The organism is Paracoccus sp. (in: a-proteobacteria) (genome assembly GCF_030538495.1).
Lineage (GTDB): Bacteria > Pseudomonadota > Alphaproteobacteria > Rhodobacterales > Rhodobacteraceae > Paracoccus.
The window spans coordinates 38,583-94,085 of sequence record NZ_JAUNTW010000007.1 but is presented as its reverse complement, the minus strand read 5'-3'; the positions used below and the strand labels follow the sequence as shown (position 1 = coordinate 94,085).

Here is a 55,503-nt window from a genome sequence, read left to right as displayed (position 1 = left end):
CGTGATCGCATGATTATGACGATGTATGCCGCCGCCGGGTCGGGCAGCGTGTTGTCCGCCGGGGCCATCGACGCCGCCGAGGCGGCGGGCATCCCCATGCCCAAGCTCAAAGGTCGATTGCGGTGGTGGCGGTCGCGTCTGAAACCCGGCCGCCGCCTGCGTAAATTGGTGAGGCGCGGCTGACTGGTCCGGTAAAATGGCCGTGTAAACCGGAACCACACGGTGGCCCGTCTGTTAATCCCCTGAACGTCGCGTCACGCGACATAGGGGGAATTAACCATGACCGATAACAACACACTGTTCTGGGACCGTCTGGACGGGATCAATTCCGGGATGCTGGGCATTATCGACGGCGCGCGTTTGGTGCCGATGTCGCATTATGCCGATCCTGACGAAAACGCCCTGTGGTTTATCACCGCCACCGGCACCGATCTGGCCAATCAGGCGAATGGGGACGAGGCAATCCACGTCGTCAGCGACGGCGGCAAGGGGCTGTTTGCCCGCATCCACGGCACCCTGTCGCGGTCCGATGATCAGGAAAAGCTGGACGAATTGTGGAACGCCATTGCATCCAGCTGGTTCGAAGATGGCCGTCAGGACGACGATGTGCAACTGCTGAAACTGTCCCTGACCGAGGCCGAAGTTTGGGCGACGAACGGCAGCCTGTCGTTCCTCTATCAGATCGCCAAATCGAAAATCACCGGCAGCAAACCGGATATGGGCGACCATTTCGACCTGACATTCTGATGACGAAGGGCGCCTGAACCGGCGCCCTTATTCCCAATTACGACCGTTCGGGCAAATCGTCATGGCTGGTCGATGCCAGCTTTTCCAATTCCGATTCGGTCATGCTGTCATACATCTCGCGGGATGCGCCTTGCAGATCGCTAACCTTTGTGTCGCCGCGCTTGGCCGACAGGGCGGCTCCGGCGGCGCGTTGTTGGGCTTTGGATGATGCGGACATGGGTTACCTCCTGCCCGCTAACGCATCAGACCGGCGCGGGGTTCACCCCATCAGCCGCGTTTTCAGCGCCGCGCCTGCTGCGCCAAAATCCATCTGCCCGGCAAAGCGTTCCTTCAGCGCGCCCATCACACGGCCCATATCGCGCACGCTGGTTGCGCCCAGTTCCGCGATGACCGCATCAATCGCGGCGTCGGTTTCCGCGCTATCCATCTGACGCGGCAGGAATTCCTGAATGACGCCGATTTCGGCCTGTTCTTTTTCGGCCAGCTCTAACCGCCCGCCTTCTTCATAGGCGCGGGCCGATTCCTGGCGTTGCTTAACCATTTTCGACAGAATCGCGATGACATCGGCATCGGTCAGCGCGCCGTCGCCATCCCCGCCCCGAGCGGCGATTTCGCGGTCCTTGATCGCGGCCCCGATCAGGCGCAGCGTGGACAGGCGGGCGCTGTCTTTGGCCTTCATCGCGTCTTTGGTGGCGGCTTGCAGAGTGCTGCGCAGGTCCATGATCTTTCCTTTCGCTGACAAGCGCCCGAGATAAGTCCCGCCCGCCCCTTTTTCAAGGCGCGGCTTGACCTTGGGGCGTAGGCCCCCTATTCACCCTCTGATCTTCAGACCAGAGGTGCCGACATGGCCAGTAAACCGACCGCCTGCCTTGTGCTTGCCGACGGAACCGTATTTTACGGCACGGGCTTTGGGGCCACGGGTCAGGTGGTGGCGGAATTGGTGTTTAACACCGCAATGACCGGTTATCAGGAAATCATGACCGATCCGTCCTATGCCAGCCAGATCGTCACCTTTACCTTTCCCCATATCGGCAATACCGGCGTGACGCCCGAAGACGATGAGGCGCGCGAACCCGTCGCCTCCGGCATCGTCACCCGCTGGACGCCGACCGATCCGTCGAACTGGCGCGCCACGGCGGACCTGTCCGATTGGATGACCCGCACCGGACGCATCGGCATTGGCGGCGTGGACACCCGCCGCCTGACCCGCGCGATTCGCCAACAGGGCGCGCCGCATGTCGTGCTGGCCCATGATCCTGACGGCAATTTCGACACCGACGCCCTGCGCGCCAAGGCCGCCGAATGGCCGGGGCTGGTCGGACTGGATCTGGCGCGTCAGGTGACCTGCGCGCAAAGCTATCCCTGGACCGAAGGCGCGTGGGAATGGGGTCAGGGTTTCGGCACGACACCCGAATCGAAACCGTTTAAGGTTGTGGCTCTGGATTACGGCGCGAAACGCAATATCTTGCGTTCGCTGGTGTCCGCAGGGGCCGATGTGATGGTCCTGCCCGCAACCGCAACCGCGGCCGAGGTGCTGGCCCATTCCCCCGAAGGCGTGTTCCTGTCCAACGGCCCCGGCGATCCGGCGGCAACCGGCGACTATGCCGTGCCGATGATTCGCGAATTGCTGGACCACGATCTGCCGATTTTCGGCATCTGTCTGGGGCATCAGATGCTGGCACTGGCTCTGGGCGCGCAGACGGTGAAAATGGGCCACGGCCATCACGGCGCCAACCATCCCGTGCGCGATGTGGAAACCGGCAAGGTCGAAATTACGTCGATGAATCATGGCTTTGCCGTGGACAGTCAGAGCCTGCCGGACGGCGTGATTGAAACCCATGTCAGCCTGTTTGACGGCACGAATTGCGGCATCCGCATGGCCGATCGCCCCGTCTTTTCGGTCCAGCACCACCCCGAAGCCGCGCCCGGTCCCCAAGACAGCCTGTATCTGTTCCAGCGGTTCACCGACGCCATGCGCGCGCGGCGCTGATTGTTTCGGTGCTTTTTTCGGCTGATTTTCAGGCGGCGTTAACCGCCTGTTAAACCTCTCTGTGCCATGAAGACGCGTTCCTGAAGGATACGCCGATGGCCCAGATTAAGACACTTCGCCCACATATGCCCCCCGCCCCGCCCGCCGCGCGGGTCGATCTGGGGCAACGACGCCAGCAGCCCTTGGGGCAAATCCTGCTGGACGACGGCGCGATTTCCGAAGCCAACTTGCTTAAGGCTTTGGTCATGCGCCGGCGCGAAAATGTGCGTCTGGGCGAAATTCTGCTGGCGCATAAATGGGTTACGCCGCAGGCTCTGCTGCACGCGCTGTCGCGGCAATGGCGCACCACGGCGATTGATCCCTGCGACACGCCCCCCGATCCGCGCCTGATTGATGCCGTGGGGGCCGAATACTGCCTGTCGAACGGCTTGCTGCCATGGCGGCGAATCGGGGATGTGACGTGGATTGCGACCGCCCGCCCCGATGAATACGCCCGCCACGCCGACCATCTGGAACAGGTTTACGGCCAAACCCGGATGCTGCTGTGCAACGAAGTTCCGCTGCAAGAGGCCGTTCTGAACACCCGCCGCATCCGCCTGATTCGTAACGCCGAATCGCGCGTGCCAGACGCCGAAAGCTGCCGCACCGTGAATCAGGCGCGGCTCAGCCAGATTGCCGTGATCGCGCTGATTCTGGTGGCTGTGGGGGCAGTCTTTGCCCCGGCCTTGATGCTGGGCGGGCTGGCGCTGTGGGCGGCGTTAACCCTGATAACGCAAAGCGCGCTGAAGCTGGCGGCGTTTCTGACCACGCGGCGGATGCGGCGCGAACAGGCCAATCAGGACGCGCGACTGGCCGATGGCCGCACAACCGCGCCGGAACTGGACGGGATGCTGCCGATGATTTCGGTCATGGTGCCGCTGTTTAAGGAAAGCGACGTGGCCGGGAAACTGGTCGCGCGTCTGGCTCGGCTGGATTATCCGCGCGAATTAACCGACATCCTGCTGGTGATCGAGGCCAGCGACGACATCACCCGCACCGCATTGGACGGGGCCACCCTGCCCCATTGGATTCGCGTCGTGCAGGTGCCGGATGGGCCGATCAAGACGAAACCGCGCGCGTTGAACTATGCCCTCAATTTTTGCCGCGGGCAGATCGTTGGCATTTGGGACGCCGAGGATCGCCCCGATCCCGACCAGCTGCACCGCGTCGCGCGCGGGTTCCACCACGCCGCCGATGACGTGGCCTGTCTGCAAGGCGCGCTTGATTATTACAACCCGCGCACGAACTGGCTCGCGCGCTGCTTTACCGTGGAATACGCGACGTGGTTTCGGGTGCTGCTGCCGGGCGTCGCGCGCATGGGGCTGATCGTGCCGCTGGGCGGAACGACGCTGTTTTTCCGGCGCGACATTCTGGAACAGATCGGCGCATGGGACGCCCATAACGTGACCGAAGACGCCGATCTGGGCGTGCGTCTGGCCCGTCGCGGCTGGCGAACGGAACTCTTGGACACGACCACCGACGAAGAGGCGAATTGCCGCGCTCTGCCTTGGGTCAAGCAACGGTCACGCTGGCTGAAAGGTTACGCGATGACCTGGGGCGTGCATATGCGCGACCCGGTGGCGCTGTGGCGCGATCTGGGCGCGTGGCGGTTTTGGGGCTTTCAGGTGCAATTCTTTGGCGCGCTGTCGCAATATCTGCTGGCCCCGGTGTTGTGGAGCTTTTGGCTGCTGGCCGCCGGTCTGCCGCATCCGCTGCGCGCGCCACTGGAAACGGCTTTGGGTGGAACGGCGGTGACGGCGCTGTTCCTGCTGTTCGTTGCGACCGAAGTTTTGTCCATCATTGTCGGGCTTTATGCCGTGCGGGGGGCGAAACATCGCCATCTGATGCCATGGGTGCCGACGCTGCATCTGTATTTCCCGCTGGGCTGTCTGGCCGGGTGGAAGGCGATTTACGAAGTCGTCACCAAGCCGTTCTACTGGGACAAAACCACGCATGGTATCTTTAACGAAGCCGCCGAGCCTGCGCCGGAAACGCCCACCCTGCCCGGCACGGTTCGGGTGCCGCTGATGGGGCAGATTGGCGGCGACCGGCCCCATCTGACGCCGGATCACAGCGCGCGCCCGGTGGCCGCACCCGCCGCCGCGAACGAACCCGTCCGCATCGCGGGTTAGTCGGGCAGATGCTGTGCGATGATCTGACTGGCCGATGCCACGTCATCGGCCAGCCGTGCGGCCAGCGTCTCGGCGTCACTGACCCCGGTTTCGCGCCACAGCATGTCTTGGCCGCCGCGCCCGATCACATCCATATCCAGCACGCGATCCGTCAACAGCCGCCCCGTCATATGCAGCCGCCACTGACGCCGCCAGATGGATGCCAGCTCATCCGCCTGCTGCGCGCCAAGCAGCCCCGCGCGACGGCCCGCCCGCAACTGCGCCAGCGTCCCCCGCGCCGGATCGCCCGCACGCAGCGCACAGGATTGCGCCAACAAATCAATATCCTGCAACCGACCCGGCCCGGATTTGGCGTCAAACGCCCCGCCCGCCGATTTCGCTGCAAACAGCCGCGCGCGCATATCCGCCAGATCGGGCATCACCCGATCCAGACCGCCGCGTTCCTGCAACACGCGCAGGCGCAGCGATTCGACCTGATGCGGCAGCGCGTCATCGCCCGTCTGCGCCACAACCCGCGCGCGGGTCAGGGCCAGATGTTCCCATGTCCACGCCTCGGACAGTTGGTAATCGGTGAAACTTTGCACGGATGTGGCGACCGGCCCCTGACGACCCGAGGGGCGCAGGCGCATGTCCACTTCGTACAGGCGGCCTTCGGCCGTGGGGGCCGACAGCGCGGTGATCATCGCCTGCGTCAGACGCGCGTAATACGGCCGCGTGGCCAGCGGGCGCGGTCCGTCGGACGATTCCGCGCCGTCTGCGTCGTAAATCACGATCAGGTCCAGATCCGACCCGGCATTCAGGTTGCGCGCGCCCAAACTGCCCATGCCCAGCACAACCGCGCCGCGCCCGGGCGGCGGGCCATGGCGGCGGCTGAAATCATCGACCGTTACCGGGAACAGCGCCGCAACGCAGGCATCGGCCAGATCAGCATATTGGCCCGCGGCCTCGTCCGCGTCGGTCAGGCCGCGCAGGTGATGCACGCCGATGCGGAAATGCCATTCATGCGCCCAACGTCGCGCCGCGTCCAAGGCGCGTTCATAGCCCCCACCCGGCGCGGTCAGCGCCGATTGCGCGATGCGGGTCAGTTCGTCCCGCAACCCCGCCGCACCGGGCCAAGGGGAAAAGAAACTGCCCCCCAGAACCGCGTCCAACACCGCCGGATGCCGCGCCAGATAGCCCGCAAGCGCGGGCGCGGTTCCGCAAATATCCACAATCAGATCAATCAGTTGCGGATTAGAATCAAACAGCGAAAAAATCTGCACCCCGGCGGGCAGGCGCGACAGAAAGCTGTCAAAACGGGCCAGAGCCTCGGCCGGGTGGCCCGCGCGCGCCATACGGGTCAGCAATTCGGGTTCCACGCGGCGGAAAATCTGGCGCGCGCGTTCGGACCGCAGCGCCGGATACTGCTGCCAGCCGTCAATGATCGCCTGCGATTCGTCCGAAAGGTCGGGGCGTTCGGCGACCTCTCCGGGCGCGAAAAAGTTTTCGGTCAGGTCGTGAATCCGCGCCAGCCGCGACTTCAGCCGGTCAGCCCATGCGTCGGGGTCAGCCTCGCCCATCAGCGCGGCGATGACGCGCAGGCCGTCGGCGTCTTTGGGCAGGCTGTGGGTTTGCGCGTCATGCACCATCTGAATCCGGTGTTCTATATCGCGATGTTCGCGGTAATGATCGGTCAGTTCCTGCGCCACCTCTGGCGGCACCCAGCCCGTCGCGGCCAAAGCGGCCAGCCCCCCGACCGTATCACGACAGCGCAGCGCGGGTTCGCGCCCGCCCGCGATCAACTGCCGGGTCTGGGTAAAAAATTCGATTTCCCGGATCCCGCCCCGGCCCAGTTTCATATTATGGCCCGGAATCTCGATCCGGCCACCCAGACCTTTGTGATCACGGATGCGCAGGCGCATGTCGTGGGCGTCCTGAATGGCGGCAAAATCCAGATGCTTGCGCCAGACAAAGGGCCGCAATTCGCGCAAAAACCGTTCGCCCGCCGCGATATTGCCCGCCGCCGACCGCGCCTTGATAAAGGCGGCGCGTTCCCAGGTGCGGCCCTCGGCCTCGTAATAGGTCAGGGCGGCGGCGGCGGAAATGCACACCGGCGTCACCGAGGCATCGGGGCGCAGCCGCAGATCGGTGCGAAAGACATAGCCGTGTTCGGTCACATCCGACAGCGTCGCGGCCATTTTGCGCGTCGCCCGGATCAGCGCCGCGCGCGCGTCATGCAGGTCTTCATCGGCATAAGCGGTTTCGTCAAACAGCACGATCAGGTCAATATCGCTGCTGTAATTCAGCTCACCCGCGCCGCCTTTGCCCATGGCAATGGCGAAAATCCCGCCCGCATCGGCATCGGTGGCGGGCAGTTTGCCGCGCCGCTGTTCCGCCGCGATATGGGCGCGCAGCGCCAGATCAACCGCGCGATCGGCCAGATCGGACAGCGCGCCGGTCACCTGTTCCAACGTCCAGACCCCGCCCAGATCGGCAAGCGCCGCCAGCAACGCCACCCGGCGTTTGGCACGGCGCAGCGCGACCGCCAGATCATCGGCGCCCAGCCCGTCAAAACCATCGGTTTCGCGCGCCACCAGCCCGGCATCATCGGGCCAGTCGCGCAGCCAGTCGGATTCCTTGCGGGTCAGCTCCGCCAAATACGGACTGCTGCCTGCCGCGCCCGCGATCAAATCCACGATCCGCCCCGGCAGATTTGGGAACAATGCGGCGGTGTCGGCGGCGCGTTCGGCGTCCACGGCAATGGGCAGGCGGGTGATGCGGTCGGCAAAGGTCATGCCTCACCTTATCCAACCCGCCGCGACGGTCAACGCGCGACGTTAACCCGAATTGCGGCAACGTCTTGGCGCGATGCAAAATTATTGCTAGGGTCATTCTATTATCGCCCAAAGATGTCTTGCGCTCAGACCCATTACCGCTTGCACCGTGACGAACAGGACCACCGGCTGATGCGCCACACCCTGACCCATGCGCCGCAGTTTTATGTAACTGCCCCCCAGCCCTGCCCGTATCTGCATGGGCGGGCCGAACGCAAATTATTCACCGCGTTGCAGGGGGATAACGCGGTTTCCCTGAACAACACCCTGTCGCGGCAGGGGTTTCGGCGGTCACAGAATGTCCTGTATCGGCCCAGTTGCGAAAGCTGCGTGGCCTGCATGTCGGCGCGCATCCGGGTGGCGGATTTCACGCCGTCGCGCACGCAGGCGAAACTGATGCGCCGCAATGCGGGCGTGCAGCGGCTGGTCACAACCGCCTGGGCGACCGAGGAACAGTTTGCCCTGTTCCGCCGCTATCTGGATCATCGCCACGCCGATGGCGGCATGGCGGATATGGATATTTTCGAATTCGCCGCGATGATCGAAGAAAGCCCGATCAAAACCCGCGTCATCGAATATCGCGACGCGCAGGATCAGCTGATCGGCGTCTGCCTGACCGATGTTCTGGATGACGGGCTAAGTCTGGTTTACAGCTTCTATGACCCCGATTTGCGCGGGGCCAGCATGGGAACCTTTGTCATTCTGGACCATCTGGACATGGCGCGCCATTCGGGATTGCCCTTTGTGTATCTGGGCTATTGGGTGCCGGGCAGCCGCAAGATGGACTATAAAGCGCGTTTTTCCGCGCTTGAGGTTTATAAAGGCGGCGTGTGGCAGAATATCGGCGACCCCGCCACCCACAGCGGCGAAGCGCATCCGCTGTCGGTCGATCCGATTGTGGAACAGGTGGCGCGGATTGCGCTGCCTCGGGGGGATTTTGACGAAATATAATTACAATTTTTGACCAATTTTTATCATTTTATCCAGATTTCTGCATTGACCCGACTACGCCCACACCCTAGTTTGCGGCGATGCTGCGGCTGCATTATGCGCCGCAGGGGGATTCTGTTTGATGGAGTAACGCGATGTCCCGAACAATGACGGGTGCAAGAATGGTGGTCGAAGCCTTGCGGGATCAGGGCGTTGACACGGTATTCGGCTATCCGGGCGGGGCGGTGCTACCCATTTACGACGAAATTTTCCAGCAAAACGACATTACGCATGTGCTGGTGCGCCATGAACAGGGCGCGGTTCACATGGCCGAAGGCTATGCGCGCGCCACCGGCAAGCCGGGGGTTGTGCTGGTCACATCCGGCCCAGGTGCGACGAATGCGGTCACCGGCCTGACCGACGCGCTGCTGGATTCGATCCCGCTGGTGGTGCTGTCGGGGCAGGTTCCCACATTCATGATCGGCACCGATGGCTTCCAAGAGGCGGACACCGTCGGCATCACCCGCCCCTGCACGAAACATAACTGGCTGGTCAAGGATCCGGGCAAGCTGGCCGAAACCATTCACAAGGCGTTCTATGTCGCGACTACCGGCCGTCCCGGCCCGGTTCTGATCGACATCCCCAAGGATGTGCAATTCGCCGAAGACACCTATGTCGGCCCGCGCCAGATCGAAACGCCGAAATATCAGCCCACGAAAAAGGGCGATCTGGCCGCGATCACCCGGTTGGTGGAACTGATGGAGCGCGCCGAACGGCCCGTATTCTATACCGGCGGCGGCGTGATCAATTCCGGCCCCGGCGCCAGCCAGTTGCTGCGCGAATTGGCGGATGCGACGGGCTTTCCGGTCACATCTACGCTGATGGGGCTGGGGGCCTATCCGGCTTCGGGCAAAAACTGGCTGGGGATGCTGGGGATGCACGGGCTGTATGAAGCCAATCTGGCCATGCATGGCTGCGACCTGCTGATCAATATCGGCGCGCGCTTTGACGACCGCATCACCGGGCGCGTGGCCGATTTCAGCCCTAACTCGGTCAAGGCGCATATCGACATCGACCCGTCCAGCCTGAACAAAGTCATCCGCGTTGACCTGCCGATTATCGGCGATGTCGGCCATGTGCTGGAGGATCTGTTAAAGGTCTGGAAGGCCCGCGGTCGCAAGGTGAACAGCCCCGCTCTGACGCAATGGTGGGCGCAGATCGACGAATGGAAGGGCAAAAACTGCCTGTTCTATCGCAACAGCGACACGGTGATTAAGCCGCAATTCGCACTGGAACGGTTGCAGGCGCTGACCGCCAATCACGACCGCTATATCACGACCGAGGTCGGCCAGCATCAGATGTGGGCCGCGCAATTCCTGCATTTCGATCAGCCGAATCGCTGGATGACCTCGGGGGGGCTGGGGACGATGGGCTATGGCCTGCCCGCCAGCATCGGCGTGCAGATGGCGCATCCCGACGCCTTGGTGATCAACGTGGCGGGCGATGCCAGCTGGTTGATGAATATGCAGGAAATGGGAACCGCGGTGCAGTTCCGCGCGCCGGTGAAGCAGTTCATCCTGAACAACGAACGGCTGGGCATGGTGCGCCAATGGCAGCAATTACTGCATGGCGAACGCTATAGCCAGTCCTGGTCCGAAAGCCTGCCCGACTTCGTCAAGCTGGCCGAGGCGTTTGGTTGCGCGGGCGCGCAGGTGCGTGACCCCGCCGATCTGGATGCCGCGATCCAGCAGATGATCGACTATGACGGGCCGTTCATTTTGGATGTGCTGGTGGAAAAGCACGAAAACTGTTTCCCCATGATCCCGTCGGGCAAGCCGCATAACGAAATGCTGCTGGGCGAGGCCGAAACTCAAGGCGTCATCCAATCCGACGGCGCGGTTCTGGTTTGATATGCGGCGCGGGGGCGACCCCGCGCGCCCCTGATATTCCTGAGGCAGATATGAACACCCTGAACATTCAACGCGGCGCGTCCAGCCATTCCGCCTATGACCTGCGCGACCCGAACGCTCAGTTCGAGGAAAGCCACACCCTTGCCGTGCTGGTGGAAAACGAACCGGGCGTGCTGGCGCGCGTGATCGGCCTGTTTTCCGGGCGCGGTTACAACATCGACAGCCTGACCGTGGCCGAGGTGGACCACACCGGCCACCGGTCGCGCATCACCGTTGTCACCAGCGGCACCCCCGCCGTCATCGACCAGATCAAAACCCAGCTGAAACGCATTGTTCCCGTGCATGATGTGCATGACCTGACCGTCGAAGGGCCGTCAGTGGAACGCGAATTGGCGCTGTTCAAGGTGCGCGGCACCGGCGACAAACGGGTCGAGGCCCTGCGCATCGCCGAAATTTTCCGCGCGAATGTGGTGGATTCGACGCTGGACAGTTTTGTGTTTGAACTGGTGGGCGGGCCGTCGAAGCTGGATGCCTTTGCGGATCTGATGCGGCCTTTGGGGTTGGTGGAATCCGCGCGCACCGGCGTTGCGGCGCTGTCGCGCGGGTCGGGGGCGTAACGCCCCCACCGATCAAAAACAGGCGCAGGCGCGCAGCTTTGCGGAAATATCCGGCAGGTCGGTCTGCGCGTTTTGCGCCGGCGCAGGGCGCGATGACACCAGATGCAGATGCGGATGCTGCTGCGTCGAATTGGCCAGCAATTCCGGCAGCTTAGGGCAGGCATGTTCGGAAATCATCGTGACATTGCGCGCGTGACGCAGGTTGCCATCCATGACGCTGTCCAGTTCGACCAGATCCCCCGGCTGCGGCCATTGCGCCATATCGACAGTATTTTCCTGCCCCAACAGACAGGCAAGCGCGCCTTGGTCTTCGCACCAGATCACAGCTTTTTCGGTGGCTGAGCTACTCCAGACAACGACGCCGATCATAAAAACTTCCTCTTAAACCGCTAAATGTTCACACATTAAAAATGACTGCACTTATCCATTTAGACAGGTTTACGCCGCTTCGCCACAGTTAATTTAACCGCCGTGAAAAAATATTACCTTTGCCAGAGGGGCGCGGACAGCGGCCAACAGGCGCTGTCCATGCGACAGATCAGCGCACATTGCCGCGTTGCACATCGGCAACAGCGCGGCGCACCTGATCCAGACGCTGCGCGCGCGACGGGTGGGTTCCCAAAATATGGTTGCCCGGATCAGGGATGCGTTCGAACAAACGCGACCCGTTCACGGGGTCATAACCCGCATTCAGCGCGATGATGGCGCCCAGATAATCGGCCTCTAACTCCCAATCGCGGGAATAGTAACGCGACCCGACGGCGGCACCGATTTCCTGCGCGCGCGCGACCGACGCGGCATTGCTGCCGTAAACCGATGCGATGCTGCCCAGCACGACCGCCGCCGCCGTCGCCGCCCCGGTTTTGCGGTCCAGATGGTTCAGAATATGATGCGCCGATTCGTGGCCCACCACGAACGCGATTTCATCCGCGCTGCGCGTCTGCGCGATCAGCGACAGGGTAAAGCCCACGACCGGACGCCCGGCGCGGTCCACGGTCTGAAACGCGTTCGGTTCCAACCCCGGCCGGTCATCGACGACATAGGCAAAGTCGCAGCGAATCGGCGCGGTGCGGCGGTTGATGCATTCACGCTGAACGGCGGGCTCCATCCGGCGCATGACCTGAACAAAGGTGCGGGCCGCGGCTTCGGGCGTGCCGGCATGGGGGGCCGAGGGCGCGGGCAGCGCGACCGGAACCGGCGCGGGCGTCACCGTGGGCGGCGGCATATCGGCGGGCATGGGCGCACAGGCGGCGACCGCCAGAACCCCGGCCAGCATCGCCCCCGGAATAACATTAACGCGCAAAATGTTCATGAGGCCGCCCCGCTGTGATAATGCGGCACTTTACCCCGTGCGCCCGCGCTGCGCAAACCCCACGGCCTTGCTATGGCGGCGACTTCACGCGATTGTCGCCGAAACCGCACGAGGCCCTATGTTTACCATCGAACACGAATTCGACGCCACCGTCATCACTCTGATCGACGAAGCCGCGCCGAACACCCGCCCCCTGAACGAAGACGTTGTGATTCTGGCATTCGACGACCACATCGTCATCGAACAGACCGATGAACATGACGACGTGATCCGCATTGTGTTAACCATGCACCAGTTAACCGAATTACGCGCGGCGCTGAACCTGCCCGAAGGGAATTATCGGATTCAGCCCGGCGCTCAGTCCAGTTGAAACAGCTTTTCCCGCGATGTGGCGCCGCGAATCAGCGTCAGGCGGGATTTCGCAACGCCCAAGGCATCGGCCAGCAGACGGATCACGGCGTCATTGGCGCGGCCATCTTCGGGCGGGGCGGTGACATAGGCGCGCAAAATATCGCCGTCCTGTTTCAACAGGTTACGCCGCGCCTTGGGCGTCACGCGTATGTCGATTTTCGCGCCGGGCTGCGCCAGATGGGTCAGATCACACATGCGCCCTGATTGCCCTGCCCCGCGCATCGGGGCAAGCCTTTGCATCGCGCGCATGGCACCCTATCTAACCGGGATAAGGAGAAAACGATGACCGAGACTCTGCACTTTCTGGCGACGCGCCGGTCGCATCCGCCGAAAACGCTGCGCGCCCCTGCGCCCGACCGCGACGAATTGGCGCAATTGTTAACGCTGGCCGCGCGCGTCCCCGATCATGGCAAGTTAGAGCCGTGGCGGTTCATCGTGCTGGGTCCACAGGCGCGGGCCGATCTGGCGGTTCGGGTTCGGGAACAGGCTTTGGCGAACGGCCAAGACGTGGCGGGCGCGGATAAAGCGGCCTCGCATTACGATTCGCCGCTGATCGTGGCCGTGGTGTTTTCGCCGGTGGACAGCCCCAAGGTGCCGGAATGGGAACAATTCCTGTCCACAGGCGCGGTCTGTGTGTCGCTGGTCAACGCCGCGCTTGCATCGGGCTGGGGCGCGGCATGGCTGACCGGCGTTGCGACCACGCCGGGATTTGCGCAAGATTATCTGGGACTTAACCCGCGTGAACAACTGGCCGGGTTGATCCATATTGGCACGCGCGGCGACACGCCGCCCGAACGCCCGCGCCCTGACATCGCGGCCAAGACGGACTGGCGCGCATGATCTCGGTTCTGGCTCTGATGCGGGGATGGGGCGATGTGCTGCGCCCCGCCGCGCTGCGGCTGGCGCTGATCGGGGTTGGCCTGACGCTGGCCCTGTTCGCCGCGTTGCAGATCGCGCTGTTTTCCGCGCTGCGCCTGTTGGTGCCGGGGGGCCTGAGCCTGCCGGTCATCGGCATGTTGGACTTTGGCACGATCCTGTCATGGGGATCGCTGGCGCTGTTCCCGGTGTTAAGCATTTTCCTCATGGCGCCGGTGGCGGCGGGCTTTGCCGGGATTTTTGCCGATAACGTCGCGGATCAGGTCGAAGGCACGCATTACCCCGCGAACCAAGGCCAATCGCTGGACCTGCTGGACGGGTTTCTGTCCAGCCTGCCGGTGATGGGCGCGGTGCTGCTGGTCGCGGCGCTGTCGCTGATTCTGACGCCGTTTCTGGGGCCGCTAACCCCGATTTTGTTTTACGGCGCAAATGGTTGGCTGCTGGGGCGCGAATTTTTCCACATGATCGCCCGCCGCCATATGGACGAATCGCAAGCCACCGATCTGCGCCGACGCCACGCCGTCCCCGTGACCATGGCGGGGGTGATGATCGCGTTTGGCCTGACCGTGCCGGTGGTGAATATCGTGATCCCGCTGCTGGCGGCGGCGTCATTCACGCATCTGTTTCACATGCTGCCCGATTACCGGACCAGATGATCCAGATTGCTGATCATGTCCCGCGTCACCACGCCTGAAAAAATCACCCAGGCGATGATCCCCCAGACAACGGCGGTGAAGATCGTGGTAAACCACAGCTTACGCCGCCAGTTCACGCCCGCAGGCGCACCGGCATGGGTGCCGGGGACAATCTGCCCCGCATCGGCCTGACTGCGCTGCCCGATGGGAATCACCACGAACAGCGTCAGAAACCACAACACCGCAAATAAAACGACTCCGCCGGTCAGATTCATCAGACCTGCTCCAACTCGATCAGGCAGCCGTTAAAGTCTTTGGGGTGCAGGAACAAAACCGGTTTGCCATGCGCGCCGATTTTCGGTTCTCCGGTTCCCAGAACGCGCGCGCCTTGGGATTGCAGATGGTCGCGGGCGGCGATGATGTCGTCCACCTCGTAACAGATATGGTGAATCCCGCCGGATGGGTTTTTGTCCAAAAACCCCTGAATCGGGCTGTTGTCGCCCAAGGGATACAGCAATTCGATTTTCGTGTTCGGCAATTCGATGAACACCACCGTCACGCCGTGATCGGGTTCATCCTGCGGCTGGCCGACATTGGCGCCCAACGTATTGCGGTATTGCGCGGCTGCGGCCTGCAAATCAGGCACGGCAATGGCGACATGGTTCAGGCGTCCGATCATAGCATCCTCCGGGTTTGTCGTTATTTAGGGCTTTTGTCGCAGAGGGGCAAGAAAAGCGGCGCTGTTAACCGCATCTTAGGGAATCGGCGCTTTATTGGGCGCAGGAACCCAAAGGGAATCACCATGCTGACAGAAGTTGCCCCGACCCCCGCCCTGCCCCTGTGGCAGATGAACATCCCCGACCGCCCCCTGACCGGGTTAACCGTGTTGGTCGTCGAAGATTCGCGCTTCGCGAGCGAGGCGGTGCGCCTGTTATGCCTGCGATCCGGCGCGCGCATCCGGCGGGCCGACTGTCTGCAATCGGCGCGGCGGCATCTGGGCGGGTATCGCCCCGCCGTGGTCATCGTCGATCTGGGCCTGCCCGATGGCAACGGCGCGGAACTGATCCAACAGATCACCATGTCCAGCCCGCGCGTGCCGGTGGTTCTGGGCATGTCGGGCGATCCTGACGCGCGGCAATGGGCGATCGAGGCCGGGGCCGATGGTTTTCTGGAAAAACCGGTCGAGAGTTTGGCCGTCTTTCAACAGATGATCCTGTCGGCGCTGCCCGCCGATCAGACGCCCGCGATGCTGCGGCTGCTGCCCACGGATGTGATCCAGCCCGACACCGCCGGTCTGCGCGCGGATTTGATCCATGTGGCCGATGTGCTGGCGCAGGCGCAAGACACGACAGAGATTGATTACATCGCGCGGTTTCTGGCGGGCGTGGCGCGGTCGGCACATGATCCGGCACTGGAACAGGCGGCGACCGCCTTGGCCGATGGGCATCGCGCGGGTCATGCCTTGGCCGCTGATCTGGCGCGGATCAGCGGCATGGTTCACGAACGCCTTGCCGCCGTGCGTCAGGGTTAAGGCGCGGTCAGATCCGACAGGCGGCGTTTTTGTCGCCCCTCTGGGTCGAAATTGCCGGGGGCCAGCCATGCGTCATAGGCTGCGCGGATGCGCGGCCAATCGGCGTCGATGATGGCAAACCATGCGGTGTCGCGGTTTTGGCCTTTGACGATCATATGCTGGCGGAATATGCCTTCAAAGGTGAACCCAAACCGCAGCGCCGCGCGCCGGGATGCGGCGTTCAGCGCGTTGCATTTCCATTCCACCCGGCGATAGCCCGCGTCAAAGGCCCACCGGATCATCGCCATCAACGCGGCGCTGCCTGCTCGGCGACCCTGCAAAGCGGGGGATAACAGGATGGTGCCGATTTCAATCACGCCATGGCTGCGGTCGATGCGCAAAAATGACGCAACGCCTGCCGCCGCGCCGGTATCCGCGTCGCATAGGGCATAAAAACAGGGATCATCCCCTGCCGCCGCCTGCGTTAACCACGCATCGAACCCGGCACGGTCCGCAAACGGCCCCATGCCCATATAGGTCCACAGATCATCATGCCCCCGCACCGCATCCCACAGATCGGCGGCATGGCGCGCAGGCGTTAACCGTTCCAGCCGAACCCAAGGTCCAGAAACATCACCCGGCGCGGGCGGCGGTGTAAAAGCGTCCATTATCAGCCTTCGGCGCAGTTAATGGTAGTGTTGGGCAGACTATCCACGAAGTCGTTTACGTCGCGGCTGTCGTCCGCTTCGCAAAACGCGATGAAAGCGGGCATAAGCTCCTGAATGTTGGTATTGTCCAGTTTAGCGGCACTGGCCGCCCCGGCGAGATAGATCGCCCCGCTGGTCAAAGCAATTTGGACAACTGGGGACGACCCGCCCATATCAATCGCGCGGACTTGCGTGAGCATATCACGGCAGGGCACCCCGTTTTCAATGATATGCACCGCAGTTTCGCCGAACTGACGAGAGGAAAACGCGAATCCCTGCGATCCATCGTCAACGCCGGTTGGCGCTGCATTATCAAGCGGGGCGGTTGTGGACGGACGTCGATCCAAAGATCTTCTGCGCGCAATAATTTCGTCGGCGAGCCGCTGGTATTCGTCGCGCATAGCGTCACGGTCGACGCCGGGCTCCATCACTTCGCGCTCCAACGCTTGTCTACGTTGGAAGATTTCCGCACTCGTCCATTCGGACAGAGGTTTATCGAGCGATTCGGCTGCGGCGACGAGCGACGCAGAGATTAGCGCCAGCACGGCGCAGGCCATTCTAACCATATCATTTCCCCTGCTTTTTTCAGCTGCAACTGTTCTGGGCGGAACATGGCGCGACCGCTCATCGCGGATGTCGGTGACCCCATCACCCGACCGCCCCCCAAAACAAAAAAGGGCGGGATCACCCCGCCCCGTTTCCATTATTCCTTCGGCAGCACCCGCAGGCGCAATTCGCGCAGTTGTTCGTTCAGCGGTTCCGATGGCGCGCCCATCATCAGGTCTTCGGCGCGTTGGTTCATCGGGAACATGATGACTTCGCGGATGTTCACTTCGTCGGCCAGCAGCATCACGATGCGGTCGATCCCGGCGGCGCAACCACCGTGCGGAGGGGCGCCGTAACGGAACGCCTTGACCATGCCGCCAAAGCGTTTTTCCACCTCGGAGGCGGGATAGCCGGCCAGTTCGAACGCCTTGAACATAATTTCGGGTTTGTGGTTGCGGATCGCGCCGGAAATCAGTTCGTAGCCGTTGCACGCCAGATCGTATTGATAGCCCTTGACCGCCAGCGGATCGCCGTTCAGCGCGTCCAGCCCGCCCTGCGGCATACTGAACGGGTTGTGGCTAAAGTCGATTTTGCCGTCATCGGTTTTTTCATACATCGGGAAATCGACGATCCACGCGAATTTGAACTGGTTTTCGTCGATCAGCCCCAATTCGCGGCCAATTTCGTTGCGGGCGCGACCGGCCACGGCCTCGAACTGGTCGGGCTTGCCGCCAAGGAAGAACGCCGCGTCGCCTTCGCTCAGGCCCAGCTGCACGCGGATTGCCTCGGTCGCGTCAGGCCCAAGGGCTTTGGCGATCGGGCCAGCGGCCTCGGTCCCGTTTTCACCGGCGCGCCAGAAAATATACCCCATCCCCGGCAGCCCCTGCGATTGGGCATAGGCGTTCATGCGGTCCGCGAATTTGCGCGACCCGCCGGTGGGGGCGGGAATGGCGCGCACCTCGGTCCCGTCCTGTTCCAGCAATTTCGCGAAAATGGCAAAGCCCGAACCGCGGAAATGGTCGGAAACAACCTGCATTTCAATGGGGTTACGCAGATCGGGTTTGTCGCTGCCATATTTCAGCATCGCATCGGCATAGGGGATGCGCGGCCATTCGGCATCGACCCGGCGCCCGCCGCCGAATTCCTGAAACAGCCCCTGAATCACCGGCTGAACCGTGTTGAACACGTCTTCCTGATCCACGAACGACATTTCCATGTCCAACTGATAGAAATCGGTGGGGGAACGGTCGGCGCGCGGGTCTTCGTCGCGGAAACAGGGGGCGATCTGGAAATATTTGTCGAAACCCGCGACCATGATCAATTGCTTGAACTGCTGCGGAGCCTGCGGCAGGGCGTAGAATTTGCCCGGATGCAGGCGCGACGGCACCAGAAAATCGCGCGCGCCTTCGGGCGATGACGCGGTGATGATCGGGGTTTGAAATTCGGTAAAGCCCTGATCCCACATGCGGTTGCGGATGCTGCGGATCACCTGCGACCGCAGCATGATGTTGTTGTGCAGGCTGTCGCGGCGCAGGTCGATGAACCGGTAAGCCAGCCGCGTTTCTTCGGGATAATCCTGATCGCCAAAAACCGGCAGCGGCAATTCATCGGACGGGCCAAGCACTTCAAGATCGGTGGCGTAAACCTCGATCTCGCCGGTGGGCAGTTTGGGGTTCACCAGTGACGCATCGCGCAGCTTCACGCGCCCGTCGATGCGGATCACGGTTTCGGCGCGCAGTTTCTCCATGGCGGCAAAGGCGGGGCTGTCGCTGTCGGCCAGAACCTGCGTCATGCCGTAATGGTCGCGCAGGTCCACGAACAGCACGCCGCCGTGGTCACGCACCCGGTGAACCCAGCCCGACAGACGGATAGTTTCCCCGGCATTGGCGGCTTTCAGATCGCCGCAGGTGTGGCTGCGATAGGCGTGCATGATGGTTGTGTCCCCAGTTGTTCAGCCCCCGGTCAAAGCGCGGCTTGCGGGGGAAGTCAACCGCTCAGAACGGCCGCACCACGTTGCCGGTATAGAAATACGCCCCCAGCCCCACCAGAAAGATGATATTTCCCGCAACCGCGTGCAAAATCCACACCGCCGGAAATCCATAACGCAGATAAGCGCGGGCAAAGATATACCCGCCGATAAACGTCATCAGCGCGACGATCCATGACCAATACATCAGATGCGCGAATGAAAACACGGCGGCGTTCAGGATCAGCGCGTTTTTCCCCTGTGGCAGGATCGCGCCATAGCGGTAAAAGAACAGAGGCCGGAAAATCAGTTCCTGCGGCAGCGCCGACAGCAGCGGATACAGCGCCCAGATAAAGGGGATCAGTTCGGGCCGCAGCCGCAACAGCAAAAACAGATCATCGGGGCGAAACAGCGACAGAATGACGATGCCCGACAGCATGACCGCCACGGAAATGCCCGCGACTTCGCGCCACGGAATCTGACGCCAGCCCCGGATCAGGGTGCGGAACTGAAACCCGCCGGTGAACCACAGCAGGCCCATGCCGAACATGCTGAACAGTGCCAAGGCGCTGAACATCTGGCGCGGCGGCAAAAACAGCGCAATCATCAGCGGCGCCCCGAAATAAAGCGCCGCAAACTCAATCTGCAACCAGCGGCGCGAAATCAGCGCACCATTCGCATCTGCAACCATCGCGCCCAATCCGCAGCCGAGCCTACAAAGGCGTTCAAATCCACATTCCCCGTAATCCCCGGCACCAGCCCCGTGCCGGTATATTGCCAGAAGCTCCAGCGTTGCCCCGGATAGGTTGCGCTGGGATGATCCGCGACCGAGCGCAGCCAGAATTCCGCGTTCAGATCGCCCAGACGGTTTTCACGGTAAAAATCAACGGTCGTATAGATCACCGGACGTTGCCCATAATGGCGCGTCACGATGTCCATGAAGGCGCGGGCTTCGCGTTGCACTTCGTAGGCCGGGGGGCGGCGCGGGCAGTTGCGCGAATTGGTCCATTCCAGATCCAGAACGGGGGGCAGGGAACCGGCCTCGCGCGGGACGTTGCGGATGAACCACGCCGCCTGTTCGGCCCCCGTGCGGCAGAAGTAATAAAAATGATACGCCCCGCGCGGGATGCGGGCATAGCCTGCTTCGCGCCAGTAACGCTGGAAATTGGGGTCGGTGTGATCGCCACCCTCGGTCGCTTTGATAAAGGCAAAGCTGATGCCCGCGCCGCGCACGCGGTTCCAGTCGATGTCGCCCTGCCAGCGGGACACGTCGATGCCATGCACCGCGTGACCATAGGGCGCGCCATGCCGCCAGTCATGCGGGCGGCTGTCGCCCAGCTGCGGATTGGCGCCGGGGCCTTGCATCGTCTGATAGCCGCCGCCGTAATGCGTGGGCGCGCCGCCACGCTGCGGCGAACGCACACAGGCCGCCACAACGGCCAGCATCATCAGCCCCAACATCAACCTGGCAAAATATTTCATCGCTGATCCCGATTCCGCGCGCATCTTTCCGGGCGCTTATGGCAAAGCACAGGGGCAAAGTCACCCGAATGATGCGGTCACGATCCTGTCAGATGACGCAAAAAAGCCCGGACGAACCGGGCTTTACCATATGCATCAATTTGTCGGCGGCGGCGCGGCCTGACCGGCGGCGGGCGGGGTGGGTTCGGTGGTCACGGCGGCTTCGGGCGTTTCGATGCTGACCGGTGCCTCGGTCGAGGTCACGCCAGCCGGCGGCGGCGTCGTTGCGATGCCATCATTTTGTTCATCTGCGCCGGGACGGAACACGACAAAGGCCAGCACAGCGACCAGCAACGCCACAGCAATCGCGATAATCGCGGGCATATGGCGCGGGGCGGCGCGTTCGGGTTCGTTATTGTGTGACATAGTGACCTCCGGACGTTGTTCGGGGTCAACGCCGCGCCGCGCCATCGGTTCCAATCACGACACCAGCTTATCCGGGTTCAGGATGCCGCGCGGGTCCAATGCGGCCTTGATCGCGGCCATCACGTCGCAGGCCGGGCCGTGTTCCGCGCGCAGCAGATCGCGTTTGCCCATGCCGATGCCATGTTCGCCGGTGCAGGTGCCGCCGACCGACAGCGCCCGTTCCGCCATGCCGCGCGCGACCCGCTTTGCCGCCGCCAGTTCGTCGGCATTGTCCGGGTCCACCAGCAACAGCGCGTGGAAATTGCCGTCGCCCACATGCCCGACGATGGGGCCAACCAACCCCGCCGCCGCAATATCCGCCGCCGCATCCGCGACCGCCTGCGCCAGATGCGACATCGGCACGCAGACATCGGTCACAATCCCCTGCGCCCCCGGACGCAGCGAAAATACCGCGTGATAGGCCCCATGCCGCATCCGCCACAGACGCGCGCGATCTTCGGCCGTGGTGGCCCAGTCAAAGCCCGCCGCGCCGTAATCCCGCGCAATCTCGCCGAACGCCTCGGCGTCTTCGCGCACCGCGCCGGGGCTGCCGTGAAATTCCACCATCAGATGCGGCGTTTCCGGCATCTCCGCCCCCGAGGCCAGGTTAAACGCCCGCGCCGTCGCCGCATCGACAAATTCAATCCGCGCCATCGGGATGCCGCATTGAATCACCGCCGTGACACATTCCACAGCCCGGTCCAGATCGTCGAAACGGCAGACGGCGGCGGCCACATCCTCGGGCTGGCCATGCAGGCGAAGGGTCAGTTCGGTGATGATGCCCAGCGTGCCTTCGGCCCCCACAAACAGCCCGGTCAGGTCGTAACCAGCACTGGATTTCGCCGCGCGCGATCCGGTGCGGATCACCCGCCCATCCGCCAGAACCACCTGCAAGGCCAGCACATTGTCGCGCATCGTGCCGTATCGCACCGCCGTTGTGCCACTGGCCCGCGTGGACGCCATGCCGCCAATCGTCGCATTCGCGCCCGGATCGACCGGGAAAAACAGCCCCGTCGCGCGCAGATCGCTGTTCAACGATTCGCGCGTGATCCCCGGCTGAACCGTGACCTGCATATCGCCCGCGCGCAGATCAATCACGCGGTTCATCTGGGTCAGGTCCACCGTCACACCGCCCCGCGTCGCCAAAGCGTGCCCTTCGAGCGAGGTTCCCGCCCCCCACGCCACCACCGGCACGCCCGCCTGGTTGCAGGCGCGCAGCACCGCCGCCACCTCGTCCGTCGTATGCGGCCAGACCACAGCATCAGGCGGAGGCGCACGGTGATAGCTGGCCGATTCCGCATGCTGCGCCCGGTCGCCGGGGATGGTGGAAAACCGCGCGCCCAACAGCGCAGTCAGTTCGTCGGTCAAAGTCGCGGGCAGCATCATAACGGATCCTTTCAGTTTCGGCACAGCATATCATTTGCACAACGGGCCGCGACTGTCATTATACCGTAACATGACCGACATAGCGTTGCGCGACGGACCCGCCACAGGATTGCCTTTATGGACCTTTCGCCCCTCTTACCGCTTGCCTCCTCGCGCCGGGTCGATCCCCTGCACCTGTCCGACGGCCTGATTGCCGAAACGCCGCGCGGCGCCGATCATGCCTTTGTCACGCTGGTCAGCAATCCCGATTACCTGCCGGGGGCCTATGCGCTCTTGCGGTCGCTGCGCCTGACCGGAACGCGCGCCGATCTGGTGGTGATGCATCGCGGCCTGAATGCGGCGCATCTGGCGCGGCTGCGCCAGCACGGCGCGCGGCTGATCGCGGCGGATTTGCTGCCCACATCATCCGCCTTTGACCAGACCCATGCCCGCGACGCGCTGCACAAACGCGCGGCCTTTACCCGCGGCGGCAAGCCTGATTTCCACACGCCGCTGGATAATTTCGTGAAACTGCGCCTGTGGCAGTTGGATTACGACCGCTGCGTGTTCATTGACGCCGACGCGATCGTGCTGCGCCCGGTGGATAAGCTGTTCGACATGCCCGAATTTTGCGCTGCGCCGAATGTCTATGACGGGCTGGACGGGTTTTTACGCATGAACAGCGGCGTTTTCACCGCCCGCCCCGATCACGCGCAGTTCCGCGATATGATGGCAGCCTTGGACCGGCCCGGAGTGTTCTGGCGGCGCACCGATCAGACCTTCCTTCAGGACTATTTCCCCGATTGGCACGGGCTGTCGATCCATCACAATATGCTGCAATATGTCTGGATCCACATGCCCGAAATCTGGAGCTGGGACGACATCCGCATCCTGCATTTCCAATACGAAAAACCGTGGCAGGACCATGATAAGGCACATCTGCTGCGCCCGCTGATCGACCTGTGGCGCGCGGTCGCAGACGGCCAGCCCATGCCCGACCTGTCGGCGCAGGCGCGCCCGGCGGCGTGATGCGCATTGCCCTGACCGGCGCGGGCGGGATCATCGGCGGCTTCACCCATGCCGCGATGCAGACGGCGGGGCATGACGTGACGGTGCTGGGCCGCGCAACCGGTTGGCATCTGGGCGCGCCTGCGGATCTGACGGGGCATGACGCGCTGATCCATTGCGCGTTCCACCACATCCCCGGACGCTATCGCGGGGGCGAAGGCGACAACCCGGTCGCTTTCATCGCCGCCAATCTGGACGGCACAAAACGCCTGTTCGACGACGCCGCACAGGCGGGCGTGGGGCGCATCCTGTTCCTGTCATCGCGCGCGGTGCATGACGGCCACCCAGCCGGTTCGCTGCCCGACGACCTGCCCCCCGCGCCAACCACCCTTTACGGTCGGGTCAAGGCACAAGCCGAATCCCATCTGTCCACCCTGCCCCTGCACGGCACCGCGATCCGCGCGACCGGCATCTATGGCCCCGGCGCAGCGCATAAATGGCGCGGGCTGTTCCACCATTACCGCGCCGGAAAACCCATCCCCCCCCGCGTCGCCACAGAACTGCACATCACCGACCTGACCCGCGCAATGCAAATCCTGCTGACCACCGACGCACCACCGAAAACCGTCAACGCCAGCGACCTGACGCTGGATCACCGCGACCTGCTGGCCATCGTGCAACGCCTGACGAACAGCCCGCACCCCCTACCGGCCCGAGCCGACGCCACATCCCTGCGCATCCCCGATTGCACCGCGCTGCACCAACTCGGCTGGCACCCCGGCGGCATGCCACAACTGCACCACACGGTCGCGCAAACGCTCTGACCGCCGTTATCTTCTGTGCTTAAATATCCCGGGGGGTCCGGGGGGCTGGCCCCCCGGCGCTGTCAGTCTGCGGGCGACCCCGCGGGCGCGGGACGCAATGACGCAATTCAGCGCCGCATCATCCGCCCCATCCCCAACACCCGCGCGCGTTTGCGGGGGTCGCTGTCGAACAGCGCGGCCAGTTGTTCGGTGATCGCGCCGCCCAGTTGTTCGGCATCGGTGATCGTGACCGCGCGTTCGTAATAGCGCGTCACGTCATGCCCGATCCCGATGGCCAGCAATTCAACCGCGCGTTTCTTTTCGACCATGGCGATCACATCGCGCAAATGTTTTTCCAGAAAATTCGCGGGGTTGACCGACAGGGTGCTGTCATCGACCGGCGCGCCGTCGGAAATCACCATCAGGATTTTGCGCGCCTCGCTGCGTTTCAGCATCCGGCGATGCGCCCATTCCAAAGCCTCGCCGTCGATGTTTTCCTTTAACAACCCCTCTTTCATCATCAGGCCCAGATTGGGGCGCACGCGCCGCCACGGCGCATCGGCGCCCTTATAGATGATGTGGCGCAGATCGTTCAGACGACCGGGCGCGGCGGGGCGGCCGGCGGCCAGCCACGCTTCGCGTGATTGCCCGCCTTTCCACGCGCGGGTGGTAAAGCCCAAAATCTCGACCTTGACATTGCAGCGTTCCAGCGTGCGGGCCAGAACATCAGCGCAGATCGCGGCAATGCTGATCGGGCGGCCCCGCATTGACCCCGAATTGTCGATCAGCAGCGTCACGACGGTATCGCGAAACTCGGTGTCCTTTTCGACCTTGAACGACAGCGGAGTCGTCGGATTCGCCACCACCCGCGCCAGACGGCCCGCATCCAGCACGCCTTCTTCTTTGTCGAATTCCCAACTGCGGTTTTGCTGCGCCTGCAAGCGGCGTTGCAATTTGTTGGCCAGCCGCGACACGGCCCCGCGCAGGGGTTCCAGCTGTTTGTCCAGATAGGCGCGCAGGCGTTCCAGTTCCTGCGGATCGGCCAGATCCTCGGCGCGGATTTCTTCGTCCCATTGCTGGCGGAACACGCGGTATTCGGGGTTGGCGTCGCTGACCGGCGGGGGCAGATCGGGCGGAGCCTCATTATCGGGCATTTCCGCGTCATCGGCCATCTGATCCTCGGCCTGGTCATCCATACTGACCTGAGCCTGCCGTTCGTCCTGAGTCTGTTCCTGACTTTGCTGAGGGGTGGCCTCGGCGTCCTCATCTTCACCCTGATCGCGGGATTGGTTGTCGCCGGCTTCCTCGTCCTGTTCGGCGTCGTCTTGGGCGTCGTCCTGTTCGGGCTGGTCGGGGTCATCGCCCAACTGATCGCCATAGCCCAGATCGCTGATGACCTGACGCGACAGCCGCGCAAAGGCCGCCTGATCGGCCAGCACCTCGTCCAGATTGGTTAACGTGGCCCCCGCCTGTTCTTCGACAAAGGGACGCCACAAATCCGCGACATGCTGCGCGCCGCGGGGCAGATCGCGACCGGTCGCGGCCTGACGCACGATGTAACCGGCGGCAATCGCCAGCGGCGCGTCGGCGGGGGCCTTGATCTGGGCATAGCCTTTTTTGTCGGCCTCGGCCCCGATTTTGGCGTCGATATTGGACAGCGCGCCGGGCATATCGCGCGCACCCAAAGCCTCGCACCGGGCGGTTTCCATGGCCTCATACAATTCGCGGGCCATGGGACCAACGGGCGCAAATTTCGCGTGCGTCGCGCCGTCGTGATGGCGCAGCCGCATCGCCAAAGCGTCCGCCGTGCCGCGCGCCAACAGGATTTCATCGCGCGTCATCCGGCGGCTGATTTGCGGCAGGCGCATGGTGTCGCCCGCGACCCCGGACGGGTCGGCGCTGAACGTGACGTTCAGTTCGCCATCATCGGCCAGGGCGCGCGTCGCCTCGGTCAGGGCTTTTTTGAACGGATCGGCGGGGTTGTCGGTCTTTTTCATGGCCCCATTCATGGGCCAAATCGCGCCCTGTGTCGAGGTGTGATGCAACCCCATCCGCCGCGCCGCGTTGACCCAGATCACAAACCCCAAAAGGTGCCGACATGTCCAAACCCCGCATTGCCGTGATCATCGGATCGACCCGCGACACCCGTTTTGCCGATAAGCCGACCGATTGGCTGATGGAACAGGTTCAGGATCACGCCGATCTGGACTTTGAACGCGTTGATCTGCGCGACGCCGATCTGCCGTTTTTCAACGAACCCGCATCGAATCTGTGGATGGAATCCAGCGATCCCCGCGCGGTTGCGTGGCAGAAAAAGCTGGCCGAATTTGACGGGTTTTTCTTTATCGTTCAGGAATATAACCGGTCCATCACCGGCGCGCTGAAAAACGCACTGGATCAGGCGTATAAGGAATGGAACCGCAAACCGATGGCCGCGCTTGCCTATGGCAGCATGGGCGGGGCGCGCGCCTTGGAACAGCTGCGGCTGATGGCGATTGAATTGCAGATGGTGCCGCTGCGCAACGCGGTTCACATCGGCGGGTCGGATTTCTTTAAGGTCTCGCCGCTGGGCGATGACAAACCCATGGCCGAAATCGAAGGCAACCTGAAAGGATCGCTGGATTCGACGCTGAAGGAACTGACCTTCTGGGCGAAGCTGTTGCAGGACGCGCCGCGCGACTGATCGGGCCGGATCACCAAGGCCGCCCGATTGGGGCGGCCTAGTTCCACAGCCGCGACCAGAAGCCCCGGCAATCATCCGTTGTCAGTCGATCTTGGGTGTAAAGAATTAACGCCTCGGTCGTGCCACGGGCCGGGCGTTGCATCAGATGAACCCCGATCCTGTCGCATTTGGCGTCGATGAAATAGGATCGTGACATCGTGATAGCGCCGCTATGATCGCGCCCGCTGGCGTCGGTCAGGGTGGCGCGGGCATCACCCATGGAAGGCGTCACCGAGAGAAACAGCCCACCCCTCAGCTGCACACGGTGATGGAACGGCAGCCGATAGACCGCGTCCGGGGACAGACGTTGGTTCACTTGGCTGACGGCATTGGTTGCGCCGAACCAATTCCAGCCACGTTCCAGCCATGTAAATGTGCCAACACCCGTCAAAACCGCCGACAGCGCCGCGATACCGACGATGCCGACCAGCCATTTCACGGCATCCCGCAACATCTCGACACCAAGGCCATCCCAGACCCTGTGCGCCAGTTGTCGCAGTCGCGTGATCCTATACCATCATTTCCTTGGTCGCGGTCAGTTTCAATTCCGGGTGGTCGCGTTCCACGCGGTCGATGTCCCATTGCAGCCGCGTCAGATAGACCAGATCGCCGTCATGATCCTGCGCCAGATGGCCTTTGTTGACGTTGGCGAATTTTTCGACCTCATCCTTGGGGCCGGAAATCCAACGGGCACTGGTGAATTGCGACGATTCAAATCGCACCGGGATTCCGTATTCCAGTTCAATGCGGCTGGCCAGCACCTCGAATTGCAGGGCGCCGACGACGCCGACGATAAAACCGGACCCGATCATCGGTTTGAACACCTTGGCCGCGCCTTCTTCGGCGAATTGCATCAGGGCTTTTTCCAGATGTTTCGCCTTCATCGGGTCGGTGGCGCGCACGCTTTGCAGCAATTCGGGCGCGAATGAGGGGATGCCGGTGAAGCGCAGCCCTTCGCCTTCGGTCAGGGCGTCACCGATGCGCAACTGGCCGTGGTTCGGGATGCCGATGATGTCGCCGGCCCATGCCTCATCCGCCAATTCGCGGTCGGCGGCCAGAAACAGAACCGGGTTCGTCACCGCCATCGGCTTTTTGCTGCGGACATGGGTCAGCTTCATGCCGCGTTCAAAATGCCCCGAGGCCAGCCGCACAAAGGCCACCCGGTCGCGGTGTTTGGGGTCCATATTCGCCTGAACCTTGAACACGAAACCGGTGACGGCGCGTTCTTCGGGGGCGATGTCGCGTTCGGCGCTGTTTTGCGGCTGGGGCGGAGGGCCGTATTCACTGATCCCGGTCATCAGTTCCTGCACGCCAAAGCTGTTGATCGCGCTGCCGAACCAGATCGGGGTCATATGGCCTTCCAGAAAGGATTGCCGGTCAAAGGTCGGCAGCAATTCCCGCGCCATTTCAATATCTTCGCGCAGCTTGTCCAGCAGATCGGCGGGGACGTAATCGGCCAGTTTCGGATCGTCCAGACCGCTGATTTTCACCGATTCCGCCACCTTATTGCGGTCGGCGCGGTCCATCAGTTCCAACCGGTCATGCAGCATGTCGTAACAGCCGATAAAGTCGCGCCCCATCCCGATGGGCCAACTGGCGGGCGCCACGTCAATCGCCAGATTTTCCTGAATTTCATCAATAATTTCAAATGTATCGCGACTTTCGCGGTCCATTTTGTTACAGAAGGTCAGGATCGGCAGATCGCGCAGACGGCACACCTCGAACAGTTTGCGGGTCTGGCTTTCCACGCCCTTGGCCCCGTCGATCACCATAATGGCGGCATCAACGGCGGTCAGCGTGCGATAGGTGTCTTCGGAAAAATCGCTGTGACCCGGCGTGTCCACCAGATTAAAGCGGTAATTGCCGAAATCAAACGACATCGCGGACGCGCTGACCGAAATCCCGCGATCCTGTTCCATCTTCATAAAGTCGGACCGCGTGCGCCGCGCCTCGCCCTTGGCGCGGACCTGACCCGCCATCTGGATCGCGCCACCATACAGCAAAAACTTTTCAGTCAGCGTTGTTTTACCGGCGTCGGGATGCGAGATGATCGCAAAGGTCCGGCGGCGGGCGATTTCGGGCGGAAGTTCAGGGCGGTTTGTCATATCCCGCCGTCTAACCCGCCGCGCGCCCCGGCGCAATCGCTCAACCGGGCCGATTTGGCGCAATATATCACGCATTTGCGACGCATTTGAATCATACTTGTATATTTAAATGCTTGATTTTGGCCCGGATACGCAAAACAACATAAACAGGACAAAGGATTAGGATTCAGACGTGAACGGGGCGTATCATAGCTTGGTCAATGTGCTGTCGGCGCGTGGCATCGACTGGCTGCAGCAACAGATCACCGATATTGATGACCCGCAGGGGCTGGATCCCGACGCTCTGACCGCCATGGCCGAGGTGGGACAGGTCGCCGCCGTTCTGACCGGGCTGCGGGGGCGTCCGTCATCGCTGCAAATCGTGGCGTCATGGTGCCTGACCGCGCCGCTGATTCGGGATGCGGCGGCGCGTGTTCTGGCGGGGGATACCGACCGCCCATGGCCCGAACTGGTGCTGGCGGGCCGCACGATCTGCCATGATGACCCCCGCTGGCAACTGGCCTGCCAGCATCTGAGCGAGGCTATGGATCAACCGCTGTATCTGCGTCTTGCGCTTGGCGATGCGACCGATCTGCCCCAGATGGCGGAACAGGCGCTGACCGCCCCCTTGCCCGCCGATCCGGACCCTGATTATTGCCGGTTTTATGCTGATCTGCTGATGCGGTTTTATGAATTTGGCGCGATTCAGCCGCGCTTGCAGCACGCGGCGAATGTCGGGCAGATGCTGCAATCCTGTCAGAGGCTGGCGCAGATGGCGGTCGAACGGGCCTGCACGCTAAGCCTCGCGCGGATGATCTTTTGTATCGGGCTGGTCGATCCGGGCCATGATGTTGCGCCTTTGCTGGCCCATCTGATGAATGCGCAGCGGCCTGATGGGTCATTTGCGGCCGCCTTGCAGGACGATGGCGATGCGCCCGATCTGCATATCGCGATTGGCGCGACGCTGTGGTCCTGCGCGGCGCTGCATCTGGCCAATCTGGGGGGCTGGCGGGGGCAGCCGCAGCCGCGCATCGTCGCGCCGGACCTGCACCAGATCCGGCGGCTGGCCGTCGCCGGCATCGTTGACCGGCTGCACATGCCCATCACGACCGCGCCGCCGGGGCTGCGCTTGCGCGCGGCGGTCAGCCTGACCCGCGCGACCGGGCAAAACTGGCTGTCGCGCATCAACGATCTGCCAAGCCGGATCAGCGCGCCCGAACAGGCGCGGCTGGGCGTGATTGCCTTTCCAGATGGAGTCACCGCCTGGGCGCTGCGGCGGGCGGTGACGCTGACCCCGCCAGTGGGCGAGATGTCGCGCGAACAGGCGTGGCTGCATGGGCGCGCGGTTCGGCTGCCGTCGCGGATGTCGCGGCAGCTTCTGGACCGGTGGCGCGCGGCGGCGGCGCGCGATGATCGGGCGGGGGCCTTTGACTGCGCACGGGCCGCCGTGGGCTGCGCAGACGCGCCGGATGACGCGGCGATCCGCGCGCAGACCCGCCGGATGATGGATGAATCCCTGCATATCTGCGGCACCACGACCGATCTGGCCGTGGCTTTGGATCATCTGGACCGGCTGACGGTGCTGGCCGATCTGTTTGGCGACCGACGCGTCCCGGCGGATGCCTGAGCGATCAGGTCAGCACATCCCGCACCAACCGTTCCGCGATCCGGCCATAGGCATCCGCCGTCACGCCCGACCCCAAGGCCACAGGACGCCCGGAATCTCCGGCGATCCGCACCTCTAATTCCAGCGGCAATTCGCCCAGGAACGGCACGCCCAGTTTGCGGGCCTCATCCGCGACGCCGCCATGGCCGAACAGATGCGCCTCATGCCCGCAATTGGGGCAGTGATAGGATGACATGTTTTCGATCAGCCCCAGCACCGGCGTTTTCAGCTTGCCGAACATATCAATCGCCCGGCGCGCATCCAGCAGCGCGATGTCCTGCGGCGTGGACACGATCACCGCGCCCGTCACCGGCGCTTTTTGGCACAGCGACAATTGCACATCGCCCGTCCCCGGCGGCAGGTCGATCAGCAGCACGTCCAGTTCGCCCCAGTTCACCTGTTGCAGCATCTGTTGCAACGCGCCCATCAGCATGGGGCCGCGCCAGACGACGGCCTCGCCTTCGTGCAGCATCAGGCCCAGCGACATGATGGTGACGCCATGCGCCCGCAGGGGTTCAATCCGCTGACCTTGGCTTTCGGGGCGACCGCTGACGCCCATCATGCGCGGCTGCGACGGCCCGTAAATGTCGGCGTCCAGCAGCCCGACCCGCTGCCCCGCACGCGCCAAGGCGACCGCCAGATTCGACGTTACGGTGGATTTGCCGACGCCGCCTTTGCCCGAACCGATGGCGATGATGTGGCGCACGCCGGGAATCGCCTGTGGGCCAGCCTGCGGTTTGGCATGACCGCCGATTTTCAACGATGACGGCGCGGCGGCGGGGGCCGTCAGCACGATCTGCACCTGTTCGACGCCGGGCAAAGCGGCAATGCGGCGTTTTGCCTCGGTTTCGACGGGGGCCATGGCGCGGGCGGTGTCGGCATTGGCGACCTCGATCACGAATCGCACGGTGGTGCCGTCGATGGTCAGGGCGCGGATCACGTCCGCCTGCCCCAGGGTGCCGCCCTGCGGCAAGGCGATATCCGAAACTTCCCTAAGGACAACTTCGCGGCTGACAGTCATGTGATGGTCCAATCATGAAACTTTTCGCCAATCATGAACGAAGCTGTGGCAAGGCTCAACCAATCCGTCCAGCCAGACATCATACCTATCCAAATGGGCAGAAAACGCGCCAAAACCTGTCTAAAAGTTACCGCAAACAGGTAATTCAACGTTAAATATTATGTCATTATTTCAGTGTCAAAGCGTCACATAGGTCAGGAACCGTTATGCATTTGCTGCATAGCAGAATTGGTAACGCAATCATTGTGCAGGCGCAGCATCGGGGGCATATTGTTGGCAAGAAAGGCGAACCGTCCACCGGGGCAGATCGCTGACGGGGCCACCGCGCCCACCCCAACAAGAACAAAGGATAACGACCATGGCAATTGCCGCAAACGCACAGACCACCGCAGGCATCCGTTCGCGTTTCACGAATATGATCCGCCGGTATCAGGAAAATCGCGCGCGGCGGGCTGTCTATGATCAGACCATTCGCGAATTGAATGCCCTGACGGCACGCGATCTGGACGATCTGGGCATCAGCCGGTCGATGATCACGCGCTTGGCCCATGAAGCGGCCTGGGGTTCGACGAAATAAGAATACCCGCCCTCTCCTCCCTTGGGCGGGACTGGCGACACCCCTTCCTCCTCCCTTGGGGGTGTCGCCCAAAAGACAGCGCCGGAACCGTCCTCCTCCCTTTGGTTCTGGCTGCTTGCGGCGGCCCCTGACCTCCTCCCTTGGGGTCGCCGCCAAAGACATAGCCGCCCTGTTTTGCGGCACACGGATACGCCAGCCCCTCCTCCCTGCTGGCGTATGCGGTGGGGCCTTCCTCCTCCCGGCCTGCACCGCACCCTATACGCGGCCCCCCTCCTCCCTTGGGCCTGCGTTTCGCGGCGACCCCCTCCTCCTCCCTGGGGTCGCCGCGCCCCATTCGCCGCGCGATGCGGCAGTTTGATACGCTGGCCCTCCTCCCTGCCAGCGTCGCGGTAACGGCCTTCCCTCCGGCTGGCACCGCGATTTATACGCGGCCCTCCCTCCTCCCTTGGGCTGGCGTTATGCGGCGGCACCTCCTTCCTCCTCCCAATTTTGGTGCCGCCGCAACTTTCTTGCTTGGCGCGCGGCAGGCATTGGGGTTAGGAACAACCATGCTGAGTTATCAACACGCCTATCACGCCGGGAATCTGGCCGATCTGCACAAACATGCGCTGCTGGCGGCGGCCATGGATTACATGACGGCCAAGGACAAACCGTTAACCTATCTGGAAACCCATTCCGGGCGGGGGCTGTATCGCCTGAGCGCCCCCGAATCGCTGAAAACCGGTGAGGCGGCGGCGGGCATCACCCGCGCCATGGCGGAACACTGGCTGGCGACGGATCATCCGCTGATGCGGGCGCTGTCCGCGATCCGAACCAGCCGCGGCGCCGATGTTTACCCCGGATCGCCGCTGATTGCCGCGCATTTTCTGCGCCCCGATGATCGCGCGCATCTGGCCGAACTGCATCCGGCAGAGCATCAGGCGCTGATGCAGGTGGCCGGATTTGCGACCGTGCATCACCGCGACGGGTTCGACATGGCGCAGGCCGTTTGTCCGCCGACCCCGCGCCGGGGCCTGCTGCTGATCGACCCCAGTTATGAGGTGAAGGCCGATTATGCAACGATTCCAAAGCAGATCGGCCAGATTGCGCGAAAATGGAATGTCGGCGTGATTGCGCTGTGGTATCCGATTTTGACCGACAACCGCCACGAACCGATGCTGGCCGCGCTGTCGGATCACGACGCCCTGCGGTCCGAAGTCTGCTTCGCCCCCGCCCGGCCGGGTCACGCCATGGTCGGATCGGGGATGTGGATTTTGAACGCGCCCTATGGTCTGGCCGAACAGGCGGCGAATATCGAAAAAACATTCCGCGATCACGCCGGGGATTCCCCTGCCCGCGCCTCTGGGCTATGATTGCGCTATGATGCAACGCCTGTCCATTGGTTCGACCGTCTTCGTCGTGATTGTCGCGGCTCTGGGTTTATATTTCGCCTTTGCCGCCGTGCAGGGGCCTTCGGGCATTTTGCGGCGCATCCAGATTGAATCGGAAACCGCCGAACTGGAATCGCAGCGCGATGCCCTGCGGGCCGATGTCGCGCGGATGCAAAACCTGACCCGGCGGCTGTCGAATGATTATCTGGATCTGGATTTGCTGGACGAACGCGCGCGCGACGTTTTGGGCGTGGTCCGGGCCGACGAAATAATCTTGCGCTGACTGTCATTATACTGTTGCGCAACCGGCATTGCGCCATGCTTTTCGATCCGCTAGTGATAGTTTAACGCTGAACTATCGACCGCCTGCGAGAGGATACCGAATGGCCCGCAAGCCCGCTGCGCAAGACGCACCGTCCAATGTGTCGAAAGACGAATTGCTGAAATATTACCGCGACATGCTGCTGATCCGCCGGTTCGAGGAAAAGGCAGGGCAACTTTACGGCATGGGCCTGATCGGCGGGTTCTGTCACCTGTATATCGGGCAAGAGGCCGTTGTCGTCGGTCTGGAAGCCTGCGCCAAAGAAGGCGACAAACGCATCACCAGTTACCGCGACCACGGGCATATGCTGGCCTGCGGCATGTCCGCGCGCGGCGTGATGGCCGAACTGACCGGTCGCGAAGGCGGCTATTCCAAGGGTAAGGGCGGCTCGATGCATATGTTCAGCCGCGAAAAGCATTTTTATGGCGGGCATGGCATCGTCGCGGCGCAGGTTCCGCTGGGCGCGGGGCTGGCCTTTGCCGATAAATATCTGGGCAATGACAATGTGACGTTTACCTATTTCGGGGACGGCGCGGCGAACCAGGGCCAAGTTTACGAAACCTATAACATGGCTGAGCTGTGGGAACTGCCCGTTGTTTTCGTTATTGAAAACAACCAATACGCCATGGGAACCAGCATGACCCGTTCGACCAAATCCACGACGCTTTATGGTCGGGGTGAGGCGTTCGGCATCCCCGGCGAACGCGTCGATGGCATGGACGTGCTGGCCGTCAAGGCCGCCGGTGAAAAGGCCGTCGCCCATTGCCGCGCGGGCAAGGGGCCGTATATCCTCGAAGTGATGACCTATCGGTATCGCGGCCATTCCATGTCGGACCCGGCGAAATACCGCACCCGCGAAGAGGTGCAAAAGATGCGCGACGAACGCGACGCCATCGAGCATGTGCGCACCATGTTGCTGGACGGTGGCCATGCATCCGAAGATGACCTGAAGGCCATCGATAAGGAAATCAAGGACATCGTGAACGATTCCGCCGAATTCGCCAAGGAAAGCCCGGAACCGGCCGAAAGCGAATTGTGGACTGACATTTATGCCAGCGATCTGCCGCAAGGCAGCGCCGAAGAAAACGCCTGAGGGGAGGGCTGAACACATGGCAACCGAAATCCTGATGCCCGCCCTGTCGCCGACCATGGAGGAAGGCACGCTGGCCAAATGGCTGAAGAAAGAGGGCGACACGATCAAGGCCGGCGACATCATCGCCGAAATCGAAACCGACAAGGCCACGATGGAATTCGAGGCGGTCGATGAAGGTATTCTGGGCAAGATCCTTGTGGCCGAAGGGTCGCAAGGCGTGGCCGTGAATACCCCCATCGCCGTCATGGTCGAAGAAGGCGAGTCGGTGGAAGACGCCGCCCCCCGCGCCAGCGCACCCGCGCAGGCCAAATCCTCGGACGAGGAAAAAAAGGCCGACGATCAGCCTGCGGCTTCGGCGGTCGAGCAGGTGAAAACCCCGCAGCCCGACGACAGCCCCGACTGGCCCGAAGGCACGCCGATGAAGACCATGACCGTCCGCGAAGCCCTGCGCGAGGCCATGGCCGAAGAAATGGAACGCGACGACACCGTGTTCCTGATGGGTGAGGAAGTTGGCGAATATCAGGGCGCCTACAAGATTTCCCAAGGTCTGCTGGACAAGTTCGGCCCGCGCCGCGTGGTCGATACCCCGATCAGCGAAATCGGCTTTGCCGGTATCGGCACGGGTGCCGCGCTGGCCGGTCTGCGGCCCATCGTGGAATTCATGACCTTCAACTTCGCCATGCAGGCGATGGACCACATCATCAACTCGGCCGCGAAAACGCTGTATATGTCGGGCGGTCAGATGGGCTGCCCCATCGTGTTCCGCGGCCCGAACGGCGCAGCGGCCCGCGTGGCGGCGCAGCACAGCCAGGATTACGCCGCCTGGTATGCGCAGGTTCCCGGTCTGAAGGTCGTGCAGCCCTATTCCGCCGCCGACGCCAAGGGTCTGCTGAAAACCGCGATCCGCGACCCGAATCCGGTGATCTTCCTTGAAAACGAGATCCTGTATGGCCGCAGCTTCGAGGTGCCGGACCTGCCCGACTTTACCATCCCGTTCGGCAAGGCCCGCGTCGCCCGCAAGGGCAGCGACGTGACCATCGTCAGCTTTGGCATCGGCATGGCCCATGCGCTGGCCGCTGCCGACAAGCTGGCCGAGGATGGCATCGACGCCGAGGTGATCGACCTGCGCACCCTGCGTCCGATCGACTATGACACGGTGATCGCCTCGGTGATGAAAACCAATCGCTGCGTGACCGTGGAAGAAGGCTTCCCGGTGGCCAGCATCGGCAACCACCTGTCGGCCTATATCATGGAAAACGCCTTCGATTACCTTGATGCCCCGGTCATCAACTGCACCGGCAAGGACGTGCCCATGCCCTATGCGGCCAACCTTGAAAAACTGGCGCTGATTACGGCTGATGAGGTCGTGGCGGCGGTCAAAAAAGTCACCTATCGGTAAGGGGGAACGATCATGGCAACCGAAATCCTGATGCCCGCCCTGTCCCCCACGATGGAGGAAGGGACGCTGGCCAAATGGCTGGTCAACGAAGGCGATACCGTCAAATCCGGCGATATTCTGGCCGAGATTGAAACCGACAAAGCGACCATGGAATTCGAGGCCGTGGACGAAGGCACCGTCGGCAAAATCCTGATCGCCGAGGGAACGCAGGGCGTTAAGGTTAACACGCCGATTGCGGTTCTGATCGAAGATGGCGAATCGGCGGACGACATCAAAACCAGCAACGCGCCTGCGGCGAAAGACCCGCCCGCCGAGGCGAAAGCCGAAGCCGAAGCCGAAGCACCCAAAGCGCAGGACAAACCCAAAGATGCGCCCGCCCCGCGTAAGGATGGCGAACGGGTTTTTGCGTCGCCTCTGGCCCGTCGGATCGCGGCGGATAAGGGGCTGGATTTGACGCAGATCACCGGCTCGGGTCCGCATGGGCGCATCGTCAAAGCCGATGTGGAAAACGCCAAGCCCGGCGCGGCACCGGCGAAATCGGCACCCGCCGCCGCCCCGGCCCCCGCTGCTGCGGCCCCTGCGCCGAAAGCGGCAAGCGCGGAAACCATCCTGAAAATGTATGACGGCCGCGACTACGAAGAAGTGACCTTGGACGGGATGCGCCGCACCATTGCCGCCCGTCTGGGCGAGGCGAAACAGACGATCCCGCATTTCTATCTGCGCCGGTCCGCCAAACTGGACGCGCTGATGGAGTTCCGCGCCACGCTGAACAAACAGCTGGAAGGGCGCGGGGTGAAATTGTCGGTCAACGACTTTATCATCAAAGCCTGCGCCTTGGCTTTGCAGCAGGTGCCGGACGCAAACGCGATCTGGGCCGGGGACCGGATTGTCAAACTGAAACCGTCCGATGTGGCGGTTGCGGTCGCGGTCGAAGGTGGGCTGTTCACGCCGGTTCTGCGTGACGCGCAGCAAAAAACCCTGTCGGCCCTGTCGGCGGAAATGAAGGATCTGGCCAACCGCGCCAAATCGAAAAAGCTGGCCCCGCAGGAATATCAGGGCGGCAGCTTTGCGATTTCGAATCTGGGGATGTTCGGGATCGAAAACTTTGACGCCGTGATCAACCCGCCGCATGGCGCGATTCTGGCCGTGGGCGCGGGCATCAAAACCCCCGTGGTCGAAGGCGATCAGGTCGTGATCCGCAACGTCATGTCGATGACCCTGTCGGTCGATCACCGCGTCATCGACGGCGCATTAGGCGCGCAGTTGTTGCAGGCGATTGTCGAACATCTGGAAAACCCGATGGGGATGCTGGCGTAAATCAAAAGGGGGCTGCGGCCCCCTTTTTTGCGTCCCGCGGCAGGCGGGGGCCAGCCCCCTAGCCCGCCCCACAGGGGCGTGCGTTCGACGGGGCAAAGGTCCACTGGACCTTTCCCTGATCCGTCTCACCCCGGGATATTTCAGCACAGAGATATTAACGCCGCGTTTGCGGTTTTTGGCGGGTGATGGACAGGTGCAGGGCTTCGGTCAGGGCCTCATGCGGCAGGCCGGTTTCATTGGACAGGCGCATCAGGCCGAAATGGACGCGCGCCAGCTCCTGATAAAACCGCGCAAAGGTGAAGTTGATCGTCGCGCCCACAACCGCGCCAAAGACCGGCGCGGATTGCGCCGCCAGTTTCTGACCCAGCGACACCGACAAGCGCGGCGCGACGCGGGTGATCAGCCCCTGCACCGTCTGCCCCGTCACCGACAGCCGCGCCGCCAACAGGCCCAGATCGGCGTTGTCGTCATCATCCAGCGGACCGGCGGCGGCGAAGATGCGCAGGCATTCCATCCGCACGGGCTCGCTGTCGGGGTCCAGCCCGTGTTCGGCGGCGATGTCCAGCATCGCCCGCAAGAGCAGCGTGACCGTAAACGGCAATTCAATCAGCGCGCCGCCGAACCCCGCCATACCGCCCGCCGCACCGCTGACGGTCGAGGCCAGCCGGTTGAACCAGTCGCCCCGGTCTCGGATTATCCGGCGCGACCCGCTGGCGGCGTCGAACGCGCGGTTCAGGGCGGCGCGCGTGACGCCGTCCATCTGATCGCGCACGGATACCGGCAGGCGGTCGATCAGCCGGTCGGCGCGGTCACCGATGATCGACAGAATGTGCATCCCCAACCCGCCCGCATCCAGATAGCGGCGGGCCAGCCGGTCCACCTGCGCGTGGATCAGCGGGTCATTGATCGGGGGCAGAACCATTTGCGGGGTCATCGGTGGCCTTTGGGGTCATCGGCGCACAGGGCGCGGGGGGCAGCGTTGCGATTTCGGACAGCCCGGCCAGCACATCGGGCGATGTTTCGCGCGTCACCGGGCCTGACACACCAACCCACGCATCGGGGCTTAGTTCCAGCCCCAACACCCGATCCGGGTTGGTCGGCGGCGGCATATCGACCCCGTTCAGCCGGGCGAACCCAAACCGCGCGTAATAGGGCGCATCGCCGACCAGCAGCACCCTTGGCCAGCCCTGCGCCTGAGCGCGCGACAGGCTTTCGCGCATCAACAGCGCGCCCAGACCTTCGCCCTGCGCGGTCGGGTGAACGGCGATTGGTCCTAACAGCAGCGCCGGCACCCCGCCCACGCGCACCGGCCAGAACCGGATCGCCGCCAACAGCACACCGCCGCCGCGCAGCAACAGGCACAAATCGCGGACCCGAGGCACCCCTTCGCGCAGGCGATAAGACGACAGCGCCGTTCGCCCCGGCGCGAAACACAGGTCATAGAGGGCTTCGACCTCGGCTTCATCGCTGGGGGTTTCGGTGCAGATGTCATACATGGCGTTTTCCGAATTGCTGCGCCCGCATACCACGCGACACCGCCACGCGAAATATTGCAGAGCGGCCAATTCGGTGGCAATTTGCGCCCAAACCGACAGGAGGCACCATGTTCTATCGCCCCGAATCTGGCCACGGCCTGCCGCATAATCCGTTCAACGCCATCATCGCTCCGCGCCCGATCGGGTGGATTTCGACGCGCGGGCGGATGGGCGATAATCTGGCGCCCTATTCGTTTTTTAACGCCGTCGCCTATGTCCCGCCGCAGGTGATGTTTGCGTCCACCAGTGCCAAGGGCGACCGCACCGGCACCAAGGACACCGTGGCCCAAGTCATTGAAAGCGGGGTGTTTTGCGTCAATATCGGCACCGGCGCGGATGCCGAACGGATCAACGCCACATCCGCCGCGCTGCCCGGTGGGGTCAGCGAATTTGATGCGGTGGGCGTCCCGTCCGAACCCTGTTCCACCATCGACTGCCTGCGCGTGGCGGATGCCGCCGCGTCGCTGGAATGTCGCATGACGCAGGTTGTGCCGCTGGCGGGGGCCGCGAATTTCGCGGTGTTCGGCGTCGTCACCGGCGTTCATCTGCGCGATGATTGCATCGTCAACGGGCGGTTTGATCTGCGAAACGCGGGGGGATGGGTTTCGCGCGCGGGTTATCTGGATTATGCCGCCGTCACCGAATTATTCGAACTGGAACGCCCATGAGCCGCAGCGTCAAAGATTACATCCGCAGCATCCACGATTTCCCGAAAGAAGGCATTATTTTCCGCGACGTGACAACCTTGTTCGCCGATGCGCGCGGGTTTCGCATGGCCGTGGATCAGTTGCTGCACGCCTATGCCGGTGAAAAGATTGATAAAGTTGTGGGGCTTGAGGCGCGCGGCTTTATCTTGGGCGGGGCGGTTGCGCATCAGCTGTCCACCGGCTTTGTCCCCATCCGCAAAAAGGGCAAGCTGCCCGGCGCGGTCATTTCCCAAGCCTATACCCTGGAATATGGCGAGGCGATCATGGAGATCCACGACGACGCCATCAAACCGGGCGAACGCGTGCTGATCGTCGATGATCTGCTGGCCACCGGCGGCACCGCGCAGGCGGGGATTCAGCTGTGCCAACGGCTGGGCGCGGATGTGATCGGCTGCGCCTTTGTCATCGACCTGCCGGAACTGGGCGGGCGCGCGCTGTTGGAAGGCATGGGAATGCCCGTCCACGCGTTAACCGTGTTTGACGGGCATTAAAGCACCGCGCCGGGATTCATGATCCCGGCCGGATCAAGCGCCGCTTTGATCGCGCGCATCGTGGTTAACCGCACCGGGTCGCCCCATCGGGCCAGATCGGCGACCTTCAGCCGTCCAATGCCGTGTTCCGCTGAAAATGACCCGCCGCGCGCGACGACCAATTCGTGAATCTGGCGCGACAGGTCACGGCGGATCGCGTCGTAATCATCGCGATGCCGCCCCGGCGCGGGGAACAGGTTGTAGTGCAAATTGCCGTCGCCCAGATGGCCAAAACAGTTAATCCGCACATCTTGGCCCCCCAGCATCGCGCCCGCATCGTCAATAAACCGTGCGATTTCGGTTAATGGCAGGCTGATGTCGTGGCTGGCAATCGCGCCGATATGGCGGTTGGCCAGCGGGATATGTTCGCGCAACGCCCATAAATCCGCCGCCTGCTGGCCCGATTGCGCGATCACGCCGTCGGTCACCAGCCCCGCTTCGCTGGCCGCGATGAACAGATGTTCCAGTGCCGCATCGGCGGGCAGACCGGCGGGCAGGTCCACCTGCATCAGAACCGCCCATTCCGGCGCGGAATCAAAGGGTTGACGCATATCGGGGAAGGCTTCGGTCAGAAACCGCAGCCCCTGCCCCGCGATTAATTCAAACGCCGTCACGCATCCCGCCATCCGCGTCTGCGCCAGCGACAACAGCGCCAAAGCATCGCCGGGGCTGTTCACCACCAGCATCGCAACGCCGCTTTCGGCGGGGATCGGGGCCAGCACCAGCGAGGCAGCGGTGATGATGCCCAGCGTTCCTTCGGCCCCGATCAGCAGGTCGCGCAGGTCGTAGCCGGTATTGTCTTTGCGCAGGCGTTTCAGGTCGTTCAGAATGTCGCCATTCGGCATAACCGCCTGAATACCCAAACATAACGCGCGCGCATTTCCGTATCGCAGCACGTTGACGCCGCCCGCATTGGTGGACAAAACGCCGCCAATCTGCGCGCTGCCTTGGGACGCCAGCGATAGCGGGAATTGCCGCCCCACCCCCGCCGCGGCATCCCGCGCCGATTGCAGCGTCACCCCTGCGTCAGTGATCATCACCGATTCATCGGGGTAAACCGCGCGGATTTGGGCCATGCGCTCCAGCGACAGGATCAGCGGCGCGGGACCGTCGGGCATGACCTGCCCGCCGACCAACCCGGTGCCGCCGCCACGCGGCACGACCGGCACACGCGCCTCGGCACAGGCGCGGATCACCGCCGCCGCTTCCTGCACGTCGCGCGGGGCCGCGACCAACCCCGCCTGCCCCTGAAACCGCCCGCGCGGTTCGTCCAGATAGCCCGGCGCCACATCGCGCAGCACCCCCGCAGGCAGTCGCGCGGCCAGTGCCTGATCTGCGGGGGTCAACATCTATCGCACCTCGGTTCGGCCGCGCCGGTCGCTGCGCAGATTGGCATAGAGCACATGATTGCGCCAGCGTCCGGCGATTTGCAGGTAACTTTGCGCGACGCCTTCGTATTTGAAACCGGATTTTTCCAACACGCCGCGGGATGGGATATTTTCCGCCAGACAGGCCGATTCAATCCGCGACAGGTCCAGCGTGGTAAAGGCGTGATGCACCAAAACCCCAATGGATTCACGCATATAGCCGTTGCGCGCATGGGCTTGGCCAATCCAGTATCCCATCGTTGCCGATTGCGCCGGCCCGCGCCGGATATTGTCCAGCGTGATCGCGCCCAGCAGCACCCCATCCCGGCGGATGATGAACAGCGGCAGCCCGGTTCCGGCGCGACAGGCGCGCGCGGCCCACACCACGCGGTTGGTGAAGTTCCGCCGCGACAGGTGGTCGGGCGACCAGACGGGTTCCCACGGCGTCAGGAAATCGCGGCTTTCCCGGCGCAAATTGGCCCAAGCGTGAAAGTCGCCATGCTGCGGCAGGCGCAGGATCAGCCGCTCTGCCTGCAACTGAAACGGACGCCGCCAGAACATCAGGCCGCCAGCCGTTCCGCCAATCGGTCGCGCGTGGGGGCGGCGTCAACCGGACCATACAGCGCCAAAGCGGGCCGCGCCTGCGCCAGCATCTGCTGCGCATGATCGCGCACATCGGCCACGGTGACGGCGGCGATGCGTTCGGCCACCTCGGCCGCGTCCGGCACCCGGCCCCAGATGGACAGCGTGCGCGCCATGCGTTCGGCCTGCCCTGACGGGCTTTCCAGCCCCATCAGCATCCCGGCCTTAAGCTGCGCCTTGGCCCGGTCGATTTCGGCCTGCGTCATGTCATCGGCTGCGCGTTTCAGTTCATCCACGGTCAGATGCGCCAGATCCGAGACATCATCCGCGCCCGTCCCGGCATAGATGGTCAGCATCCCGGTATCGTCGTGAAACCCGGACTGGGCAAAGATCGTGTAACACAGCCCGCGTTCTTCGCGGATTTTCTGAAACAGGCGCGACGACATGCCGCCGCCCAAAGCCGACGAAAAAATCTGGGCGGCATAGAAATCATCGGCCAGATAGCCCGGACCTTCCAAGGCCATGGCGAAATGCGCCTGTTCCAGCGGTTTGATATGGCGCGACTCCGCCCCATGCCAGCGGGCGTTTTCACGCGCGGCCTGCGTCAGCGGGCGCAGATGGCCGAACGCAGTTTCCGCCAGTTTCACGATGCGATCATGATCAACCGCCCCCGCCGCCGCCACGATCAACTGACCGGGGCCGTAATTTTCCGCGACAAAGCCCGACAAATCGCCGCGCCCGAACCGGCTGACGCAATGCGCCGGTCCCAAAATGGTGCGGCCCATCGGCTGATCGGGGTATGCGGCCTCTTGCAGCCAGTCAAAGATAATATCGTCCGGCGTGTCCAGCGATTGCCCGATTTCTTGCAGGATGACGCCGCGTTCAACCTCGATCTCGCGCGGGTCAAAGACGGGGTTCAGAACGATGTCGGAAATCACGTCGAACGCCAGATCCACATCGCTGTCCAGCACGCGCGCATAATACGCCGTCGTATCGCGCGAGGTATAGGCGTTGATGTAACCGCCCACATCTTCAATCGTTTCGGCAATTTGCAGGGCGCTGCGGCGGGTGGTGCCTTTGAACGCCATATGTTCCAGAAAATGCGCGATGCCGTTTTGTTCGGCGCGTTCGTTGCGCCCACCCGCATTCACCCACACCCCGAGGGATGCGGAATGCAGGCCCGGCATCGCGCGGGTGACGATGCGCAGCCCATTGGGCAGCGTCGTGATGTTAGGGTCTGTTGGGGTCACGCGGTTCTCCGATCAAGGATCAGGGATTTAAGCGCGTCTACGTCATTTTCAACCCGCGTGACCCGTTCGGGCAGATCGAACAGGTTTGCCATATGCGGCGGCAGGGCCGGGCGAAGACCGATGGCGCGTTCGACCGCATCGGGGAATTTCGCCGGATGGGCCGTGGCCAGCGTCACCATCGGCACCCCGGCTTCGATATGCTGCTGCGCCACAGCGACGCCGACCGCGCTGTGCGGACACAGGATTTCGCCGGTCTCGGCCCGCATCTGGCGGATGGTGTCGATCGTCTGATCTTCGGACACGCGGCCCGATGCGTATTGTTCGCGCAAGGCCTGCAACGCGCCCTGGCTGATGGTAAAGCCGCCAATTTTCAGCTCATCCATCAGCTGCGCAATCGCGCCCGCATCCCCGCCATAGGCCAGATACAGCGCGCGTTCAAAGTTGGAACTGACCTGAATATCCATCGACGGGCTGATCGACGGTTCGACCGTGCCGGTACGATATTCGCCCGTGGTCAAGGCCCGGTGCAGGATGTCATTCTGGTTCGTCGCCACAATCAGGCGGCGGATCGGCAGGCCCATGGCCCGCGCGATGCTGCCCGCGAAAATATCGCCGAAATTGCCCGTCGGCACCGTGAAATCAATCGGGCGCATCCCAAGGCTGGCGGCGGCGGTGAAATAATACACGATCTGCGCCACAACCCGCGCCCAGTTGATGCTGTTCACGCCCGCCAGCCCGACCTGATCGCGGAAATCATGGTCGTTGAACAGATCCTTGAGCCGCGCCTGACAGTCGTCAAAATGCCCGGTCACGGCCAAAGCGTGGACGTTTTCCGCCGTGGGCGTGGTCATCTGGCGGCGCTGCACCTCGGACACGCGGCCATGGGGATACATGATAAACACGTCCACATTGTCGATGCCGCGGAACGCCTCGATCGCGGCGGAACCGGTATCGCCGGATGTCGCGCCGACAATCGTGATCCGCTGCCCCGACCGTTTCAGCGCAATTTCAAATAGTTGCGCGATCAGTTGCATGGCGAAATCTTTGAAGGCCAGCGTCGGGCCGTGGAACAGTTCCAGCAAATGATGCCCCGGCGCCAACTGCACCAACGGCGCCCGCGCGCTGTGCGCAATGCGGGCATAGGCGCGGTCAATCGCGCCGCGCAGTTCATCATCGCTGAAACAATCGCCGGTAAAGGGGCGGATCACGCGAAAGGCGATGTCTTCATACGGCAGGCCGTCGAGTTCGTTCAGCCCCGAAATCGCCGGGATCGTTTCGGGCAGATACAGCCCGCCGTCGCGGGCCAAGCCCGACAGCATCGCCTGTTCAAAATTCAGAACCGGGGCCTGTCCCCGCGTCGAAACGTAACGCATCTGCCTATCCTTCAATATTTCTGCTGTCTGATACGCCAGATCAGCGCAACTGTCATCACCGCCAGCGTGATCGCAAACAGGAACCACTGGATCGCATAGGACAGGTGGTTGTTCGGGATGCCGTCGATGGACACCGGGATCGGCTGCGCGCCCTGATTGTCGCCGGCAATCTGCCGCGCGACGACCAGCACGGGCAAAGTGTCCAACTGCGCCGCCATGGCATCAACATCCCGCGCGAACCAGATGTTTTCATTCAGATTCGGCGCGGGGGTTGAGGAATTGGCGTCCTGCGGCCAATGCAGATTGCCAATCACCTGCAACGCCACCGGCGGACGTTCCAGCCGCCGCGCCTGTTGCGGCACAAAGCCTCGATCCAGCAAAATCGCCCGTCCGTCATCGGTGACAAAACGCGAAATCACCTGATACCCCGCACCCTGTTCGCGGATATGCGACAGCACGTCGATTTCCGCCCCCGTCGTGGTGCCGGTCACGCGCACCGGCAGATATTTCATCGACGGATCAATCTGCGCGGGCAAAGGCACCGGCGCGGCATCAATCCCGGTCTGAATTTCGGTCAGTTGCGCCTGCTTTTGGTCGGCGCGGTCCAACTGCCACAGGCCCAGACTGACCAGAAAGACACAGCCCAGAATACCGAAAAGTGCAGGAAAGATGATGCGGCGCATCCGCGGCCTTTCACGTCAACGAAAAACGCGCGGGGTCAGCCCCGCGCGCCATCTGGTCAGGTTCCGGGATCAGCGGCCCCAGACATAGATCACGGCAAACAGGAACAGCCAGATCACGTCCACAAAGTGCCAATACCACGCCGCCGATTCAAAACCGACATGCTGTTCTTTGGTCATCTGGCCTTTGATCAGGCGGATCAGACAGACGGCCAAAAAGATCGTCCCGATGATGACGTGGAACCCGTGCAGGCCGGTGGCCAGATAAAACGCACCCGCATAAACGGTATCCGACAGGCCAAAGGCCGCGTGGCTGTATTCATAGGCCTGCAAACCGGTGAACGCGATGCCCAAGAAAACCGCAATCGCCAGACCGTTGATGGCGGTTTTGCGGTCGCCTTCATGCGCGAATGCGTGATGCGCCCAGGTCACGGCGACGCCCGACAGCAGCAGGATCAGCGTGTTGATGAACGGCAGGTGCCACGGGTCAAACACTTCGATCCCGGCGGGGGGCCACACGCCGTCGCGGATCGGGCTTTCGGCGCCCATCGGATACATCGCGTGTTTGATGAACGCCCAGAACGCCGCCACAAACAGCATCAGTTCCGACACGACGAACAGGATGAATCCGTATTGCAGACCGATGCGAACGACGGGGGTGTGGTCGCCCGATTCACCTTCGTTCACCATCTCAGCCCACCAGCTGAACATGACATACAAAACGCCGACAAAGCCGATCAGAAAGATCCACGGCCCGCTGCCATGCATCCATTTGGTCGCGCCAAACAGCATAACGAACACCGACACCGACGCGATAAACGGCCAGATAGACGGCGGAAGAATGTGGTAATCGTGGTTCTTTGCGTGCGCCATATGCGGATCCCCGTCGGCCTTAGTTGGTGGTGGTGTCAGGGACCGTTTGAATCGCCGCCTGCCGCGGCTCGGTCCGGTGGAAAGTATAAGACAGCGTGATGTCGCGCACCCAATAGGCATCGCGATCATCCACAATCGACGGATCGACATAGAAGGTCAGCGGCATTTCGACCCGCTCACCCGGTTGCAGCGTCTGTTCGGTGAAACAGAAACATTCGATCTTATCGAAGAAATAACCCGCCACTTCGGGCGCGACATTATAGCTGGCCGTGCCGGTGATGGGGTAATCGGAATTGTTCACCGCCTCGTAATAGGCCATAGCGGTTTCCCCGATGCGCAGATCCATGCGGGTCTGCATCGGGCGGAAGCTCCACGCCAGATTCGGATCCACATTGGCGTCAAAGCGCACACGAACGACCTGATCCAGCACTTGATCCGGCGCGGAATCCGACACTTGCGTCGTGCCGCCAAAGCCCGTCACCCGGCAAAACCAGTCGTAAAACGGCACCGCCGCCCAAGCCAAGGCGCCCATCGTCACGACGACGCCCAACAACATAACGACCGTGCGGGATTCATTGCTAAGCTTTTTCATGGCGCCGTCTCCTCTGCCGGGGGTAACAGTGATGTGCGGGGCTGGTGGTCGAACGCCTCCATCATATGGCCTTGGGTGACCTTAACCACGGTCAACGCAAAAACCAGCACGACAAAGGCAATCAAAACAACGCCCAAGCCAACATTCCGCGACCGGCGGCGGTTGTGCAACTGATGTTCCGCGCGCAACGCCATCACCACCCCCCGATCCAGTTTTGCACCAACAAGGCCACAAAGTGCAGGAACAGGTAATAGAGCGACAGTTTAAACACCCGTTTTTCAACGGCGAAATTATCGGCCTGCGCCTGGTCTTCGCTGCGGCGCAGCACCTGCCAGCCGCCATGGATAAAGGCGATGTTCAGCACCACCGACACCGCCAGATAAACCGGCCCACCGATCGAGGTCAGCCCCAGCCAGATCGCAAAGCCCGCCAGCACCAGCGTATAGGCAAAGATATGACGACGCGTCACCGGGCGGCCATGCGTCACCGTCAACATCGGCACGCCCGCGTTTTTGTAATCATCCTTCATGAACAGCGCCAACGCCCAGAAATGCGGCGGCGTCCAGAAAAAGATCAGCGCGAACATCAGCAGCGATTCAATCGAAATCCCACCGGTCGCACAGGCCCAGCCGATCATCGGAGGAAAGGCCCCCGCCGCCCCGCCGATCACGATGTTCTGCGGCGTCCAGCGTTTCAGCCACATCGTATAAACAACGGCGTAGAAAAAAATGGTAAAGGCCAGAAACAACGCCGCGAACCAATTCGCAACCAGCCCCAGCATCATCACCGAAATGCCCGACAGCGCCAGCCCAACGGCCAAAGCCTCACCCCGCTGCATCCGGCCCGCCGGTATCGGGCGGCTTTGGGTGCGGCGCATGATCTGGTCGATGTCCGAATCATACCACATATTCAGCGCGCCCGACGCCCCACCGCCCAAAGCGATGAACAGCACCGAACAAAACGCCAGAAACGGGTGCATATCAATCGGGGCGACCCACAACCCAACAAACGCGGTGAACACCACCAGCGACATGACACGCGGCTTCAGCAGCGCGACATAATCGCCAAATTCGGCCTCGGCCGGGGTGTCATATGTGTTGGTGTCAGTCATTGCGCGTTCGTTCATCCTTGCCTGACCCCGGCAGGCCCGCACCCGCCGGGGTTGGGTGTATCAGTTGACGCTGGCGAGGATCAGCGGTTCGTCCATCGTGCCGCCCATTTCAGCGATCCACGCGGTATAAACCTCGGGGCTGACGGCCTTAACCGTGATCGGCATATAGGAATGTTCGATGCCGCACAGTTCGCTGCACTGGCCGAAATACACGCCTTCGCGTTCGACATTGAACCATGCCTGCGCGATACGGCCCGGAACGGCGTCCTGCTTGATGGCAAAAGCCGGGATCGTCCAGGAATGGATCACATCCGACGCGGTGATCTGCAACAGAACCGTCGCCCCGACCGGAACCACAACCGCGGTGTCGGTGGCCAGCAGGAATTCATCTTCGGCATAACCCGCAGCGGCCAGCTTGGCGCGCATCGCGTCATTCATGGTCATGGGCAGGGCACCGGCGGCCTCATCCTCGGCCGTCAGGGTGGCAAGGCTGCCAATCATGCGGCTGTCAAATTCAATGCCGTTATCGGGGTATTCATAGGACCAATACCACTGATGGCCGGTCACCTTGATCACGACCTGCGGATTTTCCGGCATTTCCTGACTGCGGAACAGAATCGGCAGAGAAAACGCGCCGATCATCACCAGAATCAGCACCGGAACCAAGGTCCAGACGATTTCCACCGGCGTGTTATGCGTGAACTTTGCCGGAACCGGGTTCGACCGCGAATTGAAGCGGAAAATAACGATCAATAACAGGGCGCAGACCGCGACGGTGATCACCGTGATGATGACCAAAACGAAGTAATCCAGCCATTGCTGATCGCGGGCCAATTCCGTTGCAGCGGGTTGAAAACCCAGACCTTTTGCGACGGGCTTACCCACCACAGGCAGGTCGCCCAAAACATCCTGCGCCCATGCCGCGCCCGTCAGCAACCCCGCAGTCGCCAATCCCGTCATTGCTGCGGCTGCACGCCGAATCATCGCTTTTGCCATCATCCCATCCCGTTGCGTTCGCACAGCCATAATGGCCGCAAGGGTCGCAAAAGCGGCCCCGTTTTCCTGTCACACTGACCGACCTATGACCATATCTTATCCCTTCCGGCAAGTGATACCACCAAAATCTAGATAAAATTGTCCGCATTTTCGCGGTGACGCTGGCGGAAAACCTGTGCATAACCAAGGCAGGAGAATGCGATGACCCACCTTTTCGACCCGTTTCATACCCTGCTGGACCGTGATCAGGCCCTGTCCGTGCTGCGCGACGCGGTGCATGGGGCGGATGATGGCGAATTATTTCTGGAACGCAGCGTGTCGGAATCGCTGATGTTTGATGACGGACGGCTGCGTCATTCCAGCTATACCGCCGATCAGGGCTTTGGCCTGCGCGCGGTGCGGGGTGAGGTGACGGGTTACGCCCATTCGACCGATATTTCCCTGCCATCTTTGCGGCGCGCGGCGGAAACCGCGAGGCTGGCAGTGGGGGATGGCGGCGGGATATGGGCCGCGCCTGCGCCGATGCAGGCCGCGCAGCTCTATCCTGCGATTGACCCGGCGGACGGTATTTCGGTTGCCGCGCGAATCGAATTGCTGCGCCAGATTGATGATTATGCCCGTGCCGCGGACCCGCGGGTGGTGCAGGTCAGCGCCTCGATCGCCAGTTCGCTGCAACAGGTCGCGATTTTGCGACCCGAAGGCGATCTGGCGACCGATATTCGCCCCATGGCGCGGCTGAATGTGTCTGTTATTGTTGAAAATAATGACCGTCGGGAAAGCGGGAATACCGGCGGCGGCGGGCGCGTGTCGCTGTCCGGGCTGATGTCGCCCGACCATTGGCGCCCGCTGGTGGATGAGGCGTTGCGAAGCGCGCTGGTCAATCTGCGGTCGGTTCCGGCCCCTGCGGGGGTGATGGATGTCGTGCTTGGCCCCGGCTGGCCCGGAATCCTGCTGCACGAAGCGGTCGGCCACGGGCTCGAGGGCGATTTTAACCGGAAAAAGGCGTCGGCCTTTGCCGGTTTGATGGGGCAACGGGTCGCCGCGCCGGGCGTGACGGTGGTGGATGACGGCACCATCCCCGACCGTCGCGGCAGCCTGAATATCGACGACGAAGGCACGCCGCCCGCGCGTAACGTGCTGATTGATGACGGTATTCTGGTTGGATATATGCAGGATCGGCAGAATGCGCGACTGATGGGTGTCGCGCCCACCGGCAACGGGCGGCGCGAAAGTTTCGCCCATGTGCCGATGCCGCGCATGACCAACACCTATATGCCCGGCGGTGACGCGGACCCGGCGGCGATTGTGGCCGATCTGCGCGACGGGATTTATGCCGTGGGTTTCGGCGGCGGTCAGGTGGACATCACCAACGGCAAATTCGTTTTCTCCTGCACCGAGGCGTATCGCGTCAAAAACGGCGTCATTGGCGATGCGATTCGCGGGGCGACGCTGATTGGCGACGGCGCAACCGCGCTGAAACAGGTGCGTGCGATTGGCAATGACATGGCCCTGGACCCCGGCATGGGGAATTGCGGCAAACAGGGGCAATGGGTGCCGGTTGGCGTTGGGCAGCCCACGCTGATGATCGGCGGGCTGACAGTGGGCGGGTCGGCGGCGTAAGAAATCGGTGCCGCTAACCAGTTGTTAACATCTCTGCGCTATCCACGGATCAGGATCAGGCGGAGGCATCATGAACATCGCGCGCACATCATCATTCACAGCACATCCCCCCAGCCCGCTGGCGGATGATGATGTGTCATTCCTGCGTTTGATCCGATCCCGCCGCGTCGGACCGGCGACCTTTCACCGGCTGATTCGGGAACATGGCACGGTGGCGGCGTCCTTGGACGCGCTGCCGCAATTGGCGGCGGATGCGGGCGTGACCGATTATCAGCCCTGCCCCGAAGGTGTCGCTGTGGCGGAACTGAACGCCGGTCGGCGTATCGGCGCGCGCCTGATCCGTTACGATTCGCCCCAATATCCGCCCGCGTTGCGCGACATTGATGGCGCGCCGCCCGTTTTGTGGGTGCGCGGCGATGCGGCGATGCTGGCGCTGAACCCGATTGCAGTGATTGGCGCGCGCAATGCGTCATCGCTGGGTCTGCGCATGGCGCGCGGCATGGCCACGGGCTTGGGTGAGGCGGGCTTTACCGTCGTGGCCGGGCTGGCGCGCGGCGTGGACACGGCGGCGCATAACGCCGCCCTGCCCACGGGGACGGTTGCGGTGATGGCCGGCGGCGTGGATGTGATTTATCCGTCTGAAAACGCCATTCTGGCCGCGCAAATCGCCGAACGCGGGGTGCTGGTGTCGGAACAGCCGCCCGGCACCGAACCCCATGCCCGCCATTTTCCGACCCGCAATCGCATCATTTCCGGCCTGTCCCGCGCCGTTATCGTGATCGAGGCCGCGCATCGTTCCGGCACCCTGATCACCGCAAAAAACGCGCTGGATCAGGGGCGTGAGGTGATGGCCGTCCCCGGTCACCCGATGGATGCGCGCGCCGCGGGGTGCAACGCGCTGATCCGCGACGGGGCCACACTGGTGCGCAGCGCCGCCGATGTGGCCGCCGCACTGGCCGAGGCTGAACAGCCCTTTGCCCTGCCCGCCACCCCCGCACCTCAGCCGACGCCGCAGCCCGCGCGAATCCCCGCGCCTGATCCGGCACAGCTGGAAACGGCGATTCTGTCGCGTCTGTCGCCGTCGCCATCCGACGAAAACGACATTATCCGCGACGTGGGGGCACCTGCATCGACGGCCAGTGCGGCGATTTTATCGCTGGAATTACAGGGGCGTCTGACGCGTTTGGTGGGGGGGCGCATCGCTTTGGCGTAACACCCCCCGTTGACAGGGGCGCGTTGCGCACCCATCTTGCCGCCCCAACTGCACCCGCCGCCCGAGGAAAAAATGCCCGTTGTTGTCGTCGAATCCCCGGCCAAGGCCAAAACGATTGAAAAATATCTGGGCGGTGATTACCGCGTTCTGGCCAGTTTCGGGCATGTCCGCGACCTGCCCCCCAAAGATGGCAGCGTGGACCCCGACGCCGATTTTGCCATGAAATGGGAAGTCGCCAGCGACAGCAAAAAACATCTCAAAGCCATCAAAGACGCGCTGAAGGATGACCAGACCCTGATCCTGGCCACCGACCCCGACCGCGAGGGTGAAGCGATTTCGTGGCATCTGCGTGAGGCATTGGCCTCGGCGCTGAAAAAGGACAGTCAGGTCAGCCGCGTAACCTTTAACGCGATCACCAAAACCGCCGTGACCGAGGCGATGGGCCGCCCGCGCGAGATTGATCAGGCTCTGGTTGACGCCTATCTGGCGCGGCGCGCATTGGATTATCTGGTCGGTTTTAATCTGTCGCCGGTTCTGTGGCGCAAACTGCCCGGCGCGAAATCGGCGGGGCGGGTGCAGTCGGTTTGTCTGCGCCTGATCGTGGACCGCGAAATGGAGATCGAGGCCTTTAAGGCCCGCGAATACTGGTCCGTTCATGCGCGGCTGGCCACGCCCGGCGGCGATGAATACGACGCCACGCTGGTGTCTCTGGCGGGCAACAAACTGGACCGCTTTGATCTGGCCGATGCCGACGCCGCCGCACTGGCGGTCAGCGCCGTGGCCAGCCGTGACCTGACCGTGACCAGCGTGACCGCGAAACCGGCGACGCGAAACCCTTGGCCGCCCTTCATGACCAGCACCCTGCAACAAGAGGCGTCGCGGAAATTGGGCATGGGCGCCAAGGCCTGCATGTCCACGGCCCAACGTCTGTATGAGGCGGGGTTAATCACCTATATGCGGACCGACGGCATCGACATGGCCCCCGAGGCTGTGATGGCCGCGCGCGACGCCATCCGGGCGAAATTCGGCGATAATTACCTGCCGAAATCCCCGCGCATGTATAAAAACAAGGCAAAAAACGCTCAAGAGGCGCATGAATGTATCCGCCCCACCGACATGATGCTGTCGCCCGACAAACTGCGCGTGACGGCGGATGATCAGCGCAAACTGTATGATCTGATCTGGAAACGCACGATCGCCAGCCAGATGGAGGCCGCCCGGATGGAGCGGACCACCGTCGAAATCGCCAGCTCTGACGCGCAGGTCGGCCTGCGTGCGACGGGTCAGGTCATGATGTTTGACGGCTTTCTGCGCGTTTACGATCAGGGCCGCGATGACGACGACGCGGAAGACAGCGCCCGCCTGCCCGTGATTGCGCAGGGTGAAACCGCCGCGCAGGTCCGTGATGCGTTTACCGCCGAATTGGCCCGCGCGGTTGAAAAGGGTGGCGATGCCCCCGCCGCGGTCAAGGCGATGCAGACCGCCCCCGGCATGATCGCGAACGACGCGGCATCAACCGCCGCGCGCCAGCATTTCACCCAGCCGCCGCCGCGCTATACCGAAGCCACCTTGGTCAAACGGATGGAGGAATTGGGCATCGGCCGCCCATCCACCTATGCCAGCATCGTGACCACGATTCAGGATCGCGATTACGTCCGCAAAGACAAAAACCGCCTGATTCCCGAAGATAAAGGCCGGTTGGTCACGGTGTTTCTGACGCAGTATTTCCCGCGCTATGTCAGCTATGACTTTACGGCGGAACTGGAAAACGAACTGGACGAAATCAGCGCCGGCGACCGTCTGTGGCGCGAGGTGATGGGCCGGTTCTGGCGCGACTTTACCAAGGCGTTAGAAGGCACCAGCGACCTGCGCATCACCGAGGTTCTGGACGCCATCGACGACGCTTTGGCGCCGCATCTCTATCCGCCGCGCGCGGATGGCGGCGATCCGCGTGAATGCCCGCTATGTGGTCAGGGGCGGTTGAACCTGAAAACGGCGCGGTCGGGCGGGGCCTTTATCGGCTGCGGGAATTACCCCGAATGTCGTTATACCCGCCCCCTGTCGGCCCCCGATGGCGAAGCGCCGATCGGCGACCGTGTTCTGGGTCAGGATGGCGGCGATGACATCAGCCTGCGCGTGGGACGATTCGGCCCCTATGTTCAGCGCGGCGAAGCAACCGAAGAACAGCCCAAACCGCCCCGTGCGTCCATCCCCAAGGGCTGGGACGCGGCCAGCATCGAACTGGACCGCGCGCTGATGCTGCTGTCGCTGCCGCGTGAGGTTGGCCCGCATCCCGAAGACAGTGAAATGATCACGGCGGCCATCGGGCGGTTTGGCCCCTATGTCAAACACGGGTCGAAATACGCCAATCTGCCCGATGTGGATGAGGTCTTTACCATCGGCATGAACCGCGCGGTCGAGGTTTTGGCCGCGAAACAGACCCGTGGCCGCACGACCGCCGAACCTCTGCGTCAGTTGGGCGACCACCCGGATGGGGGCGCGGTGTCGGTGATGAACGGACGCTATGGTCCTTATGTCAAATGGGAAAAGGTGAACGCCACCCTGCCCCGCGACGTGACGCCCGAAGACTTGACCATGGAACAGGCACTGGAACTGATCGCGGCCAAGGCGGCGAAATCGCCTAAGAAAGCGGCCAAAAAACCGGCGGCCAAGGCGAAACCTGCTGCGAAGAAACCGGCGGCTAAGAAGGCTGCGGCGAAGACCACCACGAAAAAGGCCGCCCCCAAAAAGACCGCCGCAAAAACGACCACGGCGAAAAAGACGGCGACGAAGAAAGCCGCCACAAAAACCGCCGAACCGGATGACGTGATCGAGGATTAAGACGCGCCGCAGCCCGTTTCGGCGGCCTGCGGTGCAAAGGGCGATGATGCCGTTCTGACGGAACAGCACATTGCCCGAACCGCGCGGTCGCCGTTAACCGCTGTCCCCCCGCCCTGCCTCGGGACCAACGTATCGGCGGCGAACGCGGCGACGGAAAAACGCCAACGAACGCGGCCGATCCCGATGGCGCGATTGAAGATCAAGGCGCGACGCAGGCCGTTGCGGCGGCCTGTGGTGCAATGGCGTGATGATGCCCGTTCTGACGGAACAGCACATTGCCCGAACCGCGCTGTCGCAGTTGACCGCTGTCCCCTCACTCCGCCTGCGGAAGCGCGTATCGGCGGCGAAAGCGATGACGGAAAACCGCCAACGAACGCGGCCGATCCCGATGGCGCGATTGAAGATCAAGGCGCGACGCA

Annotated in this window: 57 protein-coding genes (1 of these 57 cut by a window edge); 26 read left to right on the top strand and 31 right to left on the bottom strand. The window is 62.7% G+C overall.

Translation table 11 applies throughout. The features are described from left to right. On the top strand, positions 1-183 hold the final stretch of the coding sequence (locus tag Q4G20_RS08480; RefSeq protein WP_303342998.1) for a hypothetical protein. Its footprint begins 687 nt before the window's first position; only the last 183 of its 870 coding nucleotides appear in the window; its start codon lies beyond the left edge, outside the window; it ends in the stop codon at positions 181-183. 96 nt (positions 184-279) lie between these two features. Continuing rightward, a complete protein-coding gene (locus tag Q4G20_RS08475; protein ID WP_303342997.1) occupies positions 280-747 on the top strand; it encodes a pyridoxamine 5'-phosphate oxidase family protein in 468 nt (155 codons plus the stop codon). Positions 748-784: 37 nt separating this feature from the next. Here Q4G20_RS08475 and Q4G20_RS08470 read toward each other — a convergent pair whose 3' ends face one another. Together Q4G20_RS08470 and Q4G20_RS08465 are read right to left on the bottom strand one after the other, a co-directional pair. Then, complete coding sequence (locus tag Q4G20_RS08470) at positions 785-964, bottom strand: DUF3008 family protein (protein ID WP_303342996.1); 180 nt, start codon at positions 962-964, stop codon at positions 785-787. A gap of 42 nt (positions 965-1,006) precedes the next feature. After that, a complete protein-coding gene (locus tag Q4G20_RS08465) occupies positions 1,007-1,468 on the bottom strand; it encodes a GatB/YqeY domain-containing protein (protein WP_303342995.1) in 462 nt (153 codons plus the stop codon). 123 nt (positions 1,469-1,591) lie between these two features. Between Q4G20_RS08465 and carA the strand changes: the two genes are divergently transcribed. Together carA and Q4G20_RS08455 are read left to right on the top strand one after the other, a co-directional pair. Continuing rightward, complete coding sequence (gene carA / locus Q4G20_RS08460) at positions 1,592-2,737, top strand: glutamine-hydrolyzing carbamoyl-phosphate synthase small subunit (protein WP_303342994.1); 1,146 nt, start codon at positions 1,592-1,594, stop codon at positions 2,735-2,737. A gap of 95 nt (positions 2,738-2,832) precedes the next feature. Continuing rightward, on the top strand, positions 2,833-4,908 hold the full coding sequence (locus Q4G20_RS08455) for a glycosyltransferase (RefSeq protein WP_303342993.1): 2,076 nt from the start codon (positions 2,833-2,835) through the stop codon (positions 4,906-4,908). Here the strand turns inward: Q4G20_RS08455 and Q4G20_RS08450 are convergent. Next, positions 4,905-7,682, bottom strand: a complete 2,778-nt coding sequence (locus tag Q4G20_RS08450) for a glutamine-synthetase adenylyltransferase (protein ID WP_303342992.1) — start codon at positions 7,680-7,682, stop codon at positions 4,905-4,907. The two genes, Q4G20_RS08455 and Q4G20_RS08450, sit on opposite strands and share 4 nt — an antisense overlap. Before the next feature lie 171 nt (positions 7,683-7,853). Here Q4G20_RS08450 and Q4G20_RS08445 point away from each other — a divergent pair, with 171 nt between their 5' ends. From Q4G20_RS08445 to ilvN, 3 genes are all read left to right on the top strand, one after another. Continuing rightward, positions 7,854-8,672, top strand: coding sequence for an arginyltransferase (locus Q4G20_RS08445; RefSeq protein ID WP_303342991.1), 819 nt, complete (start codon positions 7,854-7,856; stop codon positions 8,670-8,672). Positions 8,673-8,806: 134 nt separating this feature from the next. Then, a complete protein-coding gene (locus tag Q4G20_RS08440) occupies positions 8,807-10,561 on the top strand; it encodes an acetolactate synthase 3 large subunit (RefSeq protein WP_303342990.1) in 1,755 nt (584 codons plus the stop codon). A gap of 50 nt (positions 10,562-10,611) precedes the next feature. Then, positions 10,612-11,178 (top strand): acetolactate synthase small subunit, encoded by a 567-nt coding sequence (gene ilvN, locus Q4G20_RS08435; RefSeq protein ID WP_303342989.1) that lies wholly within the window; start codon positions 10,612-10,614, stop codon positions 11,176-11,178. A gap of 12 nt (positions 11,179-11,190) precedes the next feature. Here the strand turns inward: ilvN and Q4G20_RS08430 are convergent, their stop codons facing one another. Further along, positions 11,191-11,547, bottom strand: a complete 357-nt coding sequence (locus Q4G20_RS08430; RefSeq protein WP_303342988.1) for a hypothetical protein — start codon at positions 11,545-11,547, stop codon at positions 11,191-11,193. Positions 11,548-11,716: 169 nt separating this feature from the next. Beyond that, positions 11,717-12,490, bottom strand: a complete 774-nt coding sequence (locus Q4G20_RS08425) for a M48 family metalloprotease (protein ID WP_303342987.1) — start codon at positions 12,488-12,490, stop codon at positions 11,717-11,719. 118 nt (positions 12,491-12,608) lie between these two features. Between Q4G20_RS08425 and Q4G20_RS08420 the strand changes: the two genes are divergently transcribed. Continuing rightward, on the top strand, positions 12,609-12,860 hold the full coding sequence (locus Q4G20_RS08420) for a hypothetical protein (RefSeq protein ID WP_303342986.1): 252 nt from the start codon (positions 12,609-12,611) through the stop codon (positions 12,858-12,860). On the opposite strand, the gene Q4G20_RS08415 is transcribed toward Q4G20_RS08420, so the two are convergent. Continuing rightward, the gene (locus tag Q4G20_RS08415; RefSeq protein WP_303342985.1) at positions 12,848-13,096 is read right to left on the bottom strand and encodes a DUF167 domain-containing protein; all 249 of its coding nucleotides are present in this window, start codon (positions 13,094-13,096) and stop codon (positions 12,848-12,850) included. The two genes, Q4G20_RS08420 and Q4G20_RS08415, sit on opposite strands and share 13 nt — an antisense overlap. A gap of 87 nt (positions 13,097-13,183) precedes the next feature. On the opposite strand from Q4G20_RS08415, the gene Q4G20_RS08410 reads away from it, so the two are divergent. Further along, positions 13,184-13,741 (top strand): nitroreductase, encoded by a 558-nt coding sequence (locus tag Q4G20_RS08410; protein ID WP_303342984.1) that lies wholly within the window; start codon positions 13,184-13,186, stop codon positions 13,739-13,741. Further along, positions 13,738-14,433 (top strand): EI24 domain-containing protein, encoded by a 696-nt coding sequence (locus Q4G20_RS08405; RefSeq protein WP_303342983.1) that lies wholly within the window; start codon positions 13,738-13,740, stop codon positions 14,431-14,433. Before Q4G20_RS08410 ends, Q4G20_RS08405 begins: the two co-directional genes overlap by 4 nt. On the opposite strand, the gene Q4G20_RS08400 is transcribed toward Q4G20_RS08405, so the two are convergent. Beyond that, complete coding sequence (locus Q4G20_RS08400) at positions 14,418-14,687, bottom strand: DUF1467 family protein (RefSeq protein ID WP_303342982.1); 270 nt, start codon at positions 14,685-14,687, stop codon at positions 14,418-14,420. The genes Q4G20_RS08405 and Q4G20_RS08400 overlap by 16 nt on opposite strands. Next, positions 14,687-15,091 carry a methylmalonyl-CoA epimerase gene (gene mce / locus Q4G20_RS08395; protein ID WP_303342981.1) on the bottom strand — a complete coding sequence of 135 codons (405 nt, stop codon included), beginning with the start codon at positions 15,089-15,091 and terminating at the stop codon, positions 14,687-14,689. Before mce ends, Q4G20_RS08400 begins: the two co-directional genes overlap by 1 nt. A gap of 123 nt (positions 15,092-15,214) precedes the next feature. Between mce and Q4G20_RS08390 the strand changes: the two genes are divergently transcribed. Next, a complete protein-coding gene (locus tag Q4G20_RS08390; protein ID WP_303342980.1) occupies positions 15,215-15,943 on the top strand; it encodes a response regulator in 729 nt (242 codons plus the stop codon). Here the strand turns inward: Q4G20_RS08390 and Q4G20_RS08385 are convergent. From Q4G20_RS08385 to Q4G20_RS08355, 7 genes are all read right to left on the bottom strand, one after another. Continuing rightward, a complete protein-coding gene (locus Q4G20_RS08385) occupies positions 15,940-16,590 on the bottom strand; it encodes a GNAT family N-acetyltransferase (protein WP_303342979.1) in 651 nt (216 codons plus the stop codon). The genes Q4G20_RS08390 and Q4G20_RS08385 overlap by 4 nt on opposite strands. Positions 16,591-16,592: 2 nt before the next feature. Then, entirely contained in the window at positions 16,593-17,186 is a 594-nt protein-coding gene (locus Q4G20_RS08380) for a hypothetical protein (RefSeq protein ID WP_303342978.1), read from the bottom strand. 146 nt (positions 17,187-17,332) lie between these two features. Beyond that, positions 17,333-19,105 (bottom strand): aspartate--tRNA ligase, encoded by a 1,773-nt coding sequence (aspS, locus tag Q4G20_RS08375; RefSeq protein WP_303342977.1) that lies wholly within the window; start codon positions 19,103-19,105, stop codon positions 17,333-17,335. A 64-nt stretch (positions 19,106-19,169) separates the two neighbouring features. Beyond that, the gene (locus tag Q4G20_RS08370) at positions 19,170-19,832 is read right to left on the bottom strand and encodes a CPBP family glutamic-type intramembrane protease (protein WP_303342976.1); all 663 of its coding nucleotides are present in this window, start codon (positions 19,830-19,832) and stop codon (positions 19,170-19,172) included. Next, on the bottom strand, positions 19,805-20,623 hold the full coding sequence (locus Q4G20_RS08365) for a GH25 family lysozyme (RefSeq protein ID WP_303342975.1): 819 nt from the start codon (positions 20,621-20,623) through the stop codon (positions 19,805-19,807). Before Q4G20_RS08365 ends, Q4G20_RS08370 begins: the two co-directional genes overlap by 28 nt. Before the next feature lie 135 nt (positions 20,624-20,758). Continuing rightward, positions 20,759-21,028 (bottom strand): hypothetical protein, encoded by a 270-nt coding sequence (locus Q4G20_RS08360; protein WP_303342974.1) that lies wholly within the window; start codon positions 21,026-21,028, stop codon positions 20,759-20,761. Positions 21,029-21,082: 54 nt separating this feature from the next. Continuing rightward, positions 21,083-22,453, bottom strand: a complete 1,371-nt coding sequence (locus tag Q4G20_RS08355) for an FAD-binding oxidoreductase (RefSeq protein WP_303342973.1) — start codon at positions 22,451-22,453, stop codon at positions 21,083-21,085. A gap of 117 nt (positions 22,454-22,570) precedes the next feature. On the opposite strand from Q4G20_RS08355, the gene Q4G20_RS08350 reads away from it, so the two are divergent. Together Q4G20_RS08350 and Q4G20_RS08345 are read left to right on the top strand one after the other, a co-directional pair. Next, positions 22,571-23,461 carry a glycosyltransferase gene (locus tag Q4G20_RS08350; protein WP_303342972.1) on the top strand — a complete coding sequence of 297 codons (891 nt, stop codon included), beginning with the start codon at positions 22,571-22,573 and terminating at the stop codon, positions 23,459-23,461. Continuing rightward, positions 23,461-24,264, top strand: coding sequence for an NAD(P)-dependent oxidoreductase (locus Q4G20_RS08345; RefSeq protein ID WP_303343094.1), 804 nt, complete (start codon positions 23,461-23,463; stop codon positions 24,262-24,264). Before Q4G20_RS08350 ends, Q4G20_RS08345 begins: the two co-directional genes overlap by 1 nt. A gap of 107 nt (positions 24,265-24,371) precedes the next feature. Here the strand turns inward: Q4G20_RS08345 and cobT are convergent, their stop codons facing one another. Continuing rightward, complete coding sequence (cobT, locus tag Q4G20_RS08340; protein ID WP_303342971.1) at positions 24,372-26,240, bottom strand: cobaltochelatase subunit CobT; 1,869 nt, start codon at positions 26,238-26,240, stop codon at positions 24,372-24,374. A 101-nt stretch (positions 26,241-26,341) separates the two neighbouring features. Here cobT and Q4G20_RS08335 point away from each other — a divergent pair, with 101 nt between their 5' ends. Beyond that, positions 26,342-26,926, top strand: a complete 585-nt coding sequence (locus Q4G20_RS08335; protein WP_303342970.1) for an NADPH-dependent FMN reductase — start codon at positions 26,342-26,344, stop codon at positions 26,924-26,926. Between the two features lie 37 nt (positions 26,927-26,963). Here Q4G20_RS08335 and Q4G20_RS08330 read toward each other — a convergent pair whose 3' ends face one another. Together Q4G20_RS08330 and Q4G20_RS08325 are read right to left on the bottom strand one after the other, a co-directional pair. Next, the gene (locus Q4G20_RS08330) at positions 26,964-27,404 is read right to left on the bottom strand and encodes a hypothetical protein (protein WP_303342969.1); all 441 of its coding nucleotides are present in this window, start codon (positions 27,402-27,404) and stop codon (positions 26,964-26,966) included. 70 nt (positions 27,405-27,474) lie between these two features. Then, positions 27,475-29,070 carry a peptide chain release factor 3 gene (locus Q4G20_RS08325; protein ID WP_303342968.1) on the bottom strand — a complete coding sequence of 532 codons (1,596 nt, stop codon included), beginning with the start codon at positions 29,068-29,070 and terminating at the stop codon, positions 27,475-27,477. Positions 29,071-29,242: 172 nt separating this feature from the next. Here Q4G20_RS08325 and Q4G20_RS08320 point away from each other — a divergent pair, with 172 nt between their 5' ends. Then, the gene (locus Q4G20_RS08320; RefSeq protein WP_303342967.1) at positions 29,243-30,676 is read left to right on the top strand and encodes a hypothetical protein; all 1,434 of its coding nucleotides are present in this window, start codon (positions 29,243-29,245) and stop codon (positions 30,674-30,676) included. Positions 30,677-30,680: 4 nt separating this feature from the next. Here the strand turns inward: Q4G20_RS08320 and Q4G20_RS08315 are convergent, their stop codons facing one another. Continuing rightward, entirely contained in the window at positions 30,681-31,736 is a 1,056-nt protein-coding gene (locus Q4G20_RS08315; protein WP_303342966.1) for an Mrp/NBP35 family ATP-binding protein, read from the bottom strand. Positions 31,737-32,094: 358 nt separating this feature from the next. Between Q4G20_RS08315 and Q4G20_RS08310 the strand changes: the two genes are divergently transcribed. The 6 genes from Q4G20_RS08310 to Q4G20_RS08285 all read left to right on the top strand — a co-directional run bounded on the left by Q4G20_RS08310 (position 32,095) and on the right by Q4G20_RS08285 (position 37,814). Continuing rightward, complete coding sequence (locus tag Q4G20_RS08310; RefSeq protein WP_303342965.1) at positions 32,095-32,313, top strand: DUF1127 domain-containing protein; 219 nt, start codon at positions 32,095-32,097, stop codon at positions 32,311-32,313. Positions 32,314-32,861: 548 nt separating this feature from the next. Beyond that, complete coding sequence (locus Q4G20_RS08305; RefSeq protein WP_303342964.1) at positions 32,862-33,665, top strand: 23S rRNA (adenine(2030)-N(6))-methyltransferase RlmJ; 804 nt, start codon at positions 32,862-32,864, stop codon at positions 33,663-33,665. Positions 33,666-33,672: 7 nt separating this feature from the next. Beyond that, positions 33,673-33,966 carry a septum formation initiator family protein gene (locus Q4G20_RS08300; protein WP_303342963.1) on the top strand — a complete coding sequence of 98 codons (294 nt, stop codon included), beginning with the start codon at positions 33,673-33,675 and terminating at the stop codon, positions 33,964-33,966. Between the two features lie 100 nt (positions 33,967-34,066). Further along, entirely contained in the window at positions 34,067-35,098 is a 1,032-nt protein-coding gene (pdhA, locus tag Q4G20_RS08295) for a pyruvate dehydrogenase (acetyl-transferring) E1 component subunit alpha (protein WP_303342962.1), read from the top strand. A gap of 16 nt (positions 35,099-35,114) precedes the next feature. Further along, the gene (locus tag Q4G20_RS08290; RefSeq protein WP_303342961.1) at positions 35,115-36,497 is read left to right on the top strand and encodes a pyruvate dehydrogenase complex E1 component subunit beta; all 1,383 of its coding nucleotides are present in this window, start codon (positions 35,115-35,117) and stop codon (positions 36,495-36,497) included. Positions 36,498-36,509: 12 nt separating this feature from the next. Further along, the gene (locus tag Q4G20_RS08285; protein WP_303342960.1) at positions 36,510-37,814 is read left to right on the top strand and encodes a pyruvate dehydrogenase complex dihydrolipoamide acetyltransferase; all 1,305 of its coding nucleotides are present in this window, start codon (positions 36,510-36,512) and stop codon (positions 37,812-37,814) included. Positions 37,815-37,968: 154 nt separating this feature from the next. On the opposite strand, the gene Q4G20_RS08280 is transcribed toward Q4G20_RS08285, so the two are convergent. Together Q4G20_RS08280 and Q4G20_RS08275 are read right to left on the bottom strand one after the other, a co-directional pair. Next, complete coding sequence (locus Q4G20_RS08280) at positions 37,969-38,748, bottom strand: EcsC family protein (protein WP_303342959.1); 780 nt, start codon at positions 38,746-38,748, stop codon at positions 37,969-37,971. Further along, entirely contained in the window at positions 38,714-39,310 is a 597-nt protein-coding gene (locus Q4G20_RS08275; protein ID WP_303342958.1) for a GNAT family N-acetyltransferase, read from the bottom strand. The genes Q4G20_RS08280 and Q4G20_RS08275 overlap by 35 nt, the downstream gene beginning before the upstream one ends. A 107-nt stretch (positions 39,311-39,417) precedes the next feature. Here Q4G20_RS08275 and Q4G20_RS08270 point away from each other — a divergent pair, with 107 nt between their 5' ends. Further along, the gene (locus Q4G20_RS08270; protein WP_303342957.1) at positions 39,418-40,017 is read left to right on the top strand and encodes a flavin reductase family protein; all 600 of its coding nucleotides are present in this window, start codon (positions 39,418-39,420) and stop codon (positions 40,015-40,017) included. After that, complete coding sequence (locus Q4G20_RS08265; RefSeq protein ID WP_303342956.1) at positions 40,014-40,547, top strand: adenine phosphoribosyltransferase; 534 nt, start codon at positions 40,014-40,016, stop codon at positions 40,545-40,547. The genes Q4G20_RS08270 and Q4G20_RS08265 overlap by 4 nt, the downstream gene beginning before the upstream one ends. On the opposite strand, the gene Q4G20_RS08260 is transcribed toward Q4G20_RS08265, so the two are convergent. From Q4G20_RS08260 to coxB, 10 genes are all read right to left on the bottom strand, one after another. Continuing rightward, positions 40,544-41,935: an FAD-binding oxidoreductase gene (locus tag Q4G20_RS08260; protein ID WP_303342955.1), complete on the bottom strand. Its 1,392-nt coding sequence runs from the start codon at positions 41,933-41,935 to the stop codon at positions 40,544-40,546. The genes Q4G20_RS08265 and Q4G20_RS08260 overlap by 4 nt on opposite strands. Continuing rightward, entirely contained in the window at positions 41,936-42,517 is a 582-nt protein-coding gene (locus tag Q4G20_RS08255) for a GNAT family N-acetyltransferase (protein WP_303343093.1), read from the bottom strand. Further along, positions 42,514-43,785, bottom strand: coding sequence for a pitrilysin family protein (locus Q4G20_RS08250; RefSeq protein ID WP_303342954.1), 1,272 nt, complete (start codon positions 43,783-43,785; stop codon positions 42,514-42,516). The genes Q4G20_RS08255 and Q4G20_RS08250 overlap by 4 nt, the downstream gene beginning before the upstream one ends. Next, positions 43,782-45,158, bottom strand: a complete 1,377-nt coding sequence (thrC, locus tag Q4G20_RS08245) for a threonine synthase (protein ID WP_303342953.1) — start codon at positions 45,156-45,158, stop codon at positions 43,782-43,784. Before thrC ends, Q4G20_RS08250 begins: the two co-directional genes overlap by 4 nt. 11 nt (positions 45,159-45,169) lie before the next feature. Next, complete coding sequence (locus Q4G20_RS08240) at positions 45,170-45,841, bottom strand: SURF1 family protein (protein ID WP_303342952.1); 672 nt, start codon at positions 45,839-45,841, stop codon at positions 45,170-45,172. A gap of 69 nt (positions 45,842-45,910) precedes the next feature. Next, positions 45,911-46,711 carry a cytochrome c oxidase subunit 3 gene (locus Q4G20_RS08235; protein ID WP_303342951.1) on the bottom strand — a complete coding sequence of 267 codons (801 nt, stop codon included), beginning with the start codon at positions 46,709-46,711 and terminating at the stop codon, positions 45,911-45,913. 19 nt (positions 46,712-46,730) lie between these two features. Continuing rightward, positions 46,731-47,303, bottom strand: coding sequence for a cytochrome c oxidase assembly protein (locus Q4G20_RS08230; RefSeq protein WP_303342950.1), 573 nt, complete (start codon positions 47,301-47,303; stop codon positions 46,731-46,733). Beyond that, positions 47,300-47,497, bottom strand: a complete 198-nt coding sequence (locus Q4G20_RS08225) for a hypothetical protein (RefSeq protein WP_303342949.1) — start codon at positions 47,495-47,497, stop codon at positions 47,300-47,302. Before Q4G20_RS08225 ends, Q4G20_RS08230 begins: the two co-directional genes overlap by 4 nt. Further along, on the bottom strand, positions 47,497-48,414 hold the full coding sequence (gene cyoE, locus Q4G20_RS08220; RefSeq protein ID WP_303342948.1) for a heme o synthase: 918 nt from the start codon (positions 48,412-48,414) through the stop codon (positions 47,497-47,499). Before cyoE ends, Q4G20_RS08225 begins: the two co-directional genes overlap by 1 nt. A 60-nt stretch (positions 48,415-48,474) precedes the next feature. Continuing rightward, positions 48,475-49,413 (bottom strand): cytochrome c oxidase subunit II, encoded by a 939-nt coding sequence (coxB, locus tag Q4G20_RS08215; protein WP_303342947.1) that lies wholly within the window; start codon positions 49,411-49,413, stop codon positions 48,475-48,477. A gap of 198 nt (positions 49,414-49,611) precedes the next feature. Between coxB and tldD the strand changes: the two genes are divergently transcribed. From tldD to topA, 3 genes are all read left to right on the top strand, one after another. Further along, positions 49,612-51,030: a metalloprotease TldD gene (gene tldD, locus Q4G20_RS08210; RefSeq protein WP_303342946.1), complete on the top strand. Its 1,419-nt coding sequence runs from the start codon at positions 49,612-49,614 to the stop codon at positions 51,028-51,030. 70 nt (positions 51,031-51,100) lie between these two features. Further along, positions 51,101-52,243 (top strand): DNA-processing protein DprA, encoded by a 1,143-nt coding sequence (dprA, locus tag Q4G20_RS08205; protein ID WP_303342945.1) that lies wholly within the window; start codon positions 51,101-51,103, stop codon positions 52,241-52,243. A 72-nt stretch (positions 52,244-52,315) separates the two neighbouring features. Then, the gene (topA, locus tag Q4G20_RS08200) at positions 52,316-55,084 is read left to right on the top strand and encodes a type I DNA topoisomerase (protein WP_303342944.1); all 2,769 of its coding nucleotides are present in this window, start codon (positions 52,316-52,318) and stop codon (positions 55,082-55,084) included. Positions 55,085-55,503: the final 419 nt, after the last annotated feature.

What these genes read in the sequence shown, in the direction of transcription:
- Q4G20_RS08475 (WP_303342997.1), top strand. Translation starts at nt 280, where the DNA reads ATGACCGATAACAACACACTGTTCTGGGACCGTCTGGACGGGATCAAT.
- Q4G20_RS08470 (WP_303342996.1), bottom strand. Translation starts at nt 964, where the DNA reads ATGTCCGCATCATCCAAAGCCCAACAACGCGCCGCCGGAGCCGCCCTG.
- Q4G20_RS08465 (WP_303342995.1), bottom strand. Translation starts at nt 1,468, where the DNA reads ATGGACCTGCGCAGCACTCTGCAAGCCGCCACCAAAGACGCGATGAAG.
- carA (WP_303342994.1), top strand. Translation starts at nt 1,592, where the DNA reads ATGGCCAGTAAACCGACCGCCTGCCTTGTGCTTGCCGACGGAACCGTA.
- Q4G20_RS08455 (WP_303342993.1), top strand. Translation starts at nt 2,833, where the DNA reads ATGGCCCAGATTAAGACACTTCGCCCACATATGCCCCCCGCCCCGCCC.
- Q4G20_RS08450 (WP_303342992.1), bottom strand. Translation starts at nt 7,682, where the DNA reads ATGACCTTTGCCGACCGCATCACCCGCCTGCCCATTGCCGTGGACGCC.
- Q4G20_RS08445 (WP_303342991.1), top strand. Translation starts at nt 7,854, where the DNA reads ATGCGCCACACCCTGACCCATGCGCCGCAGTTTTATGTAACTGCCCCC.
- Q4G20_RS08440 (WP_303342990.1), top strand. Translation starts at nt 8,807, where the DNA reads ATGTCCCGAACAATGACGGGTGCAAGAATGGTGGTCGAAGCCTTGCGG.
- ilvN (WP_303342989.1), top strand. Translation starts at nt 10,612, where the DNA reads ATGAACACCCTGAACATTCAACGCGGCGCGTCCAGCCATTCCGCCTAT.
- Q4G20_RS08430 (WP_303342988.1), bottom strand. Translation starts at nt 11,547, where the DNA reads ATGATCGGCGTCGTTGTCTGGAGTAGCTCAGCCACCGAAAAAGCTGTG.
- Q4G20_RS08425 (WP_303342987.1), bottom strand. Translation starts at nt 12,490, where the DNA reads ATGAACATTTTGCGCGTTAATGTTATTCCGGGGGCGATGCTGGCCGGG.
- Q4G20_RS08420 (WP_303342986.1), top strand. Translation starts at nt 12,609, where the DNA reads ATGTTTACCATCGAACACGAATTCGACGCCACCGTCATCACTCTGATC.
- Q4G20_RS08415 (WP_303342985.1), bottom strand. Translation starts at nt 13,096, where the DNA reads ATGTGTGATCTGACCCATCTGGCGCAGCCCGGCGCGAAAATCGACATA.
- Q4G20_RS08410 (WP_303342984.1), top strand. Translation starts at nt 13,184, where the DNA reads ATGACCGAGACTCTGCACTTTCTGGCGACGCGCCGGTCGCATCCGCCG.
- Q4G20_RS08405 (WP_303342983.1), top strand. Translation starts at nt 13,738, where the DNA reads ATGATCTCGGTTCTGGCTCTGATGCGGGGATGGGGCGATGTGCTGCGC.
- Q4G20_RS08400 (WP_303342982.1), bottom strand. Translation starts at nt 14,687, where the DNA reads ATGAATCTGACCGGCGGAGTCGTTTTATTTGCGGTGTTGTGGTTTCTG.
- mce (WP_303342981.1), bottom strand. Translation starts at nt 15,091, where the DNA reads ATGATCGGACGCCTGAACCATGTCGCCATTGCCGTGCCTGATTTGCAG.
- Q4G20_RS08390 (WP_303342980.1), top strand. Translation starts at nt 15,215, where the DNA reads ATGCTGACAGAAGTTGCCCCGACCCCCGCCCTGCCCCTGTGGCAGATG.
- Q4G20_RS08385 (WP_303342979.1), bottom strand. Translation starts at nt 16,590, where the DNA reads ATGGACGCTTTTACACCGCCGCCCGCGCCGGGTGATGTTTCTGGACCT.
- Q4G20_RS08380 (WP_303342978.1), bottom strand. Translation starts at nt 17,186, where the DNA reads ATGGCCTGCGCCGTGCTGGCGCTAATCTCTGCGTCGCTCGTCGCCGCA.
- aspS (WP_303342977.1), bottom strand. Translation starts at nt 19,105, where the DNA reads ATGCACGCCTATCGCAGCCACACCTGCGGCGATCTGAAAGCCGCCAAT.
- Q4G20_RS08370 (WP_303342976.1), bottom strand. Translation starts at nt 19,832, where the DNA reads ATGGTTGCAGATGCGAATGGTGCGCTGATTTCGCGCCGCTGGTTGCAG.
- Q4G20_RS08365 (WP_303342975.1), bottom strand. Translation starts at nt 20,623, where the DNA reads ATGAAATATTTTGCCAGGTTGATGTTGGGGCTGATGATGCTGGCCGTT.
- Q4G20_RS08360 (WP_303342974.1), bottom strand. Translation starts at nt 21,028, where the DNA reads ATGTCACACAATAACGAACCCGAACGCGCCGCCCCGCGCCATATGCCC.
- Q4G20_RS08355 (WP_303342973.1), bottom strand. Translation starts at nt 22,453, where the DNA reads ATGATGCTGCCCGCGACTTTGACCGACGAACTGACTGCGCTGTTGGGC.
- Q4G20_RS08350 (WP_303342972.1), top strand. Translation starts at nt 22,571, where the DNA reads ATGGACCTTTCGCCCCTCTTACCGCTTGCCTCCTCGCGCCGGGTCGAT.
- Q4G20_RS08345 (WP_303343094.1), top strand. Translation starts at nt 23,461, where the DNA reads ATGCGCATTGCCCTGACCGGCGCGGGCGGGATCATCGGCGGCTTCACC.
- cobT (WP_303342971.1), bottom strand. Translation starts at nt 26,240, where the DNA reads ATGAAAAAGACCGACAACCCCGCCGATCCGTTCAAAAAAGCCCTGACC.
- Q4G20_RS08335 (WP_303342970.1), top strand. Translation starts at nt 26,342, where the DNA reads ATGTCCAAACCCCGCATTGCCGTGATCATCGGATCGACCCGCGACACC.
- Q4G20_RS08325 (WP_303342968.1), bottom strand. Translation starts at nt 29,070, where the DNA reads ATGACAAACCGCCCTGAACTTCCGCCCGAAATCGCCCGCCGCCGGACC.
- Q4G20_RS08315 (WP_303342966.1), bottom strand. Translation starts at nt 31,736, where the DNA reads ATGACTGTCAGCCGCGAAGTTGTCCTTAGGGAAGTTTCGGATATCGCC.
- Q4G20_RS08310 (WP_303342965.1), top strand. Translation starts at nt 32,095, where the DNA reads ATGGCAATTGCCGCAAACGCACAGACCACCGCAGGCATCCGTTCGCGT.
- Q4G20_RS08305 (WP_303342964.1), top strand. Translation starts at nt 32,862, where the DNA reads ATGCTGAGTTATCAACACGCCTATCACGCCGGGAATCTGGCCGATCTG.
- Q4G20_RS08300 (WP_303342963.1), top strand. Translation starts at nt 33,673, where the DNA reads ATGATGCAACGCCTGTCCATTGGTTCGACCGTCTTCGTCGTGATTGTC.
- pdhA (WP_303342962.1), top strand. Translation starts at nt 34,067, where the DNA reads ATGGCCCGCAAGCCCGCTGCGCAAGACGCACCGTCCAATGTGTCGAAA.
- Q4G20_RS08290 (WP_303342961.1), top strand. Translation starts at nt 35,115, where the DNA reads ATGGCAACCGAAATCCTGATGCCCGCCCTGTCGCCGACCATGGAGGAA.
- Q4G20_RS08285 (WP_303342960.1), top strand. Translation starts at nt 36,510, where the DNA reads ATGGCAACCGAAATCCTGATGCCCGCCCTGTCCCCCACGATGGAGGAA.
- Q4G20_RS08280 (WP_303342959.1), bottom strand. Translation starts at nt 38,748, where the DNA reads ATGACCCCGCAAATGGTTCTGCCCCCGATCAATGACCCGCTGATCCAC.
- Q4G20_RS08275 (WP_303342958.1), bottom strand. Translation starts at nt 39,310, where the DNA reads ATGTATGACATCTGCACCGAAACCCCCAGCGATGAAGCCGAGGTCGAA.
- Q4G20_RS08270 (WP_303342957.1), top strand. Translation starts at nt 39,418, where the DNA reads ATGTTCTATCGCCCCGAATCTGGCCACGGCCTGCCGCATAATCCGTTC.
- Q4G20_RS08265 (WP_303342956.1), top strand. Translation starts at nt 40,014, where the DNA reads ATGAGCCGCAGCGTCAAAGATTACATCCGCAGCATCCACGATTTCCCG.
- Q4G20_RS08260 (WP_303342955.1), bottom strand. Translation starts at nt 41,935, where the DNA reads ATGTTGACCCCCGCAGATCAGGCACTGGCCGCGCGACTGCCTGCGGGG.
- thrC (WP_303342953.1), bottom strand. Translation starts at nt 45,158, where the DNA reads ATGCGTTACGTTTCGACGCGGGGACAGGCCCCGGTTCTGAATTTTGAA.
- Q4G20_RS08240 (WP_303342952.1), bottom strand. Translation starts at nt 45,841, where the DNA reads ATGCGCCGCATCATCTTTCCTGCACTTTTCGGTATTCTGGGCTGTGTC.
- Q4G20_RS08235 (WP_303342951.1), bottom strand. Translation starts at nt 46,711, where the DNA reads ATGGCGCACGCAAAGAACCACGATTACCACATTCTTCCGCCGTCTATC.
- Q4G20_RS08230 (WP_303342950.1), bottom strand. Translation starts at nt 47,303, where the DNA reads ATGAAAAAGCTTAGCAATGAATCCCGCACGGTCGTTATGTTGTTGGGC.
- Q4G20_RS08225 (WP_303342949.1), bottom strand. Translation starts at nt 47,497, where the DNA reads ATGGCGTTGCGCGCGGAACATCAGTTGCACAACCGCCGCCGGTCGCGG.
- cyoE (WP_303342948.1), bottom strand. Translation starts at nt 48,414, where the DNA reads ATGACTGACACCAACACATATGACACCCCGGCCGAGGCCGAATTTGGC.
- coxB (WP_303342947.1), bottom strand. Translation starts at nt 49,413, where the DNA reads ATGATGGCAAAAGCGATGATTCGGCGTGCAGCCGCAGCAATGACGGGA.
- tldD (WP_303342946.1), top strand. Translation starts at nt 49,612, where the DNA reads ATGACCCACCTTTTCGACCCGTTTCATACCCTGCTGGACCGTGATCAG.
- dprA (WP_303342945.1), top strand. Translation starts at nt 51,101, where the DNA reads ATGAACATCGCGCGCACATCATCATTCACAGCACATCCCCCCAGCCCG.
- topA (WP_303342944.1), top strand. Translation starts at nt 52,316, where the DNA reads ATGCCCGTTGTTGTCGTCGAATCCCCGGCCAAGGCCAAAACGATTGAA.